The organism is Erwinia persicina, assembly GCF_014838825.1.
Taxonomy (GTDB): Bacteria; Pseudomonadota; Gammaproteobacteria; order Enterobacterales; family Enterobacteriaceae; genus Erwinia; species Erwinia persicina_A.
The window spans coordinates 1-57,671 of record NZ_JACYMO010000006.1; the positions used below are offsets into that span (position 1 = coordinate 1).

Annotated in this window: 51 protein-coding genes, 1 other RNA gene and 5 pseudogenes (1 of these 57 running past the window's edge); 19 read left to right on the forward strand and 38 right to left on the reverse strand. The window is 53.8% G+C overall.

All coding sequences use genetic code 11. The features are described from left to right. Nucleotides 1-316 precede the first annotated feature (316 nt). Nucleotides 317-1,618 carry an MFS transporter gene (locus tag IFU29_RS14935; protein ID WP_191934626.1) on the forward strand — a complete coding sequence of 434 codons (1,302 nt, stop codon included), beginning with the start codon at nt 317-319 and terminating at the stop codon, nt 1,616-1,618. On the opposite strand, the gene IFU29_RS14940 is transcribed toward IFU29_RS14935, so the two are convergent. From IFU29_RS14940 to trxC, 5 genes are all read right to left on the reverse strand, one after another. After that, nucleotides 1,619-1,939, reverse strand: coding sequence for a YfiM family lipoprotein (locus IFU29_RS14940; RefSeq protein WP_191934627.1), 321 nt, complete (start codon nt 1,937-1,939; stop codon nt 1,619-1,621). Nucleotides 1,940-1,998: 59 nt separating this feature from the next. Then, nucleotides 1,999-3,354, reverse strand: a complete 1,356-nt coding sequence (gene pssA / locus IFU29_RS14945) for a CDP-diacylglycerol--serine O-phosphatidyltransferase (RefSeq protein WP_194710756.1) — start codon at nt 3,352-3,354, stop codon at nt 1,999-2,001. Between the two features lie 99 nt (nt 3,355-3,453). After that, nucleotides 3,454-6,123, reverse strand: coding sequence for a bifunctional acetate--CoA ligase family protein/GNAT family N-acetyltransferase (locus tag IFU29_RS14950; RefSeq protein WP_191934629.1), 2,670 nt, complete (start codon nt 6,121-6,123; stop codon nt 3,454-3,456). A gap of 93 nt (nt 6,124-6,216) precedes the next feature. Then, nucleotides 6,217-6,930, reverse strand: a complete 714-nt coding sequence (locus IFU29_RS14955) for a tRNA-uridine aminocarboxypropyltransferase (RefSeq protein WP_191934630.1) — start codon at nt 6,928-6,930, stop codon at nt 6,217-6,219. A gap of 64 nt (nt 6,931-6,994) precedes the next feature. Next, nucleotides 6,995-7,414, reverse strand: coding sequence for a thioredoxin TrxC (gene trxC / locus IFU29_RS14960; protein WP_191934631.1), 420 nt, complete (start codon nt 7,412-7,414; stop codon nt 6,995-6,997). Between the two features lie 234 nt (nt 7,415-7,648). Between trxC and IFU29_RS14965 the strand changes: the two genes are divergently transcribed. Continuing rightward, nucleotides 7,649-8,689, forward strand: a complete 1,041-nt coding sequence (locus IFU29_RS14965) for a tRNA/rRNA methyltransferase (protein ID WP_062744552.1) — start codon at nt 7,649-7,651, stop codon at nt 8,687-8,689. Nucleotides 8,690-8,746: 57 nt separating this feature from the next. Here IFU29_RS14965 and emrB read toward each other — a convergent pair whose 3' ends face one another. The 12 genes from emrB to IFU29_RS15025 all read right to left on the reverse strand — a co-directional run bounded on the left by emrB (nt 8,747) and on the right by IFU29_RS15025 (nt 22,230). Then, entirely contained in the window at nt 8,747-10,282 is a 1,536-nt protein-coding gene (emrB, locus tag IFU29_RS14970; RefSeq protein ID WP_191934632.1) for a multidrug efflux MFS transporter permease subunit EmrB, read from the reverse strand. A 17-nt stretch (nt 10,283-10,299) separates the two neighbouring features. Continuing rightward, nucleotides 10,300-11,472 (reverse strand): multidrug efflux MFS transporter periplasmic adaptor subunit EmrA, encoded by a 1,173-nt coding sequence (emrA, locus tag IFU29_RS14975; protein ID WP_191934633.1) that lies wholly within the window; start codon nt 11,470-11,472, stop codon nt 10,300-10,302. A gap of 168 nt (nt 11,473-11,640) precedes the next feature. Then, nucleotides 11,641-12,171 carry a transcriptional repressor MprA gene (gene mprA, locus IFU29_RS14980; protein WP_191934634.1) on the reverse strand — a complete coding sequence of 177 codons (531 nt, stop codon included), beginning with the start codon at nt 12,169-12,171 and terminating at the stop codon, nt 11,641-11,643. Between the two features lie 473 nt (nt 12,172-12,644). Further along, on the reverse strand, nt 12,645-13,829 hold the full coding sequence (locus tag IFU29_RS14985) for an MFS transporter (protein WP_191934635.1): 1,185 nt from the start codon (nt 13,827-13,829) through the stop codon (nt 12,645-12,647). 222 nt (nt 13,830-14,051) lie between these two features. Further along, a complete protein-coding gene (proX, locus tag IFU29_RS14990) occupies nt 14,052-15,047 on the reverse strand; it encodes a glycine betaine/L-proline ABC transporter substrate-binding protein ProX (protein ID WP_191934823.1) in 996 nt (331 codons plus the stop codon). Between the two features lie 19 nt (nt 15,048-15,066). After that, nucleotides 15,067-16,239 (reverse strand): glycine betaine/L-proline ABC transporter permease ProW, encoded by a 1,173-nt coding sequence (gene proW, locus IFU29_RS14995; protein WP_191934636.1) that lies wholly within the window; start codon nt 16,237-16,239, stop codon nt 15,067-15,069. Beyond that, the gene (gene proV / locus IFU29_RS15000) at nt 16,236-17,432 is read right to left on the reverse strand and encodes a glycine betaine/L-proline ABC transporter ATP-binding protein ProV (protein ID WP_191934637.1); all 1,197 of its coding nucleotides are present in this window, start codon (nt 17,430-17,432) and stop codon (nt 16,236-16,238) included. The genes proW and proV overlap by 4 nt, the downstream gene beginning before the upstream one ends. Nucleotides 17,433-17,828: 396 nt before the next feature. Continuing rightward, nucleotides 17,829-18,788 (reverse strand): class 1b ribonucleoside-diphosphate reductase subunit beta, encoded by a 960-nt coding sequence (nrdF, locus tag IFU29_RS15005; RefSeq protein ID WP_191934638.1) that lies wholly within the window; start codon nt 18,786-18,788, stop codon nt 17,829-17,831. Between the two features lie 53 nt (nt 18,789-18,841). Next, a complete protein-coding gene (gene nrdE, locus IFU29_RS15010) occupies nt 18,842-20,992 on the reverse strand; it encodes a class 1b ribonucleoside-diphosphate reductase subunit alpha (protein ID WP_191934639.1) in 2,151 nt (716 codons plus the stop codon). Further along, nucleotides 20,965-21,375, reverse strand: coding sequence for a class Ib ribonucleoside-diphosphate reductase assembly flavoprotein NrdI (nrdI, locus tag IFU29_RS15015; protein WP_191934640.1), 411 nt, complete (start codon nt 21,373-21,375; stop codon nt 20,965-20,967). Before nrdI ends, nrdE begins: the two co-directional genes overlap by 28 nt. Before the next feature lie 4 nt (nt 21,376-21,379). Further along, nucleotides 21,380-21,622 (reverse strand): glutaredoxin-like protein NrdH, encoded by a 243-nt coding sequence (nrdH, locus tag IFU29_RS15020; RefSeq protein WP_191934641.1) that lies wholly within the window; start codon nt 21,620-21,622, stop codon nt 21,380-21,382. A 284-nt stretch (nt 21,623-21,906) separates the two neighbouring features. Continuing rightward, nucleotides 21,907-22,230: a DUF883 family protein gene (locus tag IFU29_RS15025; protein WP_191934642.1), complete on the reverse strand. Its 324-nt coding sequence runs from the start codon at nt 22,228-22,230 to the stop codon at nt 21,907-21,909. Nucleotides 22,231-22,380: 150 nt separating this feature from the next. On the opposite strand from IFU29_RS15025, the gene IFU29_RS15030 reads away from it, so the two are divergent. From IFU29_RS15030 to IFU29_RS15040, 3 genes are all read left to right on the forward strand, one after another. After that, nucleotides 22,381-22,716 (forward strand): DUF2002 family protein, encoded by a 336-nt coding sequence (locus tag IFU29_RS15030; RefSeq protein WP_191934643.1) that lies wholly within the window; start codon nt 22,381-22,383, stop codon nt 22,714-22,716. 85 nt (nt 22,717-22,801) lie between these two features. Then, nucleotides 22,802-24,220: an S-methylmethionine permease gene (gene mmuP / locus IFU29_RS15035; protein WP_191934644.1), complete on the forward strand. Its 1,419-nt coding sequence runs from the start codon at nt 22,802-22,804 to the stop codon at nt 24,218-24,220. Nucleotides 24,221-24,311: 91 nt separating this feature from the next. Continuing rightward, nucleotides 24,312-24,734, forward strand: coding sequence for a hypothetical protein (locus tag IFU29_RS15040; RefSeq protein ID WP_191934824.1), 423 nt, complete (start codon nt 24,312-24,314; stop codon nt 24,732-24,734). A gap of 42 nt (nt 24,735-24,776) precedes the next feature. On the opposite strand, the gene speG is transcribed toward IFU29_RS15040, so the two are convergent. The 7 genes from speG to IFU29_RS15075 all read right to left on the reverse strand — a co-directional run bounded on the left by speG (nt 24,777) and on the right by IFU29_RS15075 (nt 31,821). Then, entirely contained in the window at nt 24,777-25,343 is a 567-nt protein-coding gene (gene speG / locus IFU29_RS15045; RefSeq protein WP_191934645.1) for a spermidine N1-acetyltransferase, read from the reverse strand. 141 nt (nt 25,344-25,484) lie between these two features. Further along, nucleotides 25,485-26,351: a nucleoside-specific channel-forming protein Tsx gene (locus tag IFU29_RS15050; RefSeq protein ID WP_191934646.1), complete on the reverse strand. Its 867-nt coding sequence runs from the start codon at nt 26,349-26,351 to the stop codon at nt 25,485-25,487. 412 nt (nt 26,352-26,763) lie between these two features. Continuing rightward, entirely contained in the window at nt 26,764-27,909 is a 1,146-nt protein-coding gene (locus tag IFU29_RS15055; RefSeq protein WP_191934825.1) for a DUF4056 domain-containing protein, read from the reverse strand. Further along, a complete protein-coding gene (locus IFU29_RS15060; RefSeq protein ID WP_244633717.1) occupies nt 27,906-28,913 on the reverse strand; it encodes a BamA/TamA family outer membrane protein in 1,008 nt (335 codons plus the stop codon). Before IFU29_RS15060 ends, IFU29_RS15055 begins: the two co-directional genes overlap by 4 nt. 128 nt (nt 28,914-29,041) lie before the next feature. Beyond that, nucleotides 29,042-29,992, reverse strand: coding sequence for a hypothetical protein (locus IFU29_RS15065; RefSeq protein WP_423244843.1), 951 nt, complete (start codon nt 29,990-29,992; stop codon nt 29,042-29,044). 414 nt (nt 29,993-30,406) lie between these two features. Further along, entirely contained in the window at nt 30,407-30,793 is a 387-nt protein-coding gene (locus tag IFU29_RS15070; protein WP_191934649.1) for a DUF1090 domain-containing protein, read from the reverse strand. A 167-nt stretch (nt 30,794-30,960) separates the two neighbouring features. After that, a complete protein-coding gene (locus tag IFU29_RS15075) occupies nt 30,961-31,821 on the reverse strand; it encodes a PA4780 family RIO1-like protein kinase (RefSeq protein ID WP_062744575.1) in 861 nt (286 codons plus the stop codon). 482 nt (nt 31,822-32,303) lie between these two features. Here IFU29_RS15075 and IFU29_RS15080 point away from each other — a divergent pair. Then, a pseudogene (locus IFU29_RS15080) lies at nt 32,304-32,661 on the forward strand (transposase); the annotation flags it as partial. 185 nt (nt 32,662-32,846) lie between these two features. On the opposite strand, the gene IFU29_RS15085 reads toward IFU29_RS15080, so the two are convergent. The 6 genes and pseudogenes from IFU29_RS15085 to smpB form a co-directional block, all read right to left on the reverse strand. After that, nucleotides 32,847-35,360: an SIR2 family protein gene (locus IFU29_RS15085; RefSeq protein ID WP_191934650.1), complete on the reverse strand. Its 2,514-nt coding sequence runs from the start codon at nt 35,358-35,360 to the stop codon at nt 32,847-32,849. Between the two features lie 126 nt (nt 35,361-35,486). Next, a pseudogene (locus IFU29_RS15090) lies at nt 35,487-35,850 on the reverse strand (conjugative transfer ATPase); the annotation flags it as partial. 217 nt (nt 35,851-36,067) lie between these two features. Beyond that, nucleotides 36,068-36,454: pseudogene (locus IFU29_RS15095) on the reverse strand (transposase); the annotation flags it as partial. 180 nt (nt 36,455-36,634) lie between these two features. Further along, nucleotides 36,635-37,876 (reverse strand): annotated as a pseudogene (locus tag IFU29_RS15100) (integrase domain-containing protein). A gap of 204 nt (nt 37,877-38,080) precedes the next feature. After that, nucleotides 38,081-38,444: a transfer-messenger RNA gene (gene ssrA, locus IFU29_RS15105) on the reverse strand. Between the two features lie 49 nt (nt 38,445-38,493). Continuing rightward, nucleotides 38,494-38,976 (reverse strand): SsrA-binding protein SmpB, encoded by a 483-nt coding sequence (gene smpB / locus IFU29_RS15110; protein WP_191934651.1) that lies wholly within the window; start codon nt 38,974-38,976, stop codon nt 38,494-38,496. Nucleotides 38,977-39,136: 160 nt separating this feature from the next. Here smpB and IFU29_RS15115 point away from each other — a divergent pair, with 160 nt between their 5' ends. Both IFU29_RS15115 and IFU29_RS15120 read left to right on the forward strand, forming a co-directional pair. Further along, a complete protein-coding gene (locus tag IFU29_RS15115; RefSeq protein ID WP_191934652.1) occupies nt 39,137-39,571 on the forward strand; it encodes a type II toxin-antitoxin system RatA family toxin in 435 nt (144 codons plus the stop codon). Next, on the forward strand, nt 39,564-39,851 hold the full coding sequence (locus tag IFU29_RS15120) for an RnfH family protein (protein WP_191934653.1): 288 nt from the start codon (nt 39,564-39,566) through the stop codon (nt 39,849-39,851). The genes IFU29_RS15115 and IFU29_RS15120 overlap by 8 nt, the downstream gene beginning before the upstream one ends. Nucleotides 39,852-39,957: 106 nt before the next feature. On the opposite strand, the gene bamE is transcribed toward IFU29_RS15120, so the two are convergent. The 3 genes from bamE to nadK form a co-directional block, all read right to left on the reverse strand. Beyond that, on the reverse strand, nt 39,958-40,299 hold the full coding sequence (bamE, locus tag IFU29_RS15125; RefSeq protein WP_191934654.1) for an outer membrane protein assembly factor BamE: 342 nt from the start codon (nt 40,297-40,299) through the stop codon (nt 39,958-39,960). A gap of 182 nt (nt 40,300-40,481) precedes the next feature. Continuing rightward, on the reverse strand, nt 40,482-42,143 hold the full coding sequence (gene recN, locus IFU29_RS15130) for a DNA repair protein RecN (protein ID WP_191934655.1): 1,662 nt from the start codon (nt 42,141-42,143) through the stop codon (nt 40,482-40,484). 86 nt (nt 42,144-42,229) lie between these two features. Continuing rightward, the gene (nadK, locus tag IFU29_RS15135; protein ID WP_191934656.1) at nt 42,230-43,108 is read right to left on the reverse strand and encodes an NAD(+) kinase; all 879 of its coding nucleotides are present in this window, start codon (nt 43,106-43,108) and stop codon (nt 42,230-42,232) included. 123 nt (nt 43,109-43,231) lie between these two features. On the opposite strand from nadK, the gene grpE reads away from it, so the two are divergent. Continuing rightward, entirely contained in the window at nt 43,232-43,813 is a 582-nt protein-coding gene (gene grpE, locus IFU29_RS15140; protein WP_191934657.1) for a nucleotide exchange factor GrpE, read from the forward strand. 77 nt (nt 43,814-43,890) lie between these two features. Here the strand turns inward: grpE and IFU29_RS22840 are convergent, their stop codons facing one another. Then, the gene (locus IFU29_RS22840; RefSeq protein WP_423244844.1) at nt 43,891-44,424 is read right to left on the reverse strand and encodes a methyl-accepting chemotaxis protein; all 534 of its coding nucleotides are present in this window, start codon (nt 44,422-44,424) and stop codon (nt 43,891-43,893) included. Between IFU29_RS22840 and IFU29_RS22845 the strand changes: the two genes are divergently transcribed. Beyond that, the gene (locus IFU29_RS22845; RefSeq protein ID WP_423244845.1) at nt 44,341-44,523 is read left to right on the forward strand and encodes a hypothetical protein; all 183 of its coding nucleotides are present in this window, start codon (nt 44,341-44,343) and stop codon (nt 44,521-44,523) included. The genes IFU29_RS22840 and IFU29_RS22845 overlap by 84 nt on opposite strands. Nucleotides 44,524-44,685: 162 nt before the next feature. Here the strand turns inward: IFU29_RS22845 and IFU29_RS22850 are convergent. After that, nucleotides 44,686-45,456: pseudogene (locus tag IFU29_RS22850) on the reverse strand (MCP four helix bundle domain-containing protein); the annotation flags it as partial. A 183-nt stretch (nt 45,457-45,639) separates the two neighbouring features. Continuing rightward, the gene (ung, locus tag IFU29_RS15150) at nt 45,640-46,326 is read right to left on the reverse strand and encodes a uracil-DNA glycosylase (RefSeq protein ID WP_191934659.1); all 687 of its coding nucleotides are present in this window, start codon (nt 46,324-46,326) and stop codon (nt 45,640-45,642) included. A 289-nt stretch (nt 46,327-46,615) separates the two neighbouring features. Between ung and grcA the strand changes: the two genes are divergently transcribed. Continuing rightward, the gene (gene grcA, locus IFU29_RS15155) at nt 46,616-46,999 is read left to right on the forward strand and encodes an autonomous glycyl radical cofactor GrcA (RefSeq protein WP_062744584.1); all 384 of its coding nucleotides are present in this window, start codon (nt 46,616-46,618) and stop codon (nt 46,997-46,999) included. Nucleotides 47,000-47,225: 226 nt separating this feature from the next. On the opposite strand, the gene srmB is transcribed toward grcA, so the two are convergent. Continuing rightward, nucleotides 47,226-48,554 carry an ATP-dependent RNA helicase SrmB gene (gene srmB / locus IFU29_RS15160; RefSeq protein ID WP_191934660.1) on the reverse strand — a complete coding sequence of 443 codons (1,329 nt, stop codon included), beginning with the start codon at nt 48,552-48,554 and terminating at the stop codon, nt 47,226-47,228. Between the two features lie 132 nt (nt 48,555-48,686). Here srmB and trmN point away from each other — a divergent pair, with 132 nt between their 5' ends. Continuing rightward, the gene (gene trmN, locus IFU29_RS15165) at nt 48,687-49,424 is read left to right on the forward strand and encodes a tRNA(1)(Val) (adenine(37)-N(6))-methyltransferase TrmN (protein WP_191934661.1); all 738 of its coding nucleotides are present in this window, start codon (nt 48,687-48,689) and stop codon (nt 49,422-49,424) included. Here trmN and nadB read toward each other — a convergent pair whose 3' ends face one another. Next, nucleotides 49,425-51,026 carry an L-aspartate oxidase gene (gene nadB / locus IFU29_RS15170; RefSeq protein WP_191934662.1) on the reverse strand — a complete coding sequence of 534 codons (1,602 nt, stop codon included), beginning with the start codon at nt 51,024-51,026 and terminating at the stop codon, nt 49,425-49,427. Between the two features lie 471 nt (nt 51,027-51,497). Here nadB and rpoE point away from each other — a divergent pair, with 471 nt between their 5' ends. The 7 genes from rpoE to rnc all read left to right on the forward strand — a co-directional run. Beyond that, nucleotides 51,498-52,073 carry an RNA polymerase sigma factor RpoE gene (gene rpoE / locus IFU29_RS15175; protein ID WP_062744587.1) on the forward strand — a complete coding sequence of 192 codons (576 nt, stop codon included), beginning with the start codon at nt 51,498-51,500 and terminating at the stop codon, nt 52,071-52,073. A 29-nt stretch (nt 52,074-52,102) separates the two neighbouring features. After that, nucleotides 52,103-52,753: an anti-sigma-E factor RseA gene (rseA, locus tag IFU29_RS15180; protein ID WP_191934663.1), complete on the forward strand. Its 651-nt coding sequence runs from the start codon at nt 52,103-52,105 to the stop codon at nt 52,751-52,753. Then, nucleotides 52,753-53,709 carry a sigma-E factor regulatory protein RseB gene (rseB, locus tag IFU29_RS15185; protein WP_191934664.1) on the forward strand — a complete coding sequence of 319 codons (957 nt, stop codon included), beginning with the start codon at nt 52,753-52,755 and terminating at the stop codon, nt 53,707-53,709. Before rseA ends, rseB begins: the two co-directional genes overlap by 1 nt. Next, nucleotides 53,706-54,170: a SoxR-reducing system protein RseC gene (gene rseC / locus IFU29_RS15190; RefSeq protein ID WP_191934665.1), complete on the forward strand. Its 465-nt coding sequence runs from the start codon at nt 53,706-53,708 to the stop codon at nt 54,168-54,170. Before rseB ends, rseC begins: the two co-directional genes overlap by 4 nt. 238 nt (nt 54,171-54,408) lie before the next feature. Beyond that, entirely contained in the window at nt 54,409-56,208 is a 1,800-nt protein-coding gene (gene lepA / locus IFU29_RS15195) for a translation elongation factor 4 (RefSeq protein WP_191934666.1), read from the forward strand. A 29-nt stretch (nt 56,209-56,237) separates the two neighbouring features. After that, a complete protein-coding gene (gene lepB, locus IFU29_RS15200; RefSeq protein WP_062744592.1) occupies nt 56,238-57,173 on the forward strand; it encodes a signal peptidase I in 936 nt (311 codons plus the stop codon). A 139-nt stretch (nt 57,174-57,312) separates the two neighbouring features. Beyond that, nucleotides 57,313-57,671: the 5' portion of a ribonuclease III gene (gene rnc, locus IFU29_RS15205; protein WP_191934667.1), read on the forward strand. The gene runs 322 nt beyond the window's last position; only the first 359 of its 681 coding nucleotides appear in the window; its start codon is at nt 57,313-57,315; the stop codon falls past the right edge of the window.

A 57,671-nucleotide genomic window follows, 5' to 3' on the forward strand; every position in this document is an offset into this window, starting at 1 on the left:
CCGAAAGGCCGGGGTTTTTTGCGTTTTAAGCGGGTAATCCCCGATCGATCCCAATCCTCTGCCTTAATGTTCCCCCGAAACATCGTCCAATCCCCCTCTGTGCCCTGTTTAATCGCCAAATTCGGAATTTCCTGCCTGTTTCCAGCGTGTTCGCTGATATGACCCCGCTATTCCTTATGCAATAATCCATGCTGTCTCACAAAATTAACAATCCATCCTTATAAAACAATTTCATAACAAAACAGCATTTGAGTTAATTGATATATACACTCTTCGACGCTTGTTCAAAGCAAGGAAAGAACTCACGAGGTTTTTAATGGCAGAGTCCATCACTGAAAATAATTTGCGCGCGACAGCGTCAATGACCACTCGTCAACGCGTCTGGGCCATCGTAGGGGCCTCCTCCGGTAATCTGGTGGAGTGGTTTGACTTTTATGTGTACTCATTCTGCTCGCTGTACTTCGCTCATATCTTCTTCCCCAGCGGTAATCCGACAACGCAGCTGCTCCAGACGGCGGGGGTGTTCGCCGCCGGTTTTCTGATGCGTCCTATTGGTGGCTGGCTGTTTGGCTACATTGGTGACAGGCACGGGCGTAAAAGCTCCATGCTGATTTCAGTCTGTATGATGTGTTTTGGATCGCTGGTGATCGCTTGTTTACCGGGGTATGAGACGATAGGGGTCTGGGCCCCGGCTCTGCTTTTGCTGGCCCGACTTTTTCAGGGGCTGTCGGTGGGTGGGGAATATGGTACCAGTGCAACCTACATGAGCGAAGTGGCGGTAGAAGGGCGGAAGGGATTTTATGCGTCATTTCAGTATGTGACATTGATTGGTGGCCAGCTGATGGCGCTGCTGACCGTCGTTGTGTTGCAGCAGCTCCTTTCTGATGAAGAACTGCGTTCCTGGGGCTGGCGGATCCCCTTTGCGCTGGGTGCCGTGCTGGCCGTGGTCGCACTCTATTTACGTCGTTCGCTGAATGAAACCTCCGATAACACCACGCGCAGCCATAAAGATGCCGGCTCACTGAAAGGTCTGTGGAAACACCGGCGGGCATTTATCATGGTGCTGGGCTTTACTGCTGGCGGGTCGTTGAGCTTTTACACCTTTACGACGTATATGCAGAAATATCTGGTGAACACTGCCGGTATGGACCATAAAGCTGCCAGCGGTCTGATGACCGGCGCGCTGTTTATTTTTATGCTGTTGCAGCCATTTTTTGGTGCGCTATCGGATAAGATCGGGCGACGTAACGCTATGCTGATCTTCGGGGGGCTGGCTGCGATCTGTACCGTACCAATCCTCACCCTGTTGCAGAGCGTGACCAGCCCGGTGGCCGCTTTTATGCTGGTAATGCTGGCGCTGGTGATCACCAGTTTCTATACCTCGATCAGCGGGATCCTTAAGGCGGAAATGTTCCCACCGGAGGTGCGGGCGCTGGGCGTGGGGCTGTCGTATGCAGTAGCAAACGCGCTGTTTGGCGGATCGGCGGAATATGTGGCGCTGTCGCTGAAGGCGGCTGGCAGCGAAACCAGTTTCTTCTGGTATGTCTCTGGAATGGGGGCCATTGCCTTCCTGGTTTCGCTGATGCTGCACCGACGCGGCAAAGGGTTAAAACTGTAACTAGCGGTCAAGATTCCATAATGCGTAGCCGGTGGCAGCACCGGCTACATCCCAGCTGAAGTCCTTCCAGCTCCAGCCGCTTCCTCCTTCCCTGCTGTCGAACAGTTCTTTCGCCGCGCCCAGGCCGATTGCGAACATGATCCCAACGCTGCCGCTGCGGTCTTTGTGCCAGTTCTGACGTTCACCATAGGCATTACCGGCGGCGGAAAGAAAGGCGGAGGAGAGAAAGTGCTGGGCTTTATCACGTCCGGTCCAGTCATCCTGCGCCATATGAGTACAGCCACTGCAAATGACGATAACGGCCAGCAGGCAGGTGCGCATAAAGACTCCATAAAAAAGCCCCGACATTGCGGGGCCAGTAAAGGGAGTATAGCTGCTGATTAAAGAATACGACTGATGAGCCGGTCAATGCGGATACGGCGAAGACGGCGGATAAGTTTCCGCACTTTCACCGGGTAGTCAGCGATACTCTCCAGATCGTGAAAATGCTGTACCGTCGTCGTATGTTGGCGGATCAGCGCCAGTTCACGGTCGCGCTGCTCCGTCAGCTGCTGAAGCGGATCGTGGATCAACACGGCGTTTTCCAGGTCCAGTCGCCACGCACGCGGGTTCAGGTTATTACCGGTCACCATCATCCATTCGTCATCGACCCACAGTCCCTTCAGATGGTAGCTGTTTTCGCCATCTTTCCACAGACGAACCGTCAGCTGGCCGCTATTGACGTAATACTGCAGGCGGCTGAGGAAGCGGCGCAGGTTAATTTCATACAGATAGGGCAGTGCGCCGATAATTTTAAACGGCTGGTCTTCGGGAATATAGAAGTCATTGGCGGTCTTATCGCCCACGATAATCTCCACCTCTTTCCCCTGACGCAACAGATAGATAATGTTGCGAACCAGGATGGCGGGCAGATTGAAATACGGTGTACAGATAGTCAGCTTCTGCTCGGCACAGGGCATGAGGTGGTAGATTGTTTTATTCAGCAGGCTGCGCTTGCCAAGACCAACCAGCGGGGTGACGGCCAGTTCTTCGTTGTTGGCATCGCCGTCAAACTGGTAATCAAAGCCACGCAAATCCTGACGGAACTGGCGGGTTTCATTCTTGATTTCCGGGCTTTTTGGCCGCTCATGCTGGTCAAGCCGATTGACGGCTTCCGCCTGAATGAGATTAGTTTCAATCCAGTCGAACATCGTATCAGCCAGGATACGGTTGCCGATCAGCTGGTAACGGTCATAGCGGTAACGTTCCCGCTGGTGCAGATACACGTCGTTGAAGCTGGCACCGGTGTAGAAAACGGTGTCGTCGATAATCGACCCTTTCAGGTGCAGGACACCGAGCGCTTCCCGGGTGTTGACCGGGATACCATATACCGGGATCGCCAGCCCGGGATGACGGGCGGCCATATCGCAGTACCAATCCGCGTTAGTAGCACAGGCGGCTGCGCCGATGCGTCCGCGCTGGGCGCGGTGCCAGTCAACGAGAACACGAATGTCCAGTTCCGGGCGCTGCTGTTTTGCTGCGTAGAGCGCAGAGAGGATCGCCTGGCCACCCTCATCATTTTCCAGATAAAGAGCCACTATGCAGATGCGCCGGGTCGCCGACGCAATTCTTTCCAGCAGCGTCTCGCGAAAATCCGCCGGGGAATACAGCGTGGTGAAATCAGCAACTGACTGAGCTATTTTAGGCAGTTGCGCAAGGTGCTGTTGGTGTTTATTACGCTTAAATTTTGACAACATCACAGTGCGTTTCTTCTCTGTTCATAGAATGGCCTTTTGCCATAAAATCAGGACCCTAACCGCGAATAATACCATTAGTTGGTTCTGATAGTATCAGATTTACTTTTCGGCCCCGATCGGGTCACTTTGCAGGTGCAGTGAGAGTCCGACAATGCCGTCTTCCATCTGGACGTCAACGGCAAACCCCAGCTTACGCGCCAGGGTCACCATACCTCTGTTGTTCGGCATGGTGATACCGTTTAGCTGTTGCAGGCCGTGCTGCCGGGTGTAAATAATCATCTTCTCCAGCAGTCGCCGGCCCAGGCCAAGCCCTTTCAGGTCCGAGCGCACCAGCACTGAGAACTCCGCATCAATATTGTCGGCATCGGAGATGGCGCGCGTCACGCCGATAATCTCATCCTGACCCTTATGCTGACGCACGGCGACGATGGCCATTTCCCGATCGTAGTCGATCTGCGTCATGTTCGCCAAATCATCGTGGGTGAACTCATTGATCTCACTGAAATAGCGGTAATAAAGATCTTCTTTCGTCACCTGAGCAATAAACTGCTGCAATAAGGGTTCATCCTCAGGCAGGATCGGACGGAAAAGGCACAGCTGGCCATTTTTCAACTGTACGGCCTCTTCCAGCTCGTGAGGGTAGGGCCTTATTGCCAACCGCGCTTCGGCATCACCGTGGAATTCCGCCAGCTGCAAGGTCACATCCAGCAGCGTAAAATCTTCATGACTCGCCAGCAGCGGATGGATATCCAGACGGACGATCTGCGGGCAGTCAACGATCAGGTTTGACACCTGGACCAGCACCTGGCTCAGGCCAACAATATCCAGCGGATGAAGCGCGCTGCGGCCACGGATTTTTCCCTGTTTGATCGCCTGGATCACCAGGTAGCGTGCCAGCGTCATATTCAGCGGCGGCAGGGCGATCGCGGCCTGACGGTCAGCATGCCAGGTGACGCCCCCTTCCCCCAACATGATCACCGGCCCGAAGAGGGGATCCTGCTCCACCACAACCCGCAGCTCCTGCGCTCCTGCGCGGTTGGCCATACTCTGTACCAGCAAGCCGTGAATACGCGCCTGCGGCCAGGCCAGCTTCACGCGGTCGAAAATGGCATTGGCCGCCTGTTCCACTTCGTCTGGTGTGCGCAGATACAGCATCACGCCCTGAACTTCTGACTTGTGAGGAATATCCGGCGAACGCAGCTTCAGCGCAACAGGATAGCCAATCTGCCCGGCAATATGCACGGCCTCCGTGCTGTCGCTGGCAATCCAGGTCGGCAGCGTGGTCAGGCCGTAGGCCTGCAGGATCGGCTGCACCTCATGCGTGTCCAGCGATGTGGCGCCGTCCTGCAGCGCAAGGTGGATCAGACGGTGTGCATCCGCCGTATTGGCAGTCAGGTTCGCGGGCAACGCGGGGGTTTCACGCAGCTGTTTCTGGTTACGGCGGTATTCCACCATGTGCATAAAGGCGGTCACTGTGCCTTCCGGCGTTCGGTAGGTGGGGATACCGGCATCGTTAAACAGGCGGCGGGCTTCCAGTGAGGAATATTCTCCACACCAGTTAGTCAGCAGGGTCAGCTGCTTGCCGCGCGTGTGCTGTTTCACCAGGGTAATAATATGTTCGGCGGTGAGCGTCGGTGGTGCGACTGCGCTGGGGGCATGGATAATCAGAATGGCATCCAGATCGTGACTGTCCAGCAGCAGCGTCAGTGCCTGTAAATAGCGCGCCGGGGTGGCATCATCTTTCAAATCCAGTGGGTTGCCCGGGGTGACACTCTCCGGCAGCCGTGAGCTCAGCTCAGTAAGTAAAGGCTCACTTAGCGTGGCGAGTTTGCCATTGCGGGCATAGAGCGCATCCAGCGCCAGCGCCGCCGGGGCCGCGCCGTTACTGATAATCATCAGTCGCTCCCCCCGCAGCGGACGCATATGGCTGAGGGTTTCAACCGCGGAGAACAGTTCATGGGTATCCTGCACCCGCAGCAGACCTGCCCGCTGGATAGCGGCATCCCACGCAGCATCCATCCCACCGTGGGTCTTCAGCAACTGCTGGGCCTGAGGGCTGCGGCCACTTTTAATGACCAGAATAGGCTTATTGCGCGAGGCACTGCGGGCCGCAGAGACAAAACGGCGCGCATCGCTGAGATGCTCCAGGTAGAGCAGAATGGCGCTGGTTTTGCCATCGCGGGCCAGGAAGTCCAGCAGGTCGTCGGCATCAATATCCAGGCTGTCACCGAGCGCTATAAACCAGGAGAAACCCAGCTGGCGCTGCTGCGCCCAGTCGAGGATGGTGTTAGAAACGGCGGCTGACTGCGAAATAAAGGCCAGCTTACCTGGCGTTATGGGGACCGGCGAGAAGCTGGCATTCAGCCCCTGCCACGGTGCCAGCAGGCCCAGGCTGTTTGGTCCCAGCAGGCGGATTTGCCAGCGGCTGGCGCAGGCCTTCAGCGCTGCCAGCTGGTCGTCAGGCGCCGAGAGAATAATGCAGGCCCTGCATCCGCGCTCCCCCAGCGCCGTAAGCAGTTCAAGATTACGTCTGGCATGGGTGCAAATAATCGCGAGGTCGGGGGACAGCGGCAGGCTGGCAATGTCGGGCCAGGCCAGCACGCCGCATACGGCCTGATATTTGGGCGTGACGGGAAGAACCGGGCCGCTGAAGCCACCGGCCAGCAGATTCCGCATCATCAGATACCCGGCACGTTCAGGCCGGGTGGAGGCACCGATCACCGCAATGGATTTCGGTTTCAGCAGGGCTTCTAATCCACGTTGACTCATCTCCGCTCCCTTCGAATATCACCCGGTCATGCTGGCGGGTAAAGTAGTTTGAGTCTACTCCGGGTCAGCCGGAGATGCTGGCCAGGCTGTCAGTTACTTGATCGCTGACAGAATTTCATCATCATTTTCAGCTATCTGCTGTGGATGATGCGGTTTTCCTGCGAGATAGCGCTGACGAAAGAGATCAAAATGGCGGAACAGGGCTTCACCGGCCGCGACATCACCTGCCTGCAGCAGCAGCTCGGCGGCCACCTCGGCCGTGCAGTGCTGACCTTCGGCGTGCGCCACGCGTAATTGGTAGTTGGAGGGGCGGGTCAGGTTCAGTGACATCACGGGCAGGTTGTCCAGCCAGGGACTTTTACGGAACATTTTGCGGGCTTCAGTCCAGGTGCCGTCCAGCATAATAAACAGCGGAGGCTTGCCGTTGACGGGGGGCGAATTCAGTACCGGCCTGCCGGCATCGGCATAGGATGCCGGGAACACCACCACCGGCTGATAATGCGGATTGCGGACAGCCTCCAGCAGAGCTGGATCGGGCTCGGTACGTGACCAGCCAAACGCCAGCGTATCTGGCAGGATATCGGCAATCAGTCTGCCGGTATTGCTGGGTTTCATCGGCTCGCTGTCAAACATCACCAGGCAAAAGCGGCTGCGTGCTGTCCGGGGCTCAAGTGTGTCACACAGGCAGTTTTTTTGCGGCAGCAGGCAACGCTGGCAGCGCGTAATGCGATTACCTCGGGCAAGAAAGGGACGGGTGGCACGGGCCAGACGTGCGGCACGTAGCAGCAGAACAGCGTTATCGTTCATCAGCGATCATCTAGGGAAAAACGCTATTCTAACGGAATAACGCCGGGCGTGCCCGGCGTGATACTTACAGATTTTCGTCCAGCCAGGCTTCAAACGGCGCTTTCGGCATTGCGCCATTCAGCATGTCGGCCATCTCGCCCTGCTTAAAGACCATGATGGTCGGAATGCTGCGGATGCGGAAGCGGGCGCTCAGTTCCGGCTCGGCTTCGGTATTGACTTTCAGGAAGCGGATGCTGCCGTTACGCTCCTGCGCCACCGACTCATACACCGGGGCGAAGTTAACGCAGGGTCCGCACCAGGGGGCCCAGAAGTCGATCACGACCGGCAGATCGTCCTGCAGATATTTATCCAGGGTAGCCGCCGTCGCATTGACGACATGGCCATCAAACAGCTCGTGACCGCAGCGGCCGCATTTTGCGCCGTCAGTCAGCCGCTCGGCAGGCACGCGGTTGGTTGCCTGGCAGGATGCACAAACCGTATTCATTATTCACCTCAGTTCAGGAGTAAGTGATTACTTACTGCATTTCTTAGTAAATCAGCCAACATTATGCGGGCGGTGAATGAGGCTAACAACGCGATTTGTTCAATGGGTATAATAGGTAATGTCTCATAACGATGTTGCGGATAAACGGCTACGGGCTTTTATTGGAAGTTGATAGCTAAGTGCTGCCACATCAGGTAATCTGCGCGCTTCGCGCTCAGGCCAGGTGGAGGAAAAATGAACGACGAATTTAAAGGTAAGAGCGGCAAGGTCAAAGTGATGTATGTCCGCGGTGATGACGAGAGTAGCAACAAGGGCGGGAATCCCCGTACCGGTAAAGGTGCTCCACGTCCACAGGACGGCGCACGCCGTCCATCACGTAATGCAGACAGCAAGCCACGTGGCGGGCGCGATCGCGACGAAGGGCATTCTGACTCTCCGTGGCGTACCGTTTCCCGTGCGCCAAACGCTGCCCCCGCAGCTGACGATAAGCCGGATCACGGTGGCATCAGCGGTAAAAGTTACATCGATCCAGAGCAGATACGCCGCCAGCGTATGGAAGAGACGCGTGTGTATGGCGAAAACGCCTGCCAGGCACTGTTCCAGAGCCGCCCGGAAAGTATCGTACGCGCCTGGTTTATCCAGAGCGTCACGCCTCGTTTCCGTGAAGCACTGAAATATATGGCAGCCAACCGTAAGGCTTACCACACCGTGGATGAAGCCGAGCTGCAGAAAGCGTCAGGAACGGAACACCACGGTGGTGTCTGCTTCCTGATCAAAAAGCGCGTCGGAATGCCGGTCAGCCAGTGGCTGTCAACGGCAGGTGAGAAAGACTGCGTACTGGCGCTGGAAGACATCGGCAACCCGCACAACCTGGGCGGTATTATGCGCAGCTGTGCGCACTTCGGTGTGCAGGGGTTGCTGGTGGATGATGCCTCCATGCTGGAGTCGGGCGCTGCTGTGCGTACCGCAGAAGGCGGTGCTGAACACGTTCAGGCGATTAGCGGTGAAAATTTTGCTGCCGGTCTGAGCGCGTTTCGTAAGGCGGGTTACACCATTGTGACCACGTCCAGCCATAAAGGTGTTCCGCTGTCTCGTGCAGAACTGCCGGCTAAAATGGTGCTGGTACTGGGGCAGGAGCGTGATGGTCTGTCAGACAGCACCTTCGATCAGGGCGACCTGAGCGTCTCAATTGGTGGTACGGGGAAAGTGGAAAGCCTTAACGTTTCCGTGGCAACCGGTGTACTGCTGGCCGAATGGTGGCGTCAAAACGCCTGACAGGGCACTGAATAAAAAGGGCGACCGCTGGGGTCGCCCTTTTTTTATACCTGCTATTTAATGGGCACCGCCGCCGCCGCCGCCGGCACCAAACGGTGGCCGGGCAAACCACACCAGAACCAGCAGCAACAGGAACACGCCAGCCGAGGCCCAGAAGATCTCATTGGCTGAGATGATCAGCCCCTGATTGGTAATCTGCTGCGCCAGGTACGCCGATGCCTGATCGTGAGTCATCCCCATCTGTTCCAGCCTCGCGTACATCTGTTGCGAATTCGTACTGTACGGCGTTACGGACTCCGTCAGGTGAGCGTGATGCAGCGACTCGCGATCGGTCCACATGGTGGTGGTGATCGACGTACCAATCGAACCCGCCAGCGTTCGGGTAAAGTTCGACAGGCTTGATGCCGCCGCCAGGCGTTCCGGTGGCAGCCCTGACAGAGTGATGGTGGTCAGTGGCATAAAGAAGCAGGCCACAGCAAAGCCCTGGATAAACTGCGGCCAGGCTGACGCAGCAAAATCCATACCCGGTTCAAAGGTATAGGCGCGCCAGTAGAAGCACACCGCATACATGATAAAGCTGAAGGTCACCAGCCGTCGCATATCCAGCTTATGCGCGAAGCGGCCGATAATTGGCGACAGGATCACCGGGATAATCCCTACCGGCGCAGAGGCCAGCCCCGCCCAGGTGGCGGTGTAACCATACACCTCCTGCAACAGCTGCGGCAGCAGGACAATAGACCCGAAGTAGAGCATATAGGCGAGGCTGATCGACAGACAGCCGATGGTGAAATTGCGCGATTTAAACAGCGACAAATCCACGATCGGGTGATCGTCGGTTAACTCCCACACCAGTAGCACCACCAGGGCTACGACGGCTATCACCGTTAATGTAATAATTTCATTGGAGCTGAACCAGTCGAGCTCTTTCCCACGATCCAGCATGACCTGCAGGCAGCCAATGCCGACAACAAGCAGGACCAGGCCCACGGTGTCGATGGGGCGGATGACGGTTTCGGTTTCACGATTGCGCAGTGTCTGCAGGGCCAGGATCACGACTACCACGCCGATGGGCACGTTGATGAAGAAGATCCATCCCCAGTGATAGTTATCGCTGATCCAGCCGCCGAGGATTGGGCCGCAAATGGGTGCGACGATCACCGTCATCGCCCACAGCGACAGCGCCACACTGCGCTTAGCCGGGGGATAGTTATTTAACAGCAGGCTCTGCGACAGCGGGATCAGCGGACCGGCGACGATCCCCTGGATCACGCGGAAGAAGATCAGCATGGTCAGGCTTTCGGACATGCCGCACAGCCATGAGGCGACGGCAAAGGCCACCGTCGACCACATAAACAGCTTCACTTCCCCGAAACGCTTGGCCAGCCAGCCGGTGATCGGAATCGAAATGGCGTTTGCCACGCCAAATGAGGTGATTACCCAGGTGCCCTGAGAGTTCGAGGCTCCCAGGTTACCGGCAATGGTCGGGATCGCCACGTTGGCGATCGTGGAGTCCAGCACCTGCATAAAAGTAGCCAGCGACAGCGCAATGGTCATCAGAACCAGCTGCGTGCCTTCAAGCGGTTTACGTGCCATAACAGTCTCCCGCCGTGTTAACCGGCATTGGCACGGATGATTTCGGCAATCAGCTGGTTCGCTGGTGTCAGATCCCGGGCCAGCGCATCACTTTCATAGGCTGGTTTGCTGCGCACGCTGGTGGCCAGCACGGCCCCTTCGCTGTTGCTGGTATCAACTTTCACCAGTGTCGACAGGCCGATGCGCAGCGGGTGTTTTGCCACTTCCTGCGGGTCGAGTTCAATACGCACCGGCAGGCGTTGAACGACTTTGATCCAGTTTCCGGTCGCATTTTGCGCCGGTAAAAGGGAGAACACACTGCCGGTACCCATATCAAGGCCAACCACTTTACCGTGGTACACCACGTCATCGCCGTAGATATCACTGACCACCGTCGCTGGCTGGCCAATTCGCACACCGGCCAGTTGCGTCTCTTTGAAGTTAGCGTCCACCCAAAGATTCGTTGCCGGGACGATCGCCAGCAGCGGTGTGGTGGTACCAATCTGTGAGCCGACCTGTACGCTGCGACGTGAGACGTAGCCATCGATCGGACTGATGACCTCGGTACGCTGTAATGCCAGCCAGGCATCACGCAGGGCGGCTGCATTCTGTTTCACGGCGGGCTGGTTTTCCAGCGAGGTATCCAGAATCATCGCCTGGTTGGCATTGTACTGCTGAGTCGCCACATCAAGCTGTGCTTTGGCAGTAGCCACCGCATCACGGGCATGTTGCAGATCTTCTTTTCCAATCAGGTTTGACGCGCCCAGCGGTTCGCGACGGCGTAGATCAGCCTGCGCCTGTTCGAGTGCCGTTTTTTGCAGCGCGATAGTTGCCTGATACTGCTTACCGTTAATAATCAGCTGGTGCGTCTGGCGCACGCTGGTGGCCAGGGCCGTCTGCGCTTTTTCAAACGCCTGTTCGGCATCAGTACGATCCAGCGTGACCAGCACATCGCCTTTTTTCACGAAGTCCGTATCGTCAAACCAGACTTTATTTACGCTACCAGCGACCTGAGCCATGACCTGCGCCTGGTTTCCGGCAACATAGGCATCATCGGTTTCCTGAAAATGGCGTAAAACCAGGAACCAGTAAGCCGCCCAGCCCACACCAATAATAACGAACACAATAGCCAGAAAAATCAGAGCGTTTTTGCGCGTCTTTTTCTTGTTTTTCGGCTGCTGCGGGTTTTGTGTTACCGCGCTTTCACTCATGACTTTCTCCTGAACTTCTTGCCAACGGGCCCGCTGTCATCCCTGAATGGCGGATGCCCGAGTCTAAAATGCCAGCGGGATTAGCGCTGGCATGAATGTATTTCCAGGGGCTTAAAGTAGCGATTTCCAGTAAACGGTGTGTCGCACAATATGCTATTAGTGGAACAACTATCTGGAAAGAGACGCAACGACCTCTTCTTCGTCCATTTTATCAAGACGGGTCAGCAGCTTGCGGGTGATACCTTCCAGCTGTGATTTTTCTGAGCTACTCAATGCAGACCACAGCAGTTGCAGGCACTGATGCTGAGGCGGCAGCAGCTGGCGCAGAAATTCATGCCCTTTCGGCGTTAAATGCAGATGCAGACAGCGGCGGTCGTTATCGCTCTCGCGGCGCTCAATCCAGCCACGTTTTTCCAGCTCATCGGCAATACGCGTCGCATTCGTTCGCGAGGACCCCAGGGCTGCGCTCAGTTCTGAGGGTTGTATGCTGTGATCTTCCTGCGCATCCAGCGTGATCAGGGCCATAAACAGTGTTTCGTTAATGCCCTGTGCTTTCAGCATTTTGTTGCGGTTATCCAGCAACTTACTTTGCATATGCATACAAAGGCGGGTCAGCATGATCTCCTGTAATGGGAAATCCTTCTGGCGATTAGCACGAAAATTCAGCATCTGTTCAATGGGCGTAAACGAACTTTCCATTATAAAGGAACCTCACTAGTTGCAACTGGTATAATAACGGTGATGACGAATAAAGTGATAGCACTTTTTACGACCGGTGACTTTTTCACGGTCCCGCAGCCACCATCAATAGTTTCCAGGTCACTCCATAACCCAGAGCGCTCAACAGCACCGTCAATACGGGCTGTGCGTAAATGTGAAGAGAGAGGATGCCGGAAGCAGACAGCGCTTCAGCCGGACTTAAACCGGACGGGCTGGCATGGATGACGCACGGGCGGCCTGTCACGTCAGGCTGGCGGGCAACCGGGCGTTGAGGCCCGCGGAGACAGGCCCGGTTTCTGCGCTCAACCATGAGCGAATGTAACTCTGCTGTTACTGTATAATTTCATCTGAAAACATAACCAACCTGAATAAATTGCGCCTAACCTTACCAGAGTACGAAATGTCTTAACAGGCGACAGACACTGAAAAAACTTCATTTTCACCGCGAAAAATCAATGCGCTGCAGCCTCGTAATGCTGACATTGCCACCAGCTGAATAGATTAACGACGGTTAACAGAGATCCGGCTATGCAAACGCCATACCAGCCTGCGGCCTGATAGGCAGAGGCGGACAGCAGTGAGCCCAGCGCCCCACCAATAAAGTAACTGGTCATATAACCGGAGGTCAGACGGTTACGGGCTTCCGGCATGTGACGGTAGATGACACTTTGATTGGTAATATGCACCCCCTGTACGGCGAGGTCGAGTAGGATAATCCCGATAATCAGTGCCACTAAGGAGTGCGCGCCGAGAGCAATCATCCCCCATGAGACCAGCAGGATCAGCAGGCCGATGCTGGTGGTGAGGCGGGCCTTTCCTTTATCGGCCAGCGATCCTGCCTGGCGGGCCGCCAGCGCCCCGGCAGCCCCGACCAGACCCAGCAGGCCGATTTGACCCTCAGAATAGTCCCACTCCGGCGACGACAGTAAGAACGCCATAGAGGTCCAGAGGACGCTGAAGTTAGCAAAGACCAGGCAGCCGGTAATGGCCCGCGTACGCAGTATGGGATGCCCGGCATAGAGGCTGAAGACCGATCCGAGCAGCTGCCCATAATGAAGCGGCACCGACTGCTTATAGCGTGGCAGCCCGCGCCACAGGGCCAGAGCCATCAGCACCATCATCACGCTGGCGACCCAGTACACCGTCCGCCAGTCGCCCAGCTGGGCCAGGCCACCCGCGACGGTGCGTGCCAGCAGGATCCCCAGCAGCAGGCCGCTCATTACCGTGCCCACCACTTTGCCGCGCTTCTCCGGTGCCGCAAGCGTGGCGGCCAGCGGGACAAGGATTTGTGCCACGACGGAGAATAATCCGGTCAGCACGGTACCCAGCAGCAGCAGGGGCAGCGATGACGAAAGCGCGATGATCACCATACCGCCCGCCGCCAGCAGGCTCATAGAGACGATCAGCCCCCGGCGTTCCAGCATATCGCCCAGCGGAACCAGCAGAAGTAACCCGGCCGCATAGCCCAGCTGTGCGGTAGTCACAATAAAGCCGGCCTGATGAAATGAGAGCGAAAAGGTCTGCGCAATGGTCGCCAGCAGGGGCTGGACATAATAGTTACAGGCAACGGAGAGACCGGTGGCGATCGACATCAGGGCGACGAGGGCAGGGTTCAGGCCGGGGTGGGGGGATTTCATAACAACCCATATGAGTGTGTGAATTGTCCTAGAGGCTAATAATAACCCAAATAACTATTTCACTCACATGATTATTGACAGGACAAACCAGTTCGCGGCGGGGCCACGCCTTGTCGCCCGATTGGAAAAGGGCCGACCTTAAAAAAGGCCGGCCCCTGCACACGTCTTACCGTGGGGAAAAGTGCCGGGGCTAGCGTCGTAACGGCTGCCCCGGGCGGGGAATTATTGACCCGCCGCCAGCGCGTCTTTTACCCAGCCATCAAACTGCGCCTGGTGCGCTTTGATCCAGCCGTCAACGTGAGCGTTGATATCCGCTTCGGAAGACTGGCCCTGATGCATACGTGAGTTCTGGGCATTAATGTCCGTGATCGGCAGCTTCATTTCAGAGAACAGCTTGGCCGCCGCCGGATTTTTCTCCGCCCAGGCTTTGTTGGCGACAATGTGCATGGTGTTTACCGGGAAGCCATAGTTCGCCCCGTTTGGCAGTTTGGTATCCACGTCTTTCTGCTCGCCAGGCATGGACGAGAACGGCACCTGCAGCCAGACAACGTCGCGTCCCGGCACCATCACATCACTCACCCAGTAGGGCGTCCAGGTGTAGTAGAGCACGGGTTTACCCTCTTTGAAGCGGGTAATGGTATCCGCGATCATGGCAGAGTAGTTCCCCTGATTATGCTCAACGCTTTTGCTCAAATCGAAGGCGTTAATCTGGTGGTTAATCACCGCTTCGCAGCCCCAGCCCGGAGTACAGCCTGTCAGGTCCGCTTTAACGTTCCCGTTAGTATCAAAGAGCTTTGCCAGCTTGGGATCTTTCAACTGCTCAATGTTGGTGATGTGGTATTTCTCAGCAGTTTTTTTATCGATCAGATAACCCTGTGCGGCACCCTGCACATAAGTCCCCTGACGATAGAGTTTTGCATCTCCGCCCGAGGCTTTATACATATCATCATGCAGTGGCTGCCAGTTCACGGCGGTGAAGGTGGCATCGCCGGAAGCAAGGGAGGTATAGCCTACGTTGTAGTCAACTTCGCTGGGGGCCTCAACGGTGTAACCCAGCTTTTCCAGCGCGCGGCTGACCAGCAGCGTCTGGAAGGTTTCTTCTGTAATGGTGCTTTGTACTGGCTTCACCGTTATGCCTTTACCCGGCAGATCGGCGGCGGAAACCTGAGCAGCGGCCAGCGTAGCGAACGCGGCGGCCAGCAGTGTCATTTTTCTCATAGTCATAAGTACCTTCTTATTATTCAGTTTTACAGAATGGGCGGGTGAGCAGACCCAGAGGGCCGCTGGCGTACCAGCGACGGTTGCCACGGCTGCGGCTGTCGCGTCCCAGCGACTGCGTCAGGCGGTCAAGAATAATGGCCAGGATGACAATGCCGACGCCACCCACGGTGGCCAGGCCCATATCGAGGCGGCCAATGCCGCGCAGCACCATTTGACCCAGACCACCGACGGCGATCATCGAGGCGATCACCACCATCGACAGCGCCAGCATCAGCGTCTGATTGACCCCGGCCATGATGGTCGGCATCGCCAGAGGAAGCTGCACTTTGAACAGCATCTGGCGCGGGCTGGCACCGAAAGATTCCGCGGCTTCGATCAGGTCGGCAGGGACCTGTTTGATCCCGAGGATGGTCAGACGGACAATCGGCGGCAGGGCAAAGATAATCGTCACCACCACGCCCGGCACGTTACCGATACCGAACAGCATGACGATAGGCACCAGATAAACGAAGGCTGGTGTCGTCTGCATGGCATCCAGCAGCGGGCGGATAATCTTAGCCGCCCTCTGGCTGCGGGCCAGCCAGATGCCCATCGGTAAACCAATAATGATGCAGAACAGCAGGGCGGTCAGCACCAGTGCCAGCGTCACCATAGCCTGTGACCAGGCCCCTATCGCGCCAATGGCGATCAGGGACACCAAAGTGGCCACCCCCATGCCGAAGCTGGAAAGTTGCCAGGCGATCAGTGCAAACACGATAATCGCCACCGGCGCGGGCATACCCAGCAGCAGATTCTGGAAGGCGCTGAGGATATAGTCCACCGGCAGTCGAATACCCTGGAACAGCGGACGGAAGTGCGTCACCACCCAGTCGATGGCCGTGGTCACCCAACTGTCGAGCGGGATCAGCGTTTTATGAAAGGGATCGAGGAGGTTAAAATGCTCTGCCTGGGGAGCCGGCGCGCTGTTCAGCCAGTCACTGCCAGCGGCGGCATCATGGCCGCCGGCCGGGGCGGTCCCCCAGGCATCACCGCCACCGCTGGCGGCAGCATCGTGAGCTGGCTGGCTGGTCGCAGCATCCGTGGGATTACCCCAGGGATCGCTGCTGCTGGCGGCGGCCTGTCCGCTCTCTGTCGGTGCAGCGTTTTGTGTGGTGCTGGTATCCCACGGGTTACTGGTTTGTTCACTCATGGCTGGCCTCCGTCACGGTCTAATGCCTGCAACAACATACCTTTGGAAATAATGCCAACGTACTGCCCCTCTTCACCGACGATCGGTACCGCACAAGGTGCCTGCGCCACGTGAGATAGCAGATCGCTTAATGAGGTTTCGGCAGGCATGGCGGCCGGGCTCTCCAGCAGCGCATGATCCAGGCCTTCACCGGCGGCCAGGGCGGCCTTCAGGGAATCGATGGAAACCGTACCGACGAAGCGCTGTTTTTCCAGCACATAACCGTACTCGCGGTCGTTATCCTGCAACAGCTTGATGGCGGAACGGGGGCCAAAACCGGGGGCTTTACGGATCAGTGCTGCAGCGCTGCGGCGGGCAATATCTTTCGCACTGAAGACGTGGCTGATATCCACGCCGCGGAAGAAGGTGCGTACGTAATCGTTGGCCGGATTATTGAGAATTTCATCCGGCGTACCGACCTGAATCACCTCTCCTCCCTGCATAATCGCAATGCGATCACCGATGCGCATGGCTTCATCAAGATCGTGGGAAATAAAGACGATGGTGCGCTGGTGGCGGGACTGCAATTTCACCAGTTCATCCTGCATTTCGGTACGGATTAAGGGATCGAGCGCGGAGAAGGCCTCATCCATTAATAATATGTCGGGATTAATGGCCAGGGCGCGGGCTAATCCGACGCGCTGACGCATCCCACCGGAGAGTTCATCAGGGTAGGCATGAGCATAATTATCCAGCCCGACCTGACGCAGCGCATCCAGGGCTTTTTCCTGTCGCTCCTGCAGGGGGGTTCCGGCTAATTCCATGCCAAAGGCCGCATTATTTAATACCGTCATATGCGGCATTAATGCGAAGGACTGAAATACCATGCTGATCTTATTTCTGCGGACCTGACGCAATGCGCTGTCAGATATTTTAGCAATATCCTCGCCATCAATAATGACCTGGCCGCGGGTGGGTTCTATCAGACGATTGAGAAGGCGAACCATAGTGGATTTTCCGGAACCGGATAACCCCATGATGACAAAAATCTCGCCTTCTTCAATGGCCAGACTGGCGTTTTTCACGCCAAGAGAGAGTCCGGTTTTTTCCAGAAGTGCTTCTTTGCTTATCCCTTTTTCGATGTGCTTAAATGCGCGCTCGGGGTTTTCCCCAAAAACTTTATATAAGTTTTTCACTTCAAGTTTAATAGCCATGCATTAATTAATTTCCTGGTAATTGGTTAGTTTTATCTATTTTACTCTTCTGTGTAGTTAAATATTAACGGCCTATACCGTAGCACACTGAGAATCTGAGACAACCCTAAATGGACCGAATGGAAATGAGGTGTGAGATGCCAGTCCCGGCTAATGCCAGAGCAGATAAGGGATGAGAGCCAATGAGGGGAGTCTGAAAAAAATGAATATCTCGCTAAGAATCATCCTCTGTATCGATAAATTAGCCTGCTGCGGGCAGAGGGGAAGCGGCGATATATCGTCAGAAAACTGCCATATTCATGTCATCTAAAAAGAAGTGAGAGGCTGAAAACTAATAATTAATTAAACCGGCAAGGAAAGAAAGAGGGCTGCCGCTGGCAGCCATTGCTGAAGAGATTAAAAGTCCCAGTCTGCGTCTTCGGTATCGACGGCTTTTCCCATCACATATGAGGAGCCGGAGCCAGAGAAGAAATCGTGGTTTTCATCGGCGTTAGGTGACAGCGCCGAAAGGATGGCCGGATTAACGTCGGTCATCTCAGCGGGGAAGAGCGCCTCGTAGCCGAGGTTCATCAGGGCCTTGTTCGCATTGTAATGGAGGAATTTTTTAACATCCTCCTGCCAGCCCACGCCCTGGTACAGATCATCGGTATACGCCAGTTCGTTCTCATACAGCGCCAGCAGCAGTTCAATGGCGAACTGTTGCAGTTCCTCTTTGCGCGCCGGGCTTTGCGTCTCCAGCGCCTTCTGGTATTTGTAGCCGATATAATACCCATGTACGGCTTCGTCTTTAATAATCAGCCGAATAAGATCCGCCGTATTGGTCAGCTTGCCCCGGCTTGACCAGTACATCGGTAGGTAGAACCCGGAATAAAACAGGAAGGATTCAAGGAAGACACTGGCAATTTTCTTCTTCAGCGGATCGTTTTCAGCATAGTGCTGAAGAATAATCTCCGCCTTACGCTGCAGAGGAGCATTCTCTTCGCTCCAGGCGTAGGCTGCATCCACGTCGCTGGTGTGACAGAGGGTAGAGAAGATCGAACTGTAGGAGCGGGCATGGACCGCCTCCATAAAGCTGATGTTCGACATCACCGCTTCTTCGTGTGGCGTCAGCGCATCCGCCATCAGCGCCGGTGCGCCGAGGGTGTTCTGAATGGTATCCAGCAGGGTCAGACCGGTGAATACGCGAATGGTCAGCTGCTGCTCATTGTGATTCAAAGCGTTCCACGCCGGAATGTCGTTAGACAGCGGCACTTTTTCCGGCAACCAGAAATTACTGGTCAGGCGGTTCCAGACCTCCAGGTCCTTGTCGTCTTCGATTTTGTTCCAGTTAATGGCGTGAACTTTTTTTAATTTCATAGTGGTATCTTATTTTCGGACCGGCAGCGCCAGCCCGCGATGGTAAAGGGAAACTACAGTGAGCAGGAGACGCAGCCTTCCACTTCCGTGCCCTGCAGCGCCATCTGGCGCAGACGAATGTAGTACAGCGTCTTGATGCCTTTCTTCCAGGCGTAGATCTGCGCCTTATTGATATCGCGCGTGGTGGCGGTATCGCGGAAGAACAGCGTCAGGGAGAGTCCCTGATCGACATGGCGGGTGGCTTCAGCGTAGGTATCGATGATCGCTTCCGGGCCAATGTCGTACGCATCCCGGTAGAACGCCTGATTGTCGTTATTCATAAACGGTGCCGGGTAATAGACGCGGCCGGTTTTGCCTTCTTTGCGGATCTCGATGCGCGACACAATCGGATGAATGCTCGACGTCGCGTGGTTGATGTAGGAGATCGACCCCGTTGGCGGAATAGCCTGTAAATTCTGGTTGTATAACCCGTGCTGCATCACGGCGTCTTTCAGTGCCTGCCAATCCGACTGCGTCGGCACAGCAATTCCGGCGCTGGCGAACAGCGCGGCAACCTTCTGCGTGCGCGGCTGCCAGCGCTGCTCAACGTACTGATTAAAGTATTCGCCGCTGGCGTAGCGTGAATTTTCGAAGCCGCTGAAGCAGGTGCCGCGCTCGTGTGCCAGCAGGTTTGAGGTGCGCAGGGCATGGTAGGTCACCGTGTAGAAATAGATATTGGTGAAATCCAGCCCCTCTTCCGAACCGTATTGAATGCCTTCGCGCGCGAGGTAACCGTGCAGGTTCATCTGCCCCAGGCCAATAGCGTGCGACTGCGCATTCCCCTGTTCGATAGACGGCACCGAGTGGATGTGGCTCTGGTCAGACACCGCCGTCAGGCCACGCACCGCAATCTCAATGGTGCGGGCGAAGTCCGCCGAATCCATCGCATGGGCGATATTCAGTGAGCCCAGATTGCAGGAGATATCCTTGCCGATACGCTTATAGCTGAGATCGTCATGGTATTCGGTCGGGGTGTTCACCTGCAGGATCTCTGAACACAGGTTGCTCATATTAATGCGGCCGTGGATCGGATTGGCGCGGTTGACCGTATCTTCAAACATGATGTACGGATAGCCGGACTCAAACTGGATTTCGGCCAGTGTCTGGAAGAACTCACGCGGATTAATAAAGGTGCGGCGGATACGTTCGTCGGCCAGCATCTCATCATATTTCTCGCTGATGCTGATATCGGCAAACGGCAGGCCATAGATGCGCTCAACGTCATACGGGGAGAACAGGGCCATCGGCTGGTTGTCTTTGGCCAGCTGGAACGTTACATCGGGGATCACCACGCCGAGAGAGAGCGTTTTGATACGAATTTTTTCATCGGCGTTTTCGCGTTTGGTATCAAGGAAGCGCAGAATATCCGGGTGGTGTGCATTCAGATAGACCGCGCCAGCACCCTGACGTGCGCCGAGCTGATTAGCGTATGAGAAGGCATCTTCCAGCATCTTCATCACCGGGATCACCCCGGAAGACTGATTTTCAATGCGCTTGATCGGCGCGCCGGACTCCCGCAGGTTGGAAAGCAGGAACGCCACGCCGCCGCCACGTTTGGACAGTTGCAGCGCCGAATTCACTGCGCGGCCAATCGACTCCATATTGTCTTCGATGCGTAGCAGGAAGCAGGAGACCAGCTCACCGCGCTGCTGTTTACCACAGTTGAGAAAGGTGGGCGTCGCCGGCTGGAAACGACCGGCGAGGATCTCATCGGTCAGCGAACGAGCCAGCGTCTGGTCCCCTTTTGCCAGCGTCAGGGCCACCATACAGACGCGTTCGGTGAAGCCTTCCAGATAGCGTTTTCCATCAAAGGTTTTCAGCGTGTAGCTGGTGTAAAACTTCCAGGCTCCGAGAAACGTCTGGAAGCGGAAGCGCCGCTCATAAGCCTGTTGGAACAACGAGCAGACAAACTCAAACGGATAGGCATTCAGGACGTCAGCTTCGTAGTAGCCTTCGGAAACCAGATACTGCAGGCGTTCAGCGATCGAGTCGAACTGAACGCTGTTGGGGATCACGTGCTGGATAAAATACTGGCGCGTGGCCTCACGGTCCTTTTCAAACTGAATATGACCGTCGGCATCGTAAAGATTCAGCATCGCATTAAGCGCATGATAATCCGGTACTGTCGCCGTAGCCTCTATGAGTGTGCTGTCTGTTGCTGCCAAAATTGGGTTACTCCCTTGTAGACGTTAGCGAGGTCGTCAGAGGTGCCCATCAGCTCGAAGCGATAGAGGTAAGGCACCTGACATTTACGCGCGATAATGTCGCCAGCCAGGCAGTAAGCCTCGCCAAAATTGCGGTTGCCAGCGGCGATCACGCCGCGGATCAGCTGACGATTATGGGTATCGTTTAAAAACTGAATAACCTGTCTGGGGACGGCCCCCTGTGCCGTCCCCCCACCGTAGCTGGGCACCACCAGAATATAGGGCTGGTCAACCTGCAGATGTTGCGCATGATCTACGGGGATGCGGGCAGCGGGCAGGTTCAGACGGGTGATAAAACGATGGGTATTCTCAGACAGGCTGGAAAAGTACACCAGCGTGGTCATGACGTTATCCCCGCGCTGCGGCCTGATGGCTCAGTGCCAGAATTTTGTCCGGGCGGAAACCGCTCCAGTGATCCTGCTCTGCCATCACCACGGGGACCTGACGGTAGCCGAGGGACTTCAGCGTCTCAACGTGTGCCGGTTCACTGTCCAGATTGATCAGCTGGTAGTTAATACCGTTTTTGTCCATGGCGTTTTTCGTCGCGTTGCACTGGACACAGTTATCTTTAGTGTAAATAATAATGCGCATGATTCGTATTCACCTTATGGGCCGGTTATCGCAAGTTACTGGCGCTGATTTACTGCCCGGTGAGCGCCGCCACTGCCACACCATATTGTGTGGTCCTGATGGTTTGAATACTAGATATAGTGCGTTAAGAATGCAACCACACAACATATAGGTTTTTCGTATTTATTTATCCGGCTCACACACAAGCCTTGCGCCACAAGGCGTCAACCCATTTGAAAATAAATATGGCAAAAAAAAGCCCGCAGCTTTTGCTACGGGCTTCGCAATATTGCGTCTTTAATGCACTATCTGCCAGTGGTGCTGGTGGCGATCAGGGCACCAACGATGATACCCAGGGCGGCACCGATGCCCACGCCGTGCCAGGGTTTTTCGCGCACATAGTCATCTACATGGCCACCGGCATCTCTGGCTGCCTGGGTGACGCGGTTCCGGCCGTGAAGTTTAGCCCGGGTTTCTTTCAGCAGGGATTCGGCCCGTGAGCGCGCGTGGTCCGCTTCTTCCTTAGATTTGCTGCCCCAGGACTTCAACAGATCGTCCAGGCTGTCAGCCAGCAAAGAAACATCCTGATTCAGGTCGATCTCGTCATTTTTTGGTGTCCGGTTGAACATTTTTTGCTCCCTTGATCTGAAAAAGTACTATTAAGTATAGAACAGGCTCACAAAACGCCATGCCATGCGCGGCGTTTATGGACTAATCCGAAAGCCCTGCTGTGTCGCCTGTTGTAAGGTTGCGGGGTTAGCAGACTGAGAGGAGCAAGCATGTATTTACGACCTGATGAGGTAGCTCGCGTACTGGAAAAGGCGGGATTTGAAATGGATGCGGTCACCGCAAAAACTTACGGCTACCGCCGCGGCGAGGACTATGTTTACGTCAACCGTGAGGCGCGTCTGGGTCGTACCGCCCTGGTGATCCACCCGACGCTCAAGGAGCGAAGCCAGGCTATTACTGCGGCATCGTCAGATGTGAAAACCTGCGATCATTACGTGCGCTTCCCGATGTATCTGGCGGGGGAAAACAACGATCACTACGGGATCCCCCACGGTTTCAGTTCGCGCATGGCGCTGGAACGCTATCTGGAAAGGATGTTTGGCTAATTTTTCAACGCGTTGCATTCGCCGGACTGAATCGGTATAACGCGGGCAACTGGCCATAAAGGCGTCCCTACGGATTGACAGCATCATGCAGCAGCAACAGCAGGCCCCCCGGCAGTTCAAACGCAGTATGAAAGCACGCCATCTGGTGATGCTTTCCCTCGGTGGCGTGATTGGCACCGGACTCTTTTTTAATACCGGCTATATTATCTCCACGACAGGTGCTGCTGGCACACTGCTGGCCTACCTGATCGGGGCGCTGGTGGTCTGGCTGGTGATGCTCAGTCTCGGAGAGCTTTCGGTGGCGATGCCTGAAACCGGTGCTTTCCACGTCTATGCTGCCCGCTATCTCAGCCCGGGCACCGGCTATACCGTCGCCTGGCTGTACTGGCTGACGTGGACGGTAGCACTGGGCTCCAGCCTGACAGCCGCCGGTTTCTGTATGCAGTACTGGTTCCCCGATTCCCCGGTCTGGCTGTGGTGTCTGCTGTTCTGCGTGCTGATCTTTCTGCTGAATGTCGTCTCCTCGCGCTTCTTTGCGGAGGCCGAGTTCTGGTTCTCTGTGGTCAAAGTGATCACCATTCTGGCGTTTCTGATGCTGGGTGGGGCGGCGATGTTTGGATTTATTCCGCTGCGGGACGGCACCCCGGCACCGTTTTTCCACCATCTCACTGCGTCGGGCTGGTTTCCGCACGGCGTACTGCCGATCCTGATGACCATGGTGGCGGTCAACTTTGCTTTCTCCGGTACGGAGCTGATCGGCATCGCCGCCGGTGAAACGGAAGAGCCACATAAAGTCCTGCCGCTGGCGATCCGCACCACGGTAGTACGTCTGATCATCTTCTTTGTCGGTACGGTACTGATCCTCGCCAGCCTGATCCCGATGGATCAGGCCGGGATTGTAAAAAGCCCCTTTGTCATGGTCTTTGAAAAGATCGGGCTGCCGTACGCGGCTGATGTGATTAACTTTGTGATCCTCACGGCGATCCTCTCTGCCGCCAATTCCGGACTCTATGCCTCTGGCCGGATGCTGTGGTCACTGGCTAATCAGCAGACGCTGCCCGCCTGCTTCACTCGTCTGACGCGGCGCGGCATCCCGCTGGTGGCGATCTCCGTCAGTATGCTGGGCGGTCTGCTGGCGCTGCTTTCCAGCGTGGTGGCCGCGGATACGGTGTTTGTGGCGCTGTCGGCTATATCGGGTTTTGCCGTGGTGGCGGTGTGGATGAGTATTTGCGCTTCACACTACCGCTTTCGCCGCGCGTGGCTGCGGGAAGGACATGGCGAAAGCGAGCTGAAGTACCGCGCGCCCTGGTTCCCGCTGACGCCTCTGCTGGGCTTCAGCCTGTGCCTGCTGGCGTGTATCGGGCTGGCATTTGACCCCGACCAGCGTATCGCGCTGTGGTGCGGCCTGCCGTTTGTGGCGCTGTGCTATGCGGCGCACTGGCTGACGCAGCGACGCCGCAGGCGTCTGCCGGAACCGCGCCCCGTCCCAGGCGTCAATGGCTGAATAAACCCCCAATTAGCCGCGCTATTAGCCCGCTAGTTTGCCGAAGGTGGCGCGTAGACTGTTAGCATGATGGACTCAGGCAGGATAAATGATGAAACGGCTGATTGCAGCGCTGGCAGCAGCGTGGATGTTGAGTGGCTGCGCCACGATTGTCGGTAGCGAAACGCAGGACGTCACCTTACAGACGCAGCCTCCGGGGGTGAAGTTTGTGGTGCAGGACGAGACCGGTAAAGCGGTCGCCGAAGGCTATACGCCGAAAACTGTGACGCTGATGAAGTCCAACGGTAACTACTTTGGCAAGAAGAAGTACCTGGTCATGCTGGAACGTCAGGGCTATGTACCGCAGACGCTGCCGCTGAAAGAGAGCGCCAACCTGTGGTATCTGCTGGGGAATATCCCGCTGCTGGGCTTCCCGGGCTGGCTGTTGGTCGACCCGTTCTACGGGGGGATGTATAAGATTGAACCGGAACGCGTTCAGACCATTATGAATCCGGTCGGTGCACGCGGCGGCTGACTCAACAACGGCAGGTCGGGTGAACCCTCCTGCCGTTTTTCTTTACTGCGCGGTGGTTTTTACCATGCTGTGTGCTGGTTTGAATTTTTCCAGATACTGATGCTGGAAGATGCACATGCGAATGGTATTACGGTATTCACCGTTGATAAAGAATTCGTGGATCAGCTCACCTTCAATTTCAAAGCCCAGCTTGCGGTAAATGTGGATCGCCTTTTCGTTCTCTTTATCGACGATCAGGTAGAGTTTATACAGGTTCAGCACCGAAAAACCGTACTCCATCGCCAGCTTCGCGGCCTTACTGGCCAGACCCTTGCCCTGATGGCTGGGGGCGATAATAATCTGAAATTCTGCACGACGGTGGATGTGGTTAATCTCTACCAGTTCCACCAGCCCGGCGTTACCCCCATCATGCTCAACGACAAACCGCCGCTCACTCTGGTCATGGATATGCTTGTCATAAAGATCGGACAGCTCAACAAACGCCTCGTAGGGCTCTTCAAACCAGTAGCGCATGACGCTGGCGTTGTTATCCAGCTGATGGACAAACCGCAGGTCTTCACGCTCCAGAGGACGCAGTTTCACGCTGTGATCAACAGACTTAGCCGACATAAAAATTCCTTTTCGGGGATGCAATATTGCCGGGGAGTATAACGGTTTATCACAGGTAAAAAAAACGCGCCCGAAGGCGCGTTGCGTGACGCTTTTTACCGGAACAGGATGTGACCTTGATTTTCAGTCACGCCGGGGTCATCAGAAGTTGTAACCCACCACCAGGTAATAACCGAAGCCGTTCGACTTAACGTTAAAATCGCCTTTGCCAAAGTTCAGCTCGGTGCCGTCATTCCACTGGCCGCCGTTGTGGAAGTAACGCGCCACGACGGAGTAGTGCCAGTGGTCGTAGCCCAGCGAGAGAATATGGCTGGAGGCAATCGAGTTGCTGGTGCGCGCGGGCGCGGAGTTATCCCCAAGGTCAGAACCCCAGTCAAAGTTAGTGAAGCCGATATAGCTCAGGTTGCCGCCCCACAGCTGAGTCAGCGGCACGAAGTATTTCACCTTGAAGCGGTATCCGTCCCACTGATTTTCGTTGGCTGCACCGTAGTTCGCCCACTGATATTTTGCGTACACGTTCAGCGACAGGCCGACGTCGGAATGGGTGTCGATATCGGTACCCAGGCCCATATACCAGGTGTTCTGGCGGTTGGCACGGTTGTCACCCATATCGTAGATATAGTTGTTGGCGAAGTACCACTCTTTGAACGGGCCAAACGCCAGGCTGGTGCCGGTCAGTTTGTCGATGGAGAAGCGCGGTTCGATCTCCATAAAGAACGGGGAGCCGTCATCCCATGCGCCGACGTCGTTACCGTTGCCCACCCCGAAGAATTTAGGCACATCAATATAGCCGTAGAAATCGAACCAGTCTTTTTTCGCAAAGGCTTCGTATTCCAGATAAACGTCATTGTTCAGCTGAGGCCCGAAGCGGGTGTGATAGCTGCCGACCACATTGACGCTCTGATGCCACCAGTCAGAAACATACTCCGGACTGCTGGTTTCAGCGAATGAGGAGTGGGTATAAGAGAGCGCTGCCAGCGCGCCAGCCATCATAATTTTATATTTCATTATTATTACCACATGCTCTGAGACCCGGCTCTGTAGCCAGCGCGCTGGTTGGGTCAGGTTATCTACGGCGACAAATGGGTGATTAAGATTACGAAAAAAACACCCGCCATCATTGCTGCGGCAGTGTGCCGCTAACAGCGTGTTAGGAAATAGAGATTGCTCACACTTGTCAAATTCTGTTTCATTTCAATTCAGCTAAAGTGTGATTCAAATCACAAAAAATCCACGGCAGTACGGAACTTAATCAGAAAAGGGGTTTTGCCGTCGCCAGGCAGCAAGGTAAACGGTTGCCTGGTGATTTCTCAGGTTCAGGGTAAAAACGAGGGGCGTCGGCGGTAAAAAAGGATGGCGCTGTTTTCTGCTCAGTCATAAGGCGGGCTTATGCGTCATCGGGGTGGCAACCCTCTATGCCCTAACGACAGGCATCCCCTTTTGCGGCCAGATGATCGCGGTCGGCTTGCTCTGCCTGCTGCGCCAGCTGGGCAAAATCCCCGTACTGGTACATCAGCTGCGGGGTGGGTAAATTCACCATATTCTTTCCGGGCCAGATTTCCAGCCGCGCAAAACCGGAAAGAGGCTGCTGGTTAAAGTGGTTGGGCAGCGTCAGCCAGAGTTCGGGGACGCTGTCTGCCGGACGGGAAGGGAGGCGGCGGTCGAGGGTGCTGTAGTTACGGCGCAGGACGAGGAATTTATCCGGCAGGCGGCAGCGGCTGTTCCACCACGATCCGTCGATCATATCAAAGTGGAAGCGGGTCTCTTTGGGGCTGACCGCCAGCAGCTGTGCCAGAGCCTGGGGGATCATCTGTGCCATTGATGCCTCGTACTGCGTCAGCGAGGTGCCCCCTCCGTGGGATAGAAGGTCGATCGCAATACGTGCGCCCAGCAGGTTTGAATAGAGATCTTCCGGGGAAAAGGCCGAGACCCCTTCTGAATAGCCCGGTACGGATTCAAAGCCGTACCACTGCGCCACTTCATGCCAGACCGCCAGCTGGAAGGCGAGATGGGCTGCCAGCCGGATCGCCAGGTTATAGCGGTCCAGCGCGTTAGCTGGCGGGGTAAAGTGCCCCAGCCGGATGATGCGCTGGCCCAGCTCATCAGGCAGCGTGAGGGTGCCCGCCTGGCCCAGCTGCGGCAAAATGCGGGTAAACAGCCACAGCGTGTTATCCGCGGTGTCGCGCACGTGGGCGAGGTCAATAAACCCTCCGCGCCGGGTGTAGACAATTCCGTCGTGCTCACTGTTCAGCCCGGTCAGGGTCATGATGATACTGTCCCAGCTGTCGTTGTAGTGATGCCTGCCCGTATTGTCCGCAGCCACCACGTTACCGAACTGAATAAAGGGCACCGGGATGCCTAAAAATTTTGCCTGCACATCATAGCCGAAGGCGCAGCAGGGCCGCAGGCCATCCGGGGGCGACAGAGTAGGCAGGGTGGGCCAGACCTGGGTCGCCAGGGCCGCCGGCTGCCGGAGATCTCCTGTTTTTAAGGCGGAGGCGGCCGGGACCGGGACCTGGCAGGCATTTAACACCAGGGTTAACAGCACCCATCTCTTTTTCATCAGAACGCTTCCCCAACCTGGAAATAGAACCCCGTGCTTTTCTCGCCTACGCCGTAGTCAAAGCGCAGATTCATGCTTTTTTTAATCTCAAAGCGATAACCGACGCCGACGGTAGGAAGCCAGTGGCCGTCAGCGACATTGTGGACGTCAGAAGACATACTGCCTGCACCAACCCAGGCGACAACACCGTGCCGCCAGCTCAGTTTTTTACGCAGTTCAAGCTGGGTCGTCACAATATTACGATCGCGGTAACGCCCTTCGTAATAACCCCGCAGGTGATGGCTGTCCCCTAAAAAGCCGGTCATTGTCCAGGGGACATTGCCCCCGGCGAACCGGCCGTACAGCTCCCACGCCAGCAGGGTGGTAGGGGTCAGGGGATGATATAGATCGTACTGCGTATCCCAGACGTCAAAGCGGTTATCGCTGCCTAAGGTCGGAGTATATCGGGTATAGCTGATATTGAGCAGCTGTCCGCGCGAAGGATTGATGGTGACATCCCGCGTGTCATAGCTGAACAACAGGCTGGCCCCGATGTTCATCTCACTTAAGCGCACCGGGTGCTGAAAGAAGCTTCCTGCTGCTTTTTTTTCTAACCCGGTCGCTTTCTGGTCGTCGAAGGAACCGCCCACCCCGACGTAGGTATTCGCCCCCAGCCGGTAGAGGATTTTGGGCGTCAGGGTAACGGAGCGGGCGTTATAGGACTGCTTTCCCCGCTGATGTCGCCCGGCCTGGTAACCGACGCCCCAGTAATCCAGCGGACGATGGCTCAGGTCCCCGTTGAGAAAAAAACGCCACCGATCCTGATGAAAAAAGGTGTAGTTTTCGTAACCCACACCAAACGCGCCCGTTGAGCTACCAAAGCCGGTGAGGGATAACGACGACAGCGGTGAAGACTGCGGACGATCGTCGGGATGGTAAAACCCGACGGCAGCAACACCGATGCCCACGCCCAGCTCCGGGGTATAAAAGGGTCCCGGCACCACCCCCCAGTCGATACCTTTATGCAAATCGGCCTCCTGCGTGCTGAACCTGCTCAGGTATCTGTCCACCGTCGGCCTGCTTAACAGCAGGGTGCCCTGGGACAGTGACGGAATGAGAAACAAAGTCATTAATAGCCCAATGTTAGCCCACATGTTTAGAAACGAAACTCGCCACCAACCATTACGCTGTTACGTTTTTCAAAGCCCACCTCGGTAATCACGTTGAAGTTACGCGTAATTTCGTACTGCCCGCCGACCAGAATATTCCAGGGAGACTGCAAATGCTGCTTAACGCGAAAGCGGCCCTGGTCGTCTTTATTGACGAAGTTCACCAGCTGTACCAGGTTTTGCGGCATGTTCAGATTACCCAGGCTGCCTCTGAAGTCCTGAGAGACATCCTGATACATACTGCCGACCCACACGCTGGCGTGCGATACCGGGATGGAGAAGCGTTCAAATCCTGGCACGGTGAAGCGATAACCGACGCGCGGCGTGAAGGTGAAAGCCGACGTACTGCCATCAAGAATGTCGAAGTCTGTACGGGTATAGTTGAAATCCAGCGTGCCGAACCAGTTGTGATACCCATAGGCCAGCGTTGTGCCGCCGCCGTAGGTGGTTCCCTTAAATTTCAGCGTAAAATTGAGGTTCTTGAGCTGCGGGGGGCAGGCACCCACCGCGCAGACGGAGACATCAGAGACCGAGCTCCCTTTTGTATGGCCAATAATGCCGTAGACATTCATAAAGGGAAATAACCAGGTATCCAGCCTGGCATTCTCGGTTTTGGACCTTTCCCGGGTATGGCCGACGTTAATATTAAACAGATCGTTGCCAATCGGGATCGGTGCCATGCCGGGAAACAGTGAAGGGATTTTAAGGTTAGAGAAATTGATACTGTTAACCTTAATATTCTGACGCATGTTCATGTAATTAAAACCAATCCCATAGGGATCGGGTAAGTCATAACCGCGGCGGCGTATCTCTTTACCAAAAAAGGGCAGAGGGCCAGTGGTTTCACCAAACAGATCGGGTGAACGTTGTGGTTTTTGATCGTCCAGGACCATCAGAGGGTCGGTATCTCCATGATAATCCAGCGAGTCAGGTATCATCGCATTAGGCACACCCGCAAAGGCCGGCACCAGCGGTGCAGAGCAGAGCAGGAAACCGGCAATAATATTGACTTTAGTGTTTGGCTGTTTCTTCATTTATTACAATCCATGTATGTGCTGGGAAGGGATCGCAGGAGCATAGCGACAGTCCTCTCCCTTTTCATTCCAGAAAATGCGATATTTCCGCGGCAGGCATGGCTTTTTATTAATTGTAATTCTTTATGTTTTATTAATCACTGGCTGGCAGTTTAATTACCGGGATAAGTCTGGCAATTAACCGGTTTGAGTAACGCGGAGAAGGCAATGTTTTTACATTTAATGCTTGCTATGACACAGATAAAATAAATAAGGGATCATCACTCGCGGGAAGGGAAGAGAGCAGAACGCCCTGGTACAGGACGTTCTGGCGCGTCATTAGCGGGTTAATTCTGCTTCAGCCTCGCGAAGTTCTTCGCGGGCTTCATCCCGTTTTTTCGTTTTTTTATCGATTTTTTCCTGTCTGCCATCGGCTTTGGCTTCGGTCAGCTCCTGCTCACGCTCCTGCACTTTACGCTGTTTTTCTGCCACCTTTGCCTGACGCTCTTTCAGCAGGCTGCTGTCTGTGCAGTGGTCGGTGACTTCCTTCAGCGCTTTCTTCAGGCCTGCCACGCGGTGCGGATTACTCTGCTGTTCCGCGTACTGGATTTCCTGCTGGATACTTTGCTGTTTAGCCGCGCAGCCGGTCAGCGCGGCGCTGGCCTGCACGGAAAAAAAACAGCTGGCGATAAGGGTTGAGCTAAGAATAATCAGGTGCTTTTTCATTGTTATCCTAAATTTGCGGTGTGGTGACCGCTATTATACCTGGCGTTCTTAAGAGATCCTTATCACCACACATTGTTTGTGCCATTGCTGCGGGAAGTGCCCGGGACGCAGGCAAAAAAAAGCCCACAGGTGAACCTGCGGGCTGTGAGCGCTGCCGATGCTGGCTGTCAGTCGTCTTCGTCGTCCCGCTCTTTGCTGGCGCGCTGGCGGTCATAAAATTCATCTTCGGCGGCAATGATCTCATCCATCAGGGAGCCCATATCCACTTCATGTGTCTCTTCAACAAACAGGCCGGTGAGCGCCACTTCCGGGGTGAGTTTGCCGTCTTCATACAGCATCCATATCTCTTTGGCATAGCGCGTCTTCAGGAGCTGCGGCGCGTACTGGCCATAGTAGGCGGTGATGTTATTCACATCACGTTCAAACATGGATTCTGCCAGGTTGTTGGCCGCCGCATCAACAGCCTGCGGCAGATCGATAATCACCGGGCCCCGGGCATCGAGCAGCACGTTAAACTCGGATAAATCGCCATGCACGATGCCGGCGCAGAGCATGCGCACGATATTACGGATCATGATATTGAAATCAGTAACGGCATTCTCTTCCGTCAGGATCACATCGCTGAGGCGGGGTGCAACCGCGCCTTCAGCATCGGTGACCAGCTCCATCAGCAGCACGCCCTCTACGCAGAGATAGGGTTGCGGCACGCGCACCCCGGCGTTATCCAGACGGAACAGCGCATCGACCTCGGCCATCTGCCAGGACTCTTCCTGCTGCTTGCGCCCGAAGCGTGAGCCTTTTTTCATCGCGCGGGAGTCACGCGTGTTGCGGACTTTACGTCCTTCCTGATACTGCACGGCCTGCTTGAAGCTGCGCTGCGTGGCCTCTTTATACACTTTGGCACACTGGATCTTGTCACCGCACAGCACCGTGTAAACGTCAGCTTCTTTACCGCTTTTCAGGCGCTGAAGCACGTCGTCTATCAGGCCGTCATCGACCAGGGGTTGGATTCGTTTTGGGATTTTCATGCGGCTTTATACCTTATTTCGGCCGCTTTTCGTATCAATAACAAAGACGGCGACACAGAACAAATGGCAGAGGCTGAACAATGAGGTCATTTTACCGAAAAAAAGGCGGTTTGTGGGGTTGGCGGCGTCGATGAGTGACATTTTTCAGTGACAGGCCGATCGGACAGGGGACAGCAGCATGAACTGGGGCAGGGAAGGGGCGTGTCAGTACCGGCAGGAGCCGACTCGCGGCTGTTATTTTGCACGATGGTTATGGGGTAACCGGCTGAACAAGCGGGTGTATAGAAATAAGGACCGATTTCTGACTCCCGTGAACACCGACGGACAATGCGACGGTGGAATCCTTCAGCGGCAGGCTGTGGCAGCAGTGTCTGAACGAGAACGGGTTCATATGGGGGCGGATGCACGGGGTGACCTGCTCCCCGTTGATTAACACACGGCGATTTTAGTAATGTCTTCATAAGCCACATGAGCATATCCCCATGAAGAAGCGTTTTTCCGACGAACAGATCATCAGTATCCTCCGCGAGGCTGAAGCCGGGGTTTCTGCCCGTGAGCTCTGCCGTAAGCACGCCATTTCCGACGCCACCTTTTACACCTGGCGCAAGAAGTATGGCGGTATGTAGGTGCCCGAAGTTAACACCTGAAGTCGCTTGAGGAAGAGAACGCCAGACTCAACAAGCTGCCTGCCGAAGCCATGCTGGATAAGGAGGCACTTCATGTGGCTCTGGGGCGAAAGTACTGACGACTGGCCAGAAGCGGGAAGCCGTTGAGCTTATGTGTGATGCGACCGGTCTGTCGCAACGTCATGCCTGCAGGCTTACAGGGTTGTCCCTGTCGATAGGATCAATTATTTAGGGACTAGCTTTCGTCGAGATACTTCACGTAGTCGTATGCCTTTCAGAATAGTCACTTTAATATAAAAGGAAAAGTAGGGGCTGTTGATTTATATTTACAGGTGTGGAATATATGGATAAGTTAAATATAAGTGGCCTTGTAATCACAAGGCCATTTTAGATTATAAATTAAATGCTAGAACTGTTTATTTTTTCCAATACTTGACTTAACGAGTCCTTGCAATGCCGTATGGAGTGTTCACCATAATCTTCAACGTTAACACGCTCTGCCTGTGCAAGCATGTAAACACAGCACTCTTTGAAATTTAACCTGTTTTGTTTTGAAAGGGATGAGTACTTTTGATTATAAATTTTTTCATATTCTTTTACTTGTCTGTATCGGTGCTTTCCATTATCGCTGCTTTGTAATAAATTATGAGCCCTATAGAAAAATGACCATATGGCTGCATCGTGCTGTTCTTTTAATGCTTTTTTAATATAGAGTCTTGCTTGCTGAGTATCTATGCTGGATGTATCGTATTCTTTTTTTTCTTGTTTTTTTCTGGCTATCTTATAGGCAGTGTTTAATTTTTCCTGAGCAGGATCTAATAGGTCATTAGCTATTTCCGCCATAGCTAATTGCAGCCAGTAATGAGATTCTTTTTTTAACCATCCTGCTTTTAATATTAGATTGTCATAATAATTAAACAAAGATCGTTTTTTACCATTCATTTCTTTTAATAAATTATCGACATTACTAAATCTCATTATTTCTTTGATGAGGTTTTTCTTTAGATTTACTATTTCAAAATCAACTTTGTTACTATTTTTAGTCCATTCCCTTTCAACTATTTCTACTGTTTTTAGAAATAGTTGAATCTTGTATTCATTTTGGAATAAATATTTTAACGTCACGCGACAGAATATGCTTGATTTTTCTGTGAACCCATTGATATTACGGTTGGAGTATATTAGGGAAATATTTTTATTTCTGCTGAATTTAAGCGAATCTACATCATTGTTTTCTGATAGTGATTTAATTATGTTGCTATTTATGGGGATGTTCAAATATTTAAACAATAATATGAAGAATAATATTTTTTTATAAGATGGATTATTCATGACTTCATTTGTATATTCTCCAATTTTATTTATTATGTTTTCAGAAGAAAATAAATCGAGTAGTAACTCACTTATCTGATTGTTGAAGTTTTTTTCAACCAATCGCCTTTTTGATTCTAGTGATAGAGTTACACGTTCACTTCCCCAGAAGTTAAGCATATCGATTAAATCTATTAGATAATCTACTTCTGACTTCACTTCTTCTATATACTGAGCTTGTGATAGTTCGTCAATATTAATAACATCGAAATCGATGCCAAAAAAATCAGTTCTATCTAATTCTATACTTCTTATGCTTCCTATTAATATTATATTTTTATTTTGTAACATCGCAAAATCGGAAATTAATGATGTGTTATTATTTAAATCATCACAAATAACAACAGAGAATTCATTCTTATTTATAATCTTGTCAAAATCAGCAAGGTATTTTGATGGGGTGATTTCATCTTGTTCTCCCGGGGTGTATGTTTTTATTTTTTCCTTTTTTAATAAATGAGATATAAGCTGTTCTAGTAACACACTTTTCCCGTTACCAATTTCTCCTGTAATTATAACGTTCTTTTTTTCTTTTATTTTTGCTATACATTCATCTATTACCCTCTCTCTAGGGATGAAATAATTTTTCTCTCCAAGTAAGTATTGTGTATAATCTTTTTGTATTTTTCTGTTGTCTATTTTACCAAATAAGAAGAAGTTATGGATGTCTAATTTTTCGATTTCTAAATCATCATTTTCATAATACTCACCATCAACTTCAATTAAATGCTCAGGTTTGTTGTCTATAATATCAGATACAAGGTTATTATATTTATCTTTTATTAGTTTTGCAAAACCTTCGGTCCCAGTGCTTAATACATGGCCATAAATTTTAAGCTTGAATAGATCCTTTTCTTTCGCAGTGGGTGATGTGATGATAAAAGTTTTTTCTTTAAATGATTCATTAGATTTTAATAGTTTCTTTATCATGTCATCATATAAAGAATAACCTACAAATACAATTGCGGATGCTGAATCGAAATCTTTTGCAAGTAATTTAAACCAATACGAATCATCAAAATTATTTAGAACATAAGATATATCGCTTAGTGCAAATTCTTTTGTTAATGTTTTTTTACTTAAAATACCCATATCTCCATTGATATGGACGCAAATATTGCCATCTCTAAACATCTCTGAGTCAGTTAATGGGTTTACTGTCCTTAGTTTTTTGCCTACTTCATTACATGCTAATTCAAACCCAAAGTCATAATTGGTCGTGTAAGTTCGCTTCCAATTTATTTTTGCGATTTCTTTATGATAATCAGAAACCTCATTTATAATAAATTCATCTTCTAATGCTGCAATTAGTTGGTTTTCTTTTTCACTTTCAATATAGTAGTCTACGATATCTTTAAGAGGTATTACTCCATCATCAGAAGATATATCCACCCCCCCCATTAAAAGCTTCGAAAGATCATCCACCCCTTTAGGTTGTTTGGACTTTATATTTTTCATGCCATAAGAAAAACCGGCACCAGTGAATAAAACTGGTTTGCCAAACTTCATCTTATCAATTAGTAAATTTATAGTTTTTTCCATTGTATTCCCTCTTTATCCAAGTAAAACTTGGGCGTATGTAAAAGACTTTTCTTGATAAAATAGTGGCTAACGATTTGTTTGCCTTTAGAATATCAAAGATACCAAATTAAGTAAGGTAAGTACAAATCAGCTTCTGAAAAAATGTTTTTCAGGTATCCTCATCGCCGCCTCCAGCTCACTACACCCAAATACCCGCAATCCGCATTCGCTCTGCTTTTTCCTATTTCTCCATAATCCCTACCGCCAGCCACAGGGCAGGAGAGATCACGCGTAACTTTGCCTCAACACGCGGCGAAAGCACCACTCCTTCGGTATACTTCCCTAGTGTTTTTGTGGCGCTGAGCGGGAGTTTGTGCTATTCCGGCGTCAGAGACTTAAAGCGGATGATCTGTTCCACAACAAAACGTGCCAGCAGCGTGTTTACGGTGATGATATGCGCCTTGTAGGTGATATTGACGATGGATCGTCCCAAGTGCTGGTCACGTTCGCCCCCAAACCCGGAGCAGAACAGATCCTCTCCTCCAATAGTGGACACGCGACTAATACAATCACGGCAAAGCCGAATGATTACTTTTCATTTTATGCCCATAGTGGACTGCCCCTACACACGTAGACAAATTCTGTCCCCACTACAAGGCCTGTTCAAAGTCCTTTGTACTGAACCCGCCGATGTAGCTGTGGCACCGAGACCGTCTATAGAAGGCATCAATGTAATCGAAGATATCGGCCCGAGCGACATTCAGTACCCGACACATCGTCATCACACCCCGTACAGTGCAGTTTTCATTGATAAATCGGTACTTCAGTAGGGCTCCGCAGCAAAGTACCGCGCGCCCTTTTTCAGGATATCGCGTTCTTCTTCGGTGCGTTTTACCTGCGCCTGTAGTGTCAGGATCTTACTCTTGGTTACCAGTCAATTCCGGGCATGCTGTTCGCCGTTATCAGGTATCAGGCTTGATAGTCCGTAGCCACTTGTAGAGGCTGTGCGCGTAAACGCCTAGACGGTCACATAATTCGGTAACGGAATAACCGCGTTCCGTTATCTGACGAATGGCTTCTTTATTAAAGTCGGGTATAAATCGTGGTGTGCCCATTCGCTCCTCCTGTGCTCAAACTAAAGGGCAGGAGCGTCGACCGTGGGCAATCCTTACAATGTCCGCTTCTCGCTCAAACCAGACTGTCAGATTCGATTGTGATCTACCTACAAAATCTGCAGAGCAGGTTTGAGCATATGCACTTTTTCCTTGGAAAAACTAACCAATCCTGCTAGAAACTCAGACCACAAGTTTTAACTCTCCTCTTCCGTTTTCAACAATGCTCCCGCTGTCGGCATTGCTTACGAAATCCCCCTACCACTGCATCATCGGCCGTCGCTGCTCAAGGTAGTCACTTCGGTTATATGCACGACGAACCTCATTCTTATCCACATGGGCAAGCGCTGCCTCAATAACATCAGGCGGAAATCCTTGCTCATTGAGGGCCGTACTAGCAATAGATCGCAGGCCATGGGAGACAAGCACACCACCAAAACCAGCACGTTTAAGTGCCGCGTTCACTGTTTGGCTATTCATAGACTGATTCGGCTTGATACGGCTTGGAAAAATGAATTCTCTATTACTACTCAAAGGCTTCATCATTTCCAGAATGGTAAGGGCTTCATCCGATAATGGAACCGTATGATCTCGGTTCATCTTCATGCGAGCTGCTGGGATTTTCCATTCTTTAGCATCAAAATCGATCTCATCCTACCGAGCTGCCGCCGCTTCAGCGGGGCGTGAGATAGTCAGAAGTTGCCACATGAACAAACATCGAGTAGGCAAAATAATGTTGGCATTTCTCATTGTCTGCATCACTTGTGGTAACTGATCTGGGCGGATGCTAGGCATGTTCTTTTTCTGCGGTTTCTCAAAGGCTTTACCAATATTGATACTGGGAACTGCATCAATCAGGCCCGTATTCTGGGCATAAATCATGGCTTCATTTATACGTTGGCAAAGGCGGCGGACAGGCTCTAACGCGCCCCTGGCCTGTACAGGTTGAACGGTCTGAACCAATGTATGAGCTTTAATATCCGTAATATTGACCTTCCCAATCGCGGGGAAAACATCTCTTTCAAGTGAGCGCCAAATGTCATGAGCATAGTCCTCTGTGACGCTGGCTTTCTTGACGTTCCACCAACGCTCGGCAACTAACATGAAAGTGTTGGTTTTAGCTTCAAGCGAACTGCGCAGTTGTTCTTGTTGATGCTCCTGAGGATCGATCTGTTTCGTCAGAAGAGAACGAGACTCTGCACGATAGTTTCGGGCATCAGCAAGGGTAACTGACGGGTAGGGGCCAATACTCTTCTTTGCACGTTTCTTGGTGACAGGACGAATGTAGTGAAACTGCCATATTTTGCTGCCGGTGGATTTGATGAGTAGCTCAAGGCCATCGCCATCGTAGAGAACGTAGTCCGCTTCCTTGGGTTTGGCGGATTCGATTTCTTTGACGGATAAAGGTTTGGTTTGTCTTGCCATTGCCGGGTTTCCATAGTTTTAGGCACCTCAAAAACAATAATGCTTTATGAGGTGCCTAACAAGGTGCCTAAAAGGTTCGGATTTAATTAGTTTGCTTCAGACTTCCCGGGACAAATCTCAGACACAAAAAAACCCGCAAGGCTTACGCCTTGCGGGTTTTCAGGACTTCATCGAGTGGGTCTGGTAACCAATCGACCAAGAATTTGGTGGAGCTGGCGGGAGTTGAACCCGCGTCCAGAATTACTACACCGTCGGCACTACATGCTTAGTCTGTCTTTACATTCGCCGGTCAGCTGCGAACAGACACGCCACTGACAAACTAGCCTGATTGGTTTTAATGCTTCAACCCCAGGCCGGGTATCCACACGAGTTCTTTTAGGTTTGACCTCTCTTGAATCCCCGTCTTAAGAACGGAAGCTAGGGAGAGAGGGCTCTAAGCAGGTTATTAAGCTGCTAGTGCGTAGTTTTCGTCGTTTGCAACTATTTTTTTGCGGCTTTTAACGAGGCAAACCGCCCCTCGGCATGCTCCTAGGGCTTCGCAAATCCTGTCGAATCCAGAATCAGCCCCAAGTACTGTTTAGCAGTATATCAGAAAAACCTGTCGCTGTGCCAGTAGGTTAGCGATTTGAGTGTTTCATAATACGTGCTTTGTCTAATTTCCACTCGCGATCTTTAATGTCATCGCGCTTGTCGTGCTCTCGCTTCCCTTTCGCCAGGCCAATTTTCAGCTTGGCCCAGGCATTTTTCCAGTACATCGACAGTGCCACGATGGTGTAACCATCACGATTGGCTTTACCAATCAGCGTGTCGAGCTCGCGTTTTTTCAGCAGCAGCTTGCGGCTGCGCGTCGGGTCGCAGACATAGTGCGATGAAGCCACGCTCAGCGGCTGGAAAGTTGACCCGAACAGGTAAGCTTCACCATCGCGCAGCATAATGTAGCTGTCGCTGATGTTGGCCTTACCGGCGCGGAGGGATTTGACTTCCCATCCCTGGAGCGAAAGCCCGGCTTCGAACTCATCTTCGATGGAGTATTCGTGACGGGCGCGCTTGTTCATGGCAATGGTCGCGGAACCGGGTTTATGTGCTTTTTTCTTTGTCATAGTGCCACTTAGTTTACATGAAGCCGTGATTAATGGCATCCCCTGTAACATCCTGGGCAGGGGAAACAGGTATTTTAGCAGATGGTTAGCAGGAGAGAATTTTTGTTTGATTGCCTGCGATGGTATTATTACTGCGTTATAAAAAAAGACAGGAATGGATATGTCCCAGATTAGTCGTTCGGCGCTGGTGCCGTACAGTGCGGAACAAATGTTCCGCTTAGTGAATGATGTCGACAGCTATCCGCAGTTTCTGCCGGGGTGTACCGGTAGCCGGGTGCTGGATGCCAGCGACGACCAGATGACCGCTGCGGTGGACGTCTCCAAAGCGGGGATCAGTAAAACCTTCGTGACGCGCAACACCCTGACGGATAATCAAAGCATCCATATGCAGCTGGTAGACGGGCCCTTTCGCAAGCTGACCGGCGGCTGGCGTTTCACCGCCCTCAGCGAAGATGCCTGTAAGGTAGAGCTGAATCTGGACTTTGAGTTTACCAATATGCTGGTTGAACTGGCCTTTGGTCGCATCTTTAAAGAGCTGGCCAGCAGCATGGTGCAGGCATTTACCCAGCGCGCTAAAGAGGTCTACAGTGCCTGATATCGCGGTTGAAGTGGTCTATGCGCTGCCCGAAAAGCAGTATCTCTACAGTGTCAAAGTGGAGGAGGGCAGTACCGTAGAGCAGGCGATTATTGCTTCGGGTTTACTGACGCTGCGCAGCGACATCAACCTGCAGGAAAACAAGGTCGGGATATTCAGCCGTCCGGTGAAGCTGCACGATATCGTGCAGTGCGGGGACCGCATTGAAATCTACCGACCGTTAATTGCCGACCCGAAAGATCTGCGCCGTCAGCGGGCAGAGCGGGCAGCAAAAAAATAAGGCGCACTCAGCGCCTTATTTTTTGAATCATTTTCCCCCGCCTTACCCGCCGTTAACTGCATGCCGACCGGAACCAGGGGGCGGGATCTGCTACAAACGATCAGCCTTAGTTCTTACTGAGGGCCGGTTTGTTATCAATATTGGTCAGCGTACCGCTTTTATCGAAGGTCAGGGTCAGCGTCTGCTGTTTCACTGGCTCATGGCCAGGCTCCTGACGGAAGATGTAGTACCAGACGTTGTTACCAAACGGGTCATGCATCATCGGCGTGCCAAGAGTGTAAGCAACCTGCTGCTGCGTCATTCCTGTATGGATCTTCGCAACATCGTTGGCGACCAGATAGTTACCCTGGTTGATATCCGGGCGGTACACCACGCGCTCCAGAGTGGAACAACCCGCAGTCGTCATCAGAAGAACCACCGCAGCAGCAGTCAGCGTTTTACAGCGCATAATCAATGTTTATTCCTTTGTGGCTATATTCATATCCCCTGAAACCGCAGCTCCGGGTCTTTCGGGTTTATCATTTTGCAACGATGATACCGCGTAACTTGCCGATGATAATAAACCTTTCCGTAGTTTAAAACCTCTACGGAGCAACGATATGACCACAAAGTGGTGAAAAAGTGCAATGGTCAGGCGGCTAAAAGTTCTTTTGCGTTGGCCAGCGTGTTGCGCGTCACCTCGCTACCGCCGAGCAGACGCGCCAGCTCCTGCAGACGTGAACGCTTGTCCAGTGGTCGCATATGCGTCTCGGTCATTGCACCATCGGTCTCTTTGCTGACGTAGAAATGCTGATGGCCACAGCCAGCCACCTGCGGCAGATGGGTCACGCACATCACCTGAGTCGACTCGCCCAGCTGACGCAGCATTTTGCCCACAACGGCAGCGGTTGGTCCGCTGATGCCGACATCGACTTCATCGAAAATCAACGCTGGCGTATCCATCTTACGTGCGGTAATCACCTGAATCGCCAGTGCAATGCGCGACAGCTCGCCGCCGGAGGCGACTTTGCCCAACGGCTGAACCGGCTGGCCCGGGTTAGTACTGACCCGGAAATCAATGCGGTCAGCGCCTTCGGCCGTCAGGTGTTCAGGGTTGAACTGAAGCTCAATGGTAAAGCGACCGTGCGGCATCGACAGCGTGTGCATACTCTCGGTGATCAGCGTACTCAGTTCAGCGGCAAAGTGCACCCGGCGGTCATGCAGTTCCTGTGCGCACTGAAGTGCGGCAGCGTAGTGCAGGCTGACCGCCTGGCTGAGTTCATCCTGATCGCTTTCCTGCTGGTCGAGTAAGTGCTGTTCTGCCAGCAGTTGCTGGTGGAACTGCGGCACCTCTTCCGGGGCAATATGGTGCTTACGGCCCAGGCCGATCTGACGCGACAGGCGCTGTTCCAGTTCGTGCAGGCGGTTGGGGTCGAGATCCAGCCGGTCGCAGTAGTGGCGAAGCTCATCGCTGGCCTCACTGATCTGAATGGCGGCTTCCTCCAGCATGGCTGATACGCCGCTGAGTTTGTCATCCATTTCCGTCAGCTCCGTCATCAGCTGGCGTGCCGTATACAGTTGGCTCTGCAGGTTATTCTCTTCGCCGTCAGCCAGCATCAGCAGCGTCTGCTGGCTGGTGGAGAGCAGCTGACCGCTATTAGCCAGGCGTTTGTACTCGTCGTCGATCTGCTCATACTCACCACTGACCGGTGCAAACTCGTTCAGCTCTTTCAGCTGATACTGCAACAGTTCACGACGGGCTTCACGCTCCTGTGACTGCTGCTGATGCTGTGCCAGCGTCCGGCAGCTCTGATGCCACTGGCGGTAGTGGCGGGCCATGTTTTGCATCAGCAGGGGTTCGCCTGCATAGGCATCCAGCAGGGCTTTCTGATGTTCGGGTTTTAACAGGAGCTGGTGGGCATGCTGGCCGTGGATTTGGATCAATGTCTGGCCAAGCTCACGCAGCTGCGAGAGCGGGACGGCCGTGCCGTTGATAAAGCCACGTGACCGGCCGTCGCTGCTGATCACACGACGCAGCAGGCACTCGTTGCCATCATCCAGCTGATTTTCAATCAACCAGCGCTGGGCTGGTGGGGTATCTTTCAGCGAGAAGCGCGCACAGATATCGGCGCGGGCGGCCCCCTGACGCACCATATCTGCTTCGGCACGACCACCCAGACACAGCCCCAGCGCATCAATAGCAATGGACTTACCCGCACCGGTTTCACCGGTGATGGCCGTCATTCCGCGCTGAAAGTCGATCTCCAGCTCGCGTACAATAGCGAAATTACTGATGGTCAGTTGTGCCAGCATAGTTGTCTTCCTGTATGAAAACACAGATATGGTTTTTCATACAGTATATACTGGTTTTATAAACAGTAAACCCGCCGGGGACAGATTTAGAATAATTTTTTTGACCAGCCTAGTTTTGAGCTTAATGTATTGAAATAATTATAGTTTTTCGGGTGTATCAGATTCAGGTGATAATCGCTGCGGCGGATTAAGACATCTTCTCCCTGCTGGATGGGCAGCGCTATCTGGCTGTCACAGCTAATCTCCAGGTCGCTGCGCATGTGGGAAAAACGCAGGCGAATGGTGCTGCTGCTGTTGATCACCAGCGGGCGGGCTGACAGGGTATGCGGGAACATCGGGACGATAGCAATCGCATCCAGCGTCGGCATCAAAATGGGGCCACCCGCCGACAGTGAGTAGGCCGTGGAGCCGGTAGGGGTCGAGATGATCAGGCCGTCTGAGCGCTGGGAAAAGGCAAAGTTCTCGTCGATATACACCTCGAATTCGATCATATGCGCCACTTTTCCCGGATGCAGCACCACTTCATTGATGGCTGTTCCGACGCGCGGGGTACCGGACTGTCGGCAGACCTGTGCTTCCAGCAGGAAGCGGCTTTCAACGAAATAGTCTCCCTCCAGGACTTCGGCAAGCTGCTGCTGGGCATTATCGGGATCGAGGTCGGTGAGAAACCCGAGATTGCCACGGTTAATACCAATCACCTTGATATCGTAGCGCGCCAGTACCCTGGCCGCGCCCAGCATATTGCCATCGCCCCCGACCACCACCGCCAGATCCGCCTTGCGGCCAATCTCTGCCAGCGTTCCGGTCTCTACGCCTTCCAGTTTTAACTCACGCGCAATCTGCTGCTCAATAATCACCTGGTAGCCGCGCGCCGTAAGCCAGCGATACAGCATTTCATGGGTGGTCAGGGCGGTAGGGTGGCGTGGATGGCCGACGATACCGATGCAGTTGAAGTGGTTATTCATGTTCCTGGCATTCCTCACGAGGTAAACTCCCCCGACAATGTGACTGGTTCCCTTGAAACCGCGATTCTGATCCCCATAATAAGCGAACCAGCGAGATGAATATGCACAAACGCGGAGAAATTCATGAGTAGTAAAGAACAGAACACACCTAACGAGCAAGTCTCAGACGAAATTGAGATGGAACAGGCACAAACCCAGGACGCGGAGACAGCTGAAGTGATCGATCCGCGGGATGAACGTATTGCCGAACTGGAAGCACAGCTGGCCGAGTCTCTGGGCGGCGTGCGTGAAGCCCAGCTTCGTGCTCAGGCTGAGATCGAAAACATCCGTCGCCGTACCGAGCAGGATGTCGAAAAAGCGCATAAATTTGCGCTGGAAAAATTCGCCAACGAGCTGCTGCCAGTGATTGACAGCCTGGAGCGCGCGCTGGAAGTGGCCGATAAAACCAATCCTGAGCTGGCCTCAATGATTGAAGGCATTGAACTGACCATGAAATCCCTGCTGGGCGCGGTGCGCAAGTTTGGCGTGGAAGTGGTCGGGGACATCAATGTGCCGTTCAACCCGGAAGTACACCAGGCGATGTCGATGATGGAGTCTGAAGACGTGGCCCCTAATCACGTGATGATGGTGATGCAGCGGGGTTATACCCTGAATGGTCGCCTGCTGCGTCCGGCGATGGTCGCCGTGGCGAAAGCGAAAAGCTGATCCTGCCAGGGGCGACTTTAACGGTCCTCCCTGACTGCAATAGCCGCATTATGCGGCTATTTTTTTGTCAGAAATCCCTACGCGTAAGCCGGTTCATTCACCTTAAATGCGCGGATAGCCAGGGAGAGCTGCTCTGCCTGCTCCTGCATTGACTGGGCAGCGGCGGCGGATTCATTCACCAGCGCGGCATTTTGCTGCGTGACCTGATCCATCTGGGTGATGGCGCGGTTAATCTCATCAATTCCGCTGCTTTGCTCGGCGCTGGCGATGGTGATCTCGCTAATAATCCCGGTAACGTTTTTTACGCTGGTCAGCACTTCGTCCATCGTCATCCCTGCCTTCGCCACCTGACGCCCCCCTTCATCCACCCGGGAGACCGAGTCCTGAATGAGCTGGGCAATCTCTTTCGCGGCCGAGGCCGACCGCTGCGCCAGGCTGCGCACCTCAGAGGCCACCACGGCAAAGCCACGGCCCTGTTCACCAGCACGCGCCGCTTCGACTGCTGCATTCAGTGCCAGGATATTGGTCTGGAAAGCGATGCCGTCAATCACGCTGATAATGTCGACGATCTTCTTCGACGAGCCGTTAATCATCTCCATGGTGTTCACCACCTGCCTGACGGCATCCCCACTCTGGATCGCCACCTGAGAGGCCTGAGCGGCCAGCAGATTGGCCTGATGGGCGTTACCGGCATTCTGTTTCACCGTTGAGGTAATTTGCTCCATGGCGGAAGCGGTCTCCTCCAGTGAACTGGCCTGCTGTTCGGTACGGGAAGAGAGGTCCATATTCCCTGCTGAAATCTCGCCAGAGGCGGTGGCGATCAGGTCGGTACCGGCACGCACGTCATTAACGATTTTTAGCAGGTTTTCATTCATGTTTTTCAGCGCCATCATCAGCTGACCGGTCTCATCGGTAGAGGTCACCTGGATGAGAGTACGCAGGTCACCAGCGGCGACATTTTCCGCCACGCTCACCGCTTCCCGCAGCGGGCGTACAATCGAACGGGTCAGCAAATAGCCCAGCACAACGGCCATGGCTACCGCCAGCAGCGAGAAGATCAGCGTTACCCGGATGGCCGTTGAGGCATCGCTGACCGCATTCGCCCCTTCAGCCTGCAGCTGCCCGGACTGGGAGTCGGCAAATCTGACCACGATATCGAGAAACGCATTCTGGCTGGTGGTGATTTTTCGCAGAACATACTCGGTGGCAGGGGCAATCTCTCCGGTACGGATCAGCGCGATCAGCGTCTGCTTATCCTGCTCGAAGCGCTGTGCTGCCGCTTTCACCTCCTGAATTTTCTTAATGCCGATTTCGGTGCTTTGCAGTCGTGCGATGTTATCAATGGCGGCATTGGTTTTCTGCGTGGCGCTGTCCAGCTGGCCAAAGCGTTTAGCGTTTTTCTCCGGGGTGGTGGCGTCCAGCACCATGCCGCGCAAAAACTTAATCTGATCGTTGACCCCGTCGCGTACGTCAAAGGCCAGGCGAACTTTGAGGTAACGGTCGCTGACAATGCTGTCTACCGTGCGGTTAATGTTGCCAATTTTAAGCGTGGCGGTAGCGCTGACGACGATTAACAGTAGTATGATCAGGGCAAAGGCGGCCCCGAGGCGAACGCCTACTTTCATATTTTTCACAGATAACATTCGTTATTTCCCCTGAATGGATTCCAGCCCGTGTCGGGAACATGGATATGCTCCCTGAAGCCGATCAAATCGGCAGGAAGTGGGAAATCTTGATAAAAAATGTGACGTAAATCGCCTTATTACGTGTGGAAATGTTAACAGCGGGGACGGTAGCTGTTGCAGGGGGCAGCCCCCTGCCTGGGGTTATGACGCTGCGGGCAACCGGGGGACCCAGTCGATGGGCGTTTCACCCTGCTCACTGAGCAGCTGATTGGTTGTCGAAAAGTGAGCAGAGCCGAAGAAACCTCGGTGTGCGGAAAGCGGGGAAGGGTGTGGAGCCTGCAGCACGTGATGGCGGCTGCGGTCAATAATGCTGCCCTTTTTCTGCGCGTGCGACCCCCACAACAGGAACACTACGCCTTCCCGATGCTGATTAATGGCGGCGATAACGTTGTCTGTAAAGGTTTCCCAGCCGAATTTCGCATGCGAATGCGCCTTACCCGCCTCCACCGTCAGCACGGTGTTAAGCAGCATCACGCCCTGACGCGCCCAGCTCTCAAGAAATCCGTGCTGCGGGCGTTCAAAGCCGGGAATATCTGTGACCAGCTCTTTGTACATATTCACCAGCGAGGGCGGTACCGCGACTCCGGGCAGAACGGAAAACGCCAGTCCGTGCGCCTGATTTGGACCGTGATAGGGATCCTGACCCAGGATGACCACCTTAACGTCGCCGAGTTCGGTCAGGCGAAAAGCGTTAAACACGTCTTTTTGCGGGGGATAGATGGTCTTACCCGCCGCACGCTCTGCGGCAACCATGGCCAGCGTCTCTCTGAAATAAGGTTTCTCTTTTTCCTCTGCCAGCACATCGTGCCACGTCATGGTATTCACCACTGCCGTCTCCTTTCATTCATCAAAGCGCGTAGCTTAACGCGCTTTGCCGGACGGTGACACTTAAAAAATAATTGAAAATTTGCAGAAAAAGCGGAATTTATCGTGGTGATAAAATTGATATAAAACAGAAAGTTGCCCTTTCAGGCCCCGCGATGCCTGGCCAGGGGTTGATTTGTATCAAAGAGCCTCTTTCCCGGTGCTGGTATACAGAACCGATAAGATCACGGTTTTTTCATCAACCTGGCGCTGATAATGGCTATCAGTGCCTTATTGCCTGGGAGGCGACACTATGATTACTGGAATTCAAATTACTCAAGCAAGCAACAGCGCATTACTGAACTCTTTCTGGCTGCTGGACAGTGACACTGCTGAAGCACGCTGCGTCTGTGCGAAAGCTGGTTACAGCGAAGATCAGGTCGTGCCGGTCAGCGACCTCGGCCAGATTGAATACCGTGAAATTCCTCTGGAAGTGAAGCCAGAGGTTCGCGTAGAGGGTGGCCAGCACCTGAATGTGAACGTCCTGAGCCGTGAAACGCTGGAAGAGGCCGTGAAGCATCCGGAGAAATACCCGCAGCTGACGATCCGTGTTTCCGGCTATGCTGTCCGTTTTAACTCACTGACGCCAGAACAGCAGCGTGACGTGATTACCCGCACCTTTACAGAAAGCCTGTAACCCCCGACGGGGCAGGTTAACAGGGCGGCAGGTGAATAACTCACCTGTCGCCTTTTTTATTAACTTTTTGATAACAAAGCACGATTTGACTTCCCTGCCAGCGAGCGTGCCGGAGAATATGAGAAAAGGGCCTGATGCGGGTTATTGCCTGGCATCAGCCCTGTTTCTGCCGGTTTGAGGCAAAAAAAACTGCCCTAACAGGGCAGTTTTTTGTCAGGCAGTGTGATTATTCAGCACTGTCCGTTTTTGTCGCGGTTGGCTTACGCCGTTTACCCACGTTTTTAGCATCGCGGTGGCGCTCTTTAACGCGCGGTTTTTCTTCCAGCTTCTCTTTATCTTTCAGCTCTTTGCGCTTCGCCAGTACTTTCTTCGACGGCTTGCCTTTGAGTTTTTCACTCGGTGCGCGGGTTGTCGGTCGCATCCCATCAATGGTGCGCGCTTTCAGCGGCTCCTTGATGTAGCGGCAGATCCTGCCGAGCAGCATGTTGTCATGCGCTTCCACCAGTGAAATCGCAATACCCTTTTTACCCGCGCGGCCGGTACGGCCAATACGGTGCAGGTAGGTGTCAGCGGTGACCGGCATGTCGAAGTTAAATACGTGGCTGACATCATCAATGTCGATTCCGCGGGCGGCGATATCGGTCGCCACCAGCACGTTAACGCGGCCTTCAGCAACGCGCTTAATCGCCTCGTTACGCTTCGCCTGCACCAGTTCCCCTTCCAGATAGCTGGTGTTGATCCCGGCTTCACGCAGCCAGCCACACAGCTCATGCACGCGCTCACGCTTACGCACGAAGACCACGGCACGGGTGACTTCCGGCTGTTTCATCAGCTGGATTAACAGTGCGGTTTTATGTTTGATGTCGTCCGCACGGTAGTACCACTGCTGGATTTTCTTGCGCTCACGGCGCGCCGGGTCGGCTTCGATCTCAATGGGCTCTTTCAGAATGCGCTCGGCGAAATCTTTAATCGCTTCGCCTTCCAGCGTGGCGGAGAACAGCAGGGTCTGCTTGCGCCAGCGTGTTTCAGCCGCGATGGTTTCGATGTCCTGGGCAAAGCCCATATCGAGCATGCGGTCTGCTTCATCAAGCACCAGCGTTTCAACCGCACGACAGTCAAAGTTCTCTTCTTTGATGTACTGCAGCAGACGTCCGGTGGTGGCGACCACGATGTCCTGGTTTTCGCTGAACACTTCAGCATGGTTCATATACGCCACGCCGCCGGTGATGGTGGCAATATCCAGGTGCGTGTGTTTCGCCATTTCCCGCGCCTGGTCTGCGACCTGCATAGCCAGTTCGCGGGTCGGGGTCAGGATCAAAATGCGCGGCGGGCCGGACTTCTTACGCGGGAAGTCGAGCAGATGTTGCAGTGCGGGCAGCAGGTAGGCCGCAGTCTTGCCTGTACCGGTTGGTGCCGAACCCAGAACGTCGCGACCCTCCAGTGCTGCCGGAATGGCTTCTGCCTGAATGGCAGTAGGGCGCGTATAGCCTTTCTCCTGCAGGGCTTGCAGCAGGCTCTCGTCTAGTTCGAGTTCGGAAAAAGTGGTTACAGTCATGGTCTACCTCAGTTTGGGGCGCTGATTATAGACAGATTGAACACGATCTTCATCTGTTTGTGTGGAGTTAATGACTTTTCCTTCGTCGCGGATTGTCCTATGCTAGCGCCGTTTCCCTTTCAGGTCAGTCAAATGTCACAACAGAAAGCCATTCTCCGCGCCAACGGTTTTACCTTCAAACAGTTTTTTGTTGCCCACGATCGCTGTGCCATGAAAGTCGGCACTGACGGTGTGCTGCTGGGGGCATGGGCGCCTGTGGCCGGTGTTCAACGCGTGCTGGATATCGGCAGCGGCAGCGGCCTGATTGCCCTGATGCTGGCGCAGAGAACCACGGCGTCGGTGGACATTGATGCTGTTGAGCTGGATCCGGCGGCGGCGGAACAGGCGCAGGAAAATGTGGCAGAATCTCCGTGGCCGACAAGAGTTCATGTCCATCAGGCAAATATTGTTGAGTGGGCGCAGCACTGTGAGCAGCGCTATTCACTGATTGTCAGTAATCCGCCCTATTTTTCACCAGGTTCAGAATGTGCCTCCCCGGAACGGGCGTCGGCACGTTATACCAATGACCTGACGCACGACGTCCTGCTGATGTGTGCTGAAAACCTGATTGCGGAGGAGGGTTTCTTCTGCGTGATCCTGCCGGAAGCGGCGGGCAGTCAGCTGATTGAACAGGCGCTTCAGCGCGGCTGGCACCTGCGCTTTCGGACCGATGTCTCAGATAACGATACCCGGCCGCCTAACCGGGTTCTTCTGGCGCTGTCCCCGCAGCCCGGCGAGCAGTTGCTGGATCGCATGACCATACGCGGGCCGGATCATCAGTATTCTGACGCTCACTGCAGCCTGACCCGCGACTTCTATCTGTTCCGATAATTATGGCCTGAGGATGGTCGGCAGCGCTTTGCCCAGGGTCTCCGGATAGTCGAGGGTGTAATGCAGGCCCCGACTCTCTTTACGCGCCATCGCGCAGCGTACCATCAGCCCGGCGACCTGAGCCAGGTTGCGTAACTCCAGCAGGTTATTCGAGATGCGGAAATGCGCGTAATACTCATCAATTTCCTGCTGCAGGGTGTTGATACGACGCAGCGCGCGCTCCAGCCGCTTGGTGGTGCGCACAATCCCCATATAGTCCCACATAAATAACCGTAGCTCGTGCCAGTTGTGCTGGATCACCACGCGCTCGTCGGAATCATCCACCCGGCTTTCATCCCAGGCGGGCAGGGCATCGACCATCGCCACCTGTGGCAGGCGACGGCTGATATCCTCCGCCGCGGACCAGCCGTAGACCAGGCATTCGAGCAGGGAGTTGGAGGCCAGACGGTTTGCACCGTGCAGCCCGGTATAGCTGACTTCACCAATGGCGTACAAACCGCTGAGATCGGTACGCCCCTGCTGGTCGACCATCACGCCACCGCAGGTATAATGCGCCGCCGGAACAATGGGGATTGCCTGCGTCGTCAGGTCAATGCCCAGCGTCAGCAGTTTTTCGCAGATGGTCGGAAAATGCGCGCGTATAAACGCCGGCGGCTGGTGGCTGATGTCCAGATACATACAGTCAGCGCCGAGCCGCTTCATTTCGTGATCAATTGCCCGCGCCACAATATCGCGCGGAGCCAGCTCGCCGCGTTCATCAAAGTCAGGCATAAAGCGGGTACCGTCCGGGCGCTTCAGCACGGCCCCTTCGCCCCGCAGCGCCTCGGTCAGCAGAAAGTTACGCGCATCCGGGTGGAACAGGCAGGTGGGATGGAACTGATTAAACTCCAGATTCGCCACCCGGCAGCCGGCACGCCACGCCATGGCAATGCCATCGCCAGAGGCCACGTCGGGGTTGGTGGTGTACTGATACACTTTTGCCGCCCCTCCGGTAGCCAGCACCACGGCGCGCGCGCGGCAGGTCTCAACGGCTTCCCGCTTGCGGTTCCAGATGTATGCCCCCACGACGCGGCGCTCACCCGGCAGGCCGATCTTATCGGAGACGATCAGGTCGACGGCGTTGCCGCGCTCAATCAGGGTAATATTCGGGTGGCTTAACGCCTGGCTGACCAGCGTGCTTTCCACCGCTTTTCCGGTGGCATCTGCGCTGTGCAGAATACGGCGGTGGCTGTGGCCCCCTTCGCGGGTCAGGTGATAGCGTTCCTCGCTGTTTAGCGGCGTTTCTTTATCAAACAGCATGCCCTTATCAATCAGCCACTGTACGCAGTGGCGGGCGTTACTGGCGATGAACGAGACGGCCTCCCGGTCACACAGGCCGCCTCCGGCAATCAGCGTATCTTCAACATGAGATTCAATGCTGTCAGTTTCATCAAATACGGCGGCAATACCGCCCTGGGCATAGAACGTAGAGCCTTCGCTAACCGGGCCTTTACTCAGTACGGTTACCTGATGCTTTTCAGCCAGGCGCAGCGCCAGGGATAACCCCGCCGCGCCGCTACCAATAATCAGCACATCACAGCAGTAATCAGAAGAATCAGTCATGTTGTTTAATTTACTAAACAGGTGGTTTGTTGAGCATAACACTCACCTCTCCCGGCAAAAAGGCTTTTTATCGCGACGCCTCAGGGGGCGGACAGGGGAGGCCTCAGCCCAGAAATGACCTTATTCCTGGTAAGGAAAACGACGGCAGGACGCGATTTACCCGACTAACGGTCACTTAATGACGCGATAATATGGTGAAAAAGCTGGCTTCTTGCGGTACTCTGCGGGCGTCATCAGGCTCCCGGATGATGACATTTCGGGAGTCAGGAGAGGCAGTGGCTGACAAATCAGTGAGAATGCATAATAAAGCGTGCTGGTTTGTAAATGTCTCCGTATGACACGACAAAAATAATGGCGTAATGGAACTTTCCTGATGAAAATGACTCAGATTGCATGCTCGTTCATAAAGATTGAGTTTTTACTGGAAGTGGGATTACGCGTGGAGACAAGTTTGGGGAGACATTACCTCGGATGAGCGAGCAGTTAACGGATCAGGTTCTCGTTGAACGAGTGCAGAAAGGAGATCAGAAGTCATTCAATTTACTGGTAGTCCGCTATCAGCATAAAGTGGCGAGCCTGGTTTCACGCTATGTGCCGTCTGGAGATGTCCCTGATGTAGTGCAGGAGTCGTTTATTAAAGCCTACCGTGCGCTGGAATCTTTCCGCGGCGACAGTGCTTTTTACACCTGGCTCTATCGGATTGCCGTCAATACGGCCAAAAATTACCTGGTGGCTCAGGGTCGCCGTCCACCGTCAAGCGACGTGGATGCTATCGACGCCGAAAATTTTGAAAGTGCAGGGGCACTAAAAGAAATTTCGAACCCTGAGAACTTAATGTTGTCGGAAGAATTGAGACAAATAGTTTTTCGCACCATCGAGATGTTACCCGAAGACTTGCGTATGGCTATCACCCTACGTGAACTCGATGGCCTGAGCTATGAAGAGATAGCCGTGATCATGGATTGCCCGGTTGGTACGGTTCGTTCACGTATTTTCCGCGCCCGTGAAGCTATTGATAATAAAATTCAACCGCTTATCCAACGCTAGCGATAGCGACACAGGAAGGGTATTGAGGCATGCAGAAAGAACAACTTTCCGCTCTTATGGACGGTGAAACGCTGGATAATGAAGTGATGTCCGCGTTGTCTAAAGACGTTGTGCTGCAGAAAAACTGGGAAAGCTACCACCTAATCCGCGACACCATGCGCGGTGATATCCCACAGCAGCTCGATTTTGATATCTCAGCCCGCGTGATGGCTGTGATTGAAAATGAGCCTGCTAAAGCGGTGACCCGTCTGATACCGGAAGCGCAGCCAAAACCTGAAGAAGCGGCTGCGATGCCGTTCTGGGCGAAAGTGCGCCCCTGGGCGGCGCAGATTACCCAGATTGGCGTGGCCGCATGCGTCTCACTGGCCGTGATTGTCGGTGTTCAGCAGTACAACAAACCGGTCGAAGGTCAGTCCTCCGATTCACCGGTGTTTAACACGCTGCCGATGATGGGGCAGGCGTCGCCTGTCAGCCTGGGCGTACCCGCTGAAAATGCCAGTGCGCCAGCGAACAGCAACCAGCAGGTGCAGGATCAGCGCCGTCGCGTAAATGCGCTGCTGCAGGATTACGAATTACAGCGTCGCCTGCATGCTGAACAACTGCAGTTTGATCAAAGTCCTGACCAGCAGGCTGCTGCTCAGGTTCCGGGTAATCAGTCGTTAGGAATGCAATCGCAGTAATGAAGCAGCTTTGGTGCGCCGTCAGCCTTATCGCTGGCAGCCTGATTTACTCCTCCTCCGCCCCGGCCGCACAAACGCCATCCGGGGCGTTGTTACATCAGATGGAGCAGGCCAGCCAGTCACTCAGCTATGAACTTGCCTATATCAATGTCTCGCGGCTGGGCATTGAGTCACTACGCTACCGTCATGCCGTCATCGACAACAAAACGTATGCACAGCTGTTGCAGATGGATGGCCCGCGTCGGGAAATCATTCAGCGTGGTAAAGAGGTCAGCTTTTTTGAGTCAGGTCTGCAACCCTTTACGATGGCGGGCGATCATATTGTCGACTCGCTGCCCGCACTGGTCTATGCCGACTTTCAGCAACTTTCTGCCACCTATGATTTCGTCTCAGTAGGGCGTACGCGTATTGCCGATCAGCTCTGTGAAGTGATCCGTATTGTGCCGCGAGACGGCACCCGCTACGGCTATATTGTCTGGCTGGACAGCGACACGAAACTGCCCCTTCGGGTTGATCTCCTCGATCGTGATGGCGAAACGCTGGAACAGTACCGGGTGGTAAGCTTTGCCGTCGATGATGGTGTAAGCAAGCTGTTGCAGGGGCTGCAGGACGCCAAACTTCCTCCGCTGTCGTCAGTGCCGACAGGCGGTGCGGTGACCTTTAACTGGAAATCAGGCTGGCTTCCGGCCGGCATGAAGGAAGTGGCACAAAGCCGCCGTCAGCTGCCCTCGCTCGACCGTCCGGTTGAAACGCGACTCTATTCTGACGGCCTGTTCAGTTTCTCGATCAACATTACCCTGGCCGATAAAACCAGTTCTCCGCAGCAATTGCGCACGGGGCGACGTACGGTTCTGACGGAAGTGCGCAATAATGCAGAGATAACGGTCGTGGGGGAACTTCCGCCAGCGACCGCTAAACGTATTGCTGATGGCGTTGTCCTGGGGGCAGCACAATGATGAGAGAATGGGCGACGGTCGTGTCGTGGCAGAACGGTATTGCCACGTTACACTCCGAAATAAAAACCTCCTGCAGTAGCTGTTCCGCGCGTAAAGGCTGCGGCAGCCACATGCTCGATAAGCTGGGTCCGAAAAATGCGCACGTGATGAAAATCGCCAGCGCGGCACCGCTGGTGCCCGGCCAGCGGATTGAACTGGGCATAGCGGAAAGCAGCCTGCTGAGTTCGGCGTTTCTGGTCTATATGACCCCGCTGATCGGGCTGTTTGCCCTCGCCGGGGTTTTTCAGATGCTGTTTCACAGCGATCTGGCCGCGGCATGCGGTGCGCTATTAGGCGGCGTAGGCGGTTTTATTATTGCAAAAGGTATCTCCGCTATGCTGGGGCGTTCGGCCTCATTTCAACCGGTGATCCTCAGCGTGGCGCTACCGCCCGATGCCATACACATCACCACGGATGCCTGATCGGCGCGCGGACGGCTGGCGATATTTTTCTGCCGACCGTCTTATTTCACCCGCTAATAATCCTCATTTCCCTTTCATTACGGCAGGGCAAATCGTATTGCCTGACCGTGACGATTCCACCCCTTTGATATGTAGTGTAGAATGCTGCCTTTCGGGCCATCGTTCGCCTGTGATATCACGCTCTCCTGACTTCGCATCGCGAGAGTTCCAGAATTTGTAAGGCAGAAAAATCTCAATAATGAAGCACATAAGAAACTTTTCTATCATCGCCCACATCGACCACGGTAAATCAACGCTCTCTGACCGTCTGATCCAGATTTGTGGGGGGTTGACCGAACGTGAAATGGCTGCGCAGGTTCTGGATTCCATGGATTTAGAACGTGAGCGTGGCATCACCATTAAAGCGCAGAGCGTGACGCTCGATTACCATTCGCCAGATGGTAAAACTTACCAGCTCAATTTTATCGACACCCCGGGACACGTCGACTTCTCCTATGAAGTTTCGCGTTCTCTGGCCGCCTGTGAAGGCGCATTGCTGGTGGTAGATGCAGGGCAGGGTGTGGAAGCTCAGACTCTGGCCAACTGCTACACCGCGATGGAAATGGAACTGGAAGTCGTACCTGTACTGAATAAAATCGATCTGCCGGCCGCCGATCCTGACCGCGTGGCGCAGGAAATTGAAGATATCGTCGGGATTGACGCGACGGATGCCGTACGCTGTTCAGCGAAAACCGGTATTGGTGTGCCTGACGTGCTCGAGCGACTGGTGCGTGATATTCCGCCGCCGGAAGGCGATCCGGACGGTCCGCTGCAGGCGCTGATTATCGACTCATGGTTCGATAACTACCTCGGTGTGGTCTCGCTGGTGCGTATTAAAAACGGCACCATGCGTAAAGGCGAGAAAATTAAGGTTATGAGCACCGGTCAGGTGTATAACGCCGACCGTCTGGGCATCTTCACGCCGAAACGCGTGGATACCGATGTGCTGAACTGCGGCGAAGTGGGCTGGCTGGTCTGTGCCATCAAAGACATTCTGGGTGCGCCAGTCGGGGATACCCTGACGCAGGCCCGTAATCCGGCAGATAAAGCATTACCCGGGTTCAAAAAGGTCAAGCCGCAGGTTTACGCTGGCCTGTTCCCGATCAGCTCCGATGATTATGAAGCCTTCCGTGATGCGCTGGGTAAACTCAGCCTGAACGATGCCTCGCTGTTCTATGAGCCAGAGAGCTCCACCGCGCTGGGCTTCGGCTTCCGTTGTGGCTTCCTCGGCCTGCTGCACATGGAAATCATTCAGGAACGTCTGGAGCGCGAATACGATCTCGAACTGATCACCACCGCGCCGACCGTTGTCTACGAAGTGGTTACCACGGATAACCAGACTATTTACGTCGACAGCCCGGGCAAACTGCCGCCGCTGAACAATATTGAAGAACTGCGTGAGCCGATTGCCGAGTGTCACATGCTGTTGCCGCAGGAATTCCTGGGTAACGTCATCACGCTGTGCATCGAAAAACGCGGCGTGCAGACCAACATGGTTTACCACGGTAATCAGGTCGCACTGACGTATGAAATCCCGATGGCGGAAGTGGTGCTCGATTTCTTCGACCGCCTGAAATCCACCTCACGTGGGTATGCTTCACTGGATTACAACTTCAAGCGTTTCCAGGCTTCCAACATGGTACGCGTCGATGTCTTGATCAACTCTGAGCGTGTCGATGCGCTGGCGCTGATCACCCATAACGACAACGCACCGTACCGTGGCCGTGACCTGGTAGAGAAGATGAAAGAGTTGATCCCGCGTCAGCAGTTCGACATTGCGATTCAGGCGGCGATTGGTAACCACATTATCGCCCGCTCTACGGTGAAACAGCTACGTAAAAACGTGCTTGCCAAATGTTATGGCGGCGACGTCAGCCGTAAGAAAAAACTGCTGCAGAAACAGAAAGACGGTAAGAAGCGCATGAAGCAAGTGGGTAACGTTGAGTTACCGCAGGAAGCGTTCCTTGCCATTCTCCACGTGGGTAAAGACAGTAAATAAACCCCTCTTTGGGTGTTAAGGGAACTGGAATGGCTAATATGTTCGCCCTGATTCTGGCGATAGCAACGCTGATCACCGGCATTGTCTGGTGTATCGACAAGTTTAAATGGGCACCGGCGCGGCGCGCCAAACGTGCAGAAGCACAGGCACAGGGTATCGAAGCGACGAAGGCTGACAAACAGCCAGGTTGGGTGGAAACCACCGCATCGGTCTTCCCGGTTCTGTTCGTGGTGTTTGTGGTGCGTTCGTTTATTTATGAGCCGTTCCAGATCCCCTCCGGTTCAATGATGCCAACGCTGCTGATTGGTGATTTTATCGTGGTGGAAAAATTTGCCTACGGTATTAAAGATCCGATCACCCAGACGACGCTGATCCCTACGGGTCATCCTAAGCGTGGGGATATTGCGGTGTTTAAATACCCGAAAGATCCCAGCATGGATTACATTAAGCGGGTGATCGGTTTACCGGGCGACCGGGTAACCTATGATCCCCTGAGTAAAACGGTCTCCGTACAGCAGTCGGCCAGCGCCGTGCCGGTCACTTACTCAGACGTGGAAGAGAGCGACTTTATTCAGACCTTCAGCGGCTATAGCGGTAACGAACGCGGCAATGGTTTCTTCCAGGTCCCCAAAGGGGAGTCGATGCAGGGCGGCATTCGTTTAGCCACTCGTAACGAGACGCTGGGCGACGTCACCCACCGTATCCTGTTGATCGCTCAGGCACCAAGCCAGCCTGGGTCCTACTATCAGCAGCCAGGACAGCCGCAGTCAAGCTGGGTAGTTCCTGAGGGGATGTACTTTATGATGGGCGACAACCGTGATAACAGCGCTGACAGCCGTTACTGGGGTTTCGTTCCGGAACGTAATCTGGTAGGCAAAGCGACAGCCATCTGGATGAGCTTCGACAAGCAGGAAGGGGAATGGCCAACCGGCGTGCGCCTGAGCCGCATCGGTGGCATCCACTAATGTTCGCCTGCGGGCGGCATTAACAACGGGTGGCCTGTCATCCTGGCAGGCCACTGCACACGAAACAGATCGTGTTGGTGTTCAGGTTCAGCCCTGTTCCGTGTGCAGCATAATTGACGCATTAAGAAATTGGTAACGCATGAACCCCATCGTAATAAACAAGCTTCAACGTAAGCTGGGCTACACTTTTACTCATCAGGAATTGTTGCAGCAGGCGCTGACTCACCGTAGCGCCAGCAGTAAACACAACGAAAGACTGGAATTCCTGGGCGACTCAATTCTTAGTTATGTGATTGCTAATGCCCTTTATCAGCGCTTCCCGCGCGTGGATGAAGGTGACATGAGTCGGATGCGCGCCACGCTGGTTCGCGGTAACACGCTGGCCGAAATGGCACGGGAATTTGACCTTGGCGAATGTCTGCGCCTGGGGCCTGGTGAACTGAAAAGCGGCGGCTATCGCCGCGAATCGATTCTGGCTGACACTGTCGAAGCGCTGAT

What these genes read in the sequence shown, in the direction of transcription:
- IFU29_RS14935 (WP_191934626.1), top strand. Translation starts at nt 317, where the DNA reads ATGGCAGAGTCCATCACTGAAAATAATTTGCGCGCGACAGCGTCAATG.
- IFU29_RS14940 (WP_191934627.1), bottom strand. Translation starts at nt 1,939, where the DNA reads ATGCGCACCTGCCTGCTGGCCGTTATCGTCATTTGCAGTGGCTGTACT.
- pssA (WP_194710756.1), bottom strand. Translation starts at nt 3,354, where the DNA reads ATGTTGTCAAAATTTAAGCGTAATAAACACCAACAGCACCTTGCGCAA.
- IFU29_RS14950 (WP_191934629.1), bottom strand. Translation starts at nt 6,123, where the DNA reads ATGAGTCAACGTGGATTAGAAGCCCTGCTGAAACCGAAATCCATTGCG.
- IFU29_RS14955 (WP_191934630.1), bottom strand. Translation starts at nt 6,930, where the DNA reads ATGAACGATAACGCTGTTCTGCTGCTACGTGCCGCACGTCTGGCCCGT.
- trxC (WP_191934631.1), bottom strand. Translation starts at nt 7,414, where the DNA reads ATGAATACGGTTTGTGCATCCTGCCAGGCAACCAACCGCGTGCCTGCC.
- IFU29_RS14965 (WP_062744552.1), top strand. Translation starts at nt 7,649, where the DNA reads ATGAACGACGAATTTAAAGGTAAGAGCGGCAAGGTCAAAGTGATGTAT.
- emrB (WP_191934632.1), bottom strand. Translation starts at nt 10,282, where the DNA reads ATGGCACGTAAACCGCTTGAAGGCACGCAGCTGGTTCTGATGACCATT.
- emrA (WP_191934633.1), bottom strand. Translation starts at nt 11,472, where the DNA reads ATGAGTGAAAGCGCGGTAACACAAAACCCGCAGCAGCCGAAAAACAAG.
- mprA (WP_191934634.1), bottom strand. Translation starts at nt 12,171, where the DNA reads ATGGAAAGTTCGTTTACGCCCATTGAACAGATGCTGAATTTTCGTGCT.
- IFU29_RS14985 (WP_191934635.1), bottom strand. Translation starts at nt 13,829, where the DNA reads ATGAAATCCCCCCACCCCGGCCTGAACCCTGCCCTCGTCGCCCTGATG.
- proX (WP_191934823.1), bottom strand. Translation starts at nt 15,047, where the DNA reads ATGAGAAAAATGACACTGCTGGCCGCCGCGTTCGCTACGCTGGCCGCT.
- proW (WP_191934636.1), bottom strand. Translation starts at nt 16,239, where the DNA reads ATGAGTGAACAAACCAGTAACCCGTGGGATACCAGCACCACACAAAAC.
- proV (WP_191934637.1), bottom strand. Translation starts at nt 17,432, where the DNA reads ATGGCTATTAAACTTGAAGTGAAAAACTTATATAAAGTTTTTGGGGAA.
- nrdF (WP_191934638.1), bottom strand. Translation starts at nt 18,788, where the DNA reads ATGAAATTAAAAAAAGTTCACGCCATTAACTGGAACAAAATCGAAGAC.
- nrdI (WP_191934640.1), bottom strand. Translation starts at nt 21,375, where the DNA reads ATGACCACGCTGGTGTACTTTTCCAGCCTGTCTGAGAATACCCATCGT.
- nrdH (WP_191934641.1), bottom strand. Translation starts at nt 21,622, where the DNA reads ATGCGCATTATTATTTACACTAAAGATAACTGTGTCCAGTGCAACGCG.
- IFU29_RS15025 (WP_191934642.1), bottom strand. Translation starts at nt 22,230, where the DNA reads ATGTTCAACCGGACACCAAAAAATGACGAGATCGACCTGAATCAGGAT.
- IFU29_RS15030 (WP_191934643.1), top strand. Translation starts at nt 22,381, where the DNA reads ATGTATTTACGACCTGATGAGGTAGCTCGCGTACTGGAAAAGGCGGGA.
- mmuP (WP_191934644.1), top strand. Translation starts at nt 22,802, where the DNA reads ATGCAGCAGCAACAGCAGGCCCCCCGGCAGTTCAAACGCAGTATGAAA.
- IFU29_RS15040 (WP_191934824.1), top strand. Translation starts at nt 24,312, where the DNA reads ATGAAACGGCTGATTGCAGCGCTGGCAGCAGCGTGGATGTTGAGTGGC.
- speG (WP_191934645.1), bottom strand. Translation starts at nt 25,343, where the DNA reads ATGTCGGCTAAGTCTGTTGATCACAGCGTGAAACTGCGTCCTCTGGAG.
- IFU29_RS15050 (WP_191934646.1), bottom strand. Translation starts at nt 26,351, where the DNA reads ATGAAATATAAAATTATGATGGCTGGCGCGCTGGCAGCGCTCTCTTAT.
- IFU29_RS15065 (WP_423244843.1), bottom strand. Translation starts at nt 29,992, where the DNA reads ATGATACCTGACTCGCTGGATTATCATGGAGATACCGACCCTCTGATG.
- IFU29_RS15070 (WP_191934649.1), bottom strand. Translation starts at nt 30,793, where the DNA reads ATGAAAAAGCACCTGATTATTCTTAGCTCAACCCTTATCGCCAGCTGT.
- IFU29_RS15075 (WP_062744575.1), bottom strand. Translation starts at nt 31,821, where the DNA reads ATGAAAATCCCAAAACGAATCCAACCCCTGGTCGATGACGGCCTGATA.
- IFU29_RS15085 (WP_191934650.1), bottom strand. Translation starts at nt 35,360, where the DNA reads ATGGAAAAAACTATAAATTTACTAATTGATAAGATGAAGTTTGGCAAA.
- smpB (WP_191934651.1), bottom strand. Translation starts at nt 38,976, where the DNA reads ATGACAAAGAAAAAAGCACATAAACCCGGTTCCGCGACCATTGCCATG.
- IFU29_RS15115 (WP_191934652.1), top strand. Translation starts at nt 39,137, where the DNA reads ATGTCCCAGATTAGTCGTTCGGCGCTGGTGCCGTACAGTGCGGAACAA.
- bamE (WP_191934654.1), bottom strand. Translation starts at nt 40,299, where the DNA reads ATGCGCTGTAAAACGCTGACTGCTGCTGCGGTGGTTCTTCTGATGACG.
- recN (WP_191934655.1), bottom strand. Translation starts at nt 42,143, where the DNA reads ATGCTGGCACAACTGACCATCAGTAATTTCGCTATTGTACGCGAGCTG.
- nadK (WP_191934656.1), bottom strand. Translation starts at nt 43,108, where the DNA reads ATGAATAACCACTTCAACTGCATCGGTATCGTCGGCCATCCACGCCAC.
- grpE (WP_191934657.1), top strand. Translation starts at nt 43,232, where the DNA reads ATGAGTAGTAAAGAACAGAACACACCTAACGAGCAAGTCTCAGACGAA.
- grcA (WP_062744584.1), top strand. Translation starts at nt 46,616, where the DNA reads ATGATTACTGGAATTCAAATTACTCAAGCAAGCAACAGCGCATTACTG.
- srmB (WP_191934660.1), bottom strand. Translation starts at nt 48,554, where the DNA reads ATGACTGTAACCACTTTTTCCGAACTCGAACTAGACGAGAGCCTGCTG.
- trmN (WP_191934661.1), top strand. Translation starts at nt 48,687, where the DNA reads ATGTCACAACAGAAAGCCATTCTCCGCGCCAACGGTTTTACCTTCAAA.
- nadB (WP_191934662.1), bottom strand. Translation starts at nt 51,026, where the DNA reads ATGACTGATTCTTCTGATTACTGCTGTGATGTGCTGATTATTGGTAGC.
- rpoE (WP_062744587.1), top strand. Translation starts at nt 51,498, where the DNA reads ATGAGCGAGCAGTTAACGGATCAGGTTCTCGTTGAACGAGTGCAGAAA.
- rseA (WP_191934663.1), top strand. Translation starts at nt 52,103, where the DNA reads ATGCAGAAAGAACAACTTTCCGCTCTTATGGACGGTGAAACGCTGGAT.
- rseB (WP_191934664.1), top strand. Translation starts at nt 52,753, where the DNA reads ATGAAGCAGCTTTGGTGCGCCGTCAGCCTTATCGCTGGCAGCCTGATT.
- rseC (WP_191934665.1), top strand. Translation starts at nt 53,706, where the DNA reads ATGATGAGAGAATGGGCGACGGTCGTGTCGTGGCAGAACGGTATTGCC.
- lepA (WP_191934666.1), top strand. Translation starts at nt 54,409, where the DNA reads ATGAAGCACATAAGAAACTTTTCTATCATCGCCCACATCGACCACGGT.
- lepB (WP_062744592.1), top strand. Translation starts at nt 56,238, where the DNA reads ATGGCTAATATGTTCGCCCTGATTCTGGCGATAGCAACGCTGATCACC.